We start from the raw sequence: 57,087 nt of genomic DNA on the forward strand, positions 1-57,087 counted from the left end.
TGATGTAGTCGCCATGCTCAATTTCTCCACTCTCTATCCTGTCCAACAACCCTTTTAACTGGCCGATCCGGGCGTTTGCACCACGGAATGCACTGATCCCCTTGTCGATAACGGTTTCGACCACGGGAACGCCTGTTGCTTCTGTAAATGCTTGGAGTGGTGTGGTCTGACGGTCGTGGCTGTCTCGGCCTTCTTCGCCTTGCGAGGCGGTTGACCATCTGACGTATGCGTATGCCTTGGGCATTGAATCGGCTCCGGGTAGGTTCTAGATCATTTTATTAGAAAATAGCCTACCGTGGTCATCCGGGGCAATGCTGAGCAGTGCTTTGTCGAGAATCGAGCTTAGCTCGCTGGCATCGCGGGCCGTGGCCAGGGAAAAGGTGGCGGGCTGGGTGCCAATCGTCGCGCTGATTTGCAGGCGGTCCTGAAACAGTTGTGACGCCAGCAAGTAATTGGCAATGACCAGAGTATTGACGGCCCCTTGTACTTTGCCCTCCGACAACAATTGCGTCGCTTGATAGATATCGTCGGTTTCGACGAGCGTGATGTCTGGGAACGTTTTGCGAAGATAGCCGGTTAGCGGGTTACCCTGGGTCAACGCCAGGCGTTTGCCTGCCAGTTGTTCCAGGTTGGCAGGGTGCTGGATGCCTTTTGCAGTCAGCAGGACAAATGAGTTTTCGAGATAGGGACGACTGAAGTTGAGTTTGTTCTCGCGCGATACCGATGGGCTGATCACAGAAATAATGTCGGTCTCATGTCGCTGAATCATGTCGATCATGTGGCTCAGGCTGCGGGTACGCTGGATCTCGAACCGCAACCCGGTGCGCAGGCGAATCATTTCCAGCAGGTCTGCGGTAATGCCGCGAAAATTACCCTCGGCATCAAAAAAGCTCAGCGGCGCCAGCGTTTCGTTAACCACGACCTTGACCACGGCATGTTTAGCCAGCCAGCGCTGTTCACGTTCGGTCAGTTGGAGCTTTTGGTCAGTCAGCAATATGTCGCTGCCAGCGCTCCAGCGTTTGGCGATGTTTTGGCGCTCGTTGTTGGGGATGGCCTCAAGCGTGGAATTGAGGATATCCAGCAGGACGCGGTTATCACGACGAACAGCAAAGCTGAAGCCATAGGCTTCATGTTTGCTGAAATTCGCCATTTTAATGTTCTTCAAATAGCCCTTGTTGATCATGTAATGCGTGGAGAGCGTATCGCCCAGAAACACATCGGCCTGATCAAACGCCACCGCGTTTATCGCATTTTGGTACGAAGGGTATGACTGGATAATGGCCTTGGGATAAAGCCTTTTGACCTCATCGAGTGGCAGGTAGTGGTAAACCATGCTCAAACGCAAGCCTTCCAGGCCCTGGGTCAAGGAGCGGGTTTCTCCTTCGCGCGTAACAAGAACAGGCTGGTCAACGGCGTAGGGAATTGAAAGCAACAGGTTCTGATTGGCGGCTTCATAACCATTCGAGGTGCCGAGCAAATCAATGTTGCCTTGCTCCAGGGCCTGGATAACCTCGTCTCGTGTTGTAAAACGTTGAACGTTGATCGATACGTTGAGTGCCTGGGCCAGAAGGCCGATGTAGTCCGCGGTGAAACCTTCGTAATCCTGCCCGCTGGTAGTCATATCAAAAGGGGGATAGTCCGGAGAAGAAATGCCCACCCGCAATACGCGTTTTTCCTGTAGCCATTTGCGCTGTTTCTTATCGAGCGGGGCTTCCAGGTAAGAGATGCCCGAGCGGCTCAGCAATGGGTAGTTGTCACTGCCGGTGGCGTGAGCCAGCATGGACCAGCATAAAAGTAAGCCGGTGATCAGTGATAAAGGATGTAGTAACCGCGTGGGCATCGTGTTTCTCACACTAAAGAATTGCGTTTAGCCAGTTCGATAAGATCAACCAATGAGTTTGCTTTTAGTTTTTGCATGAGCCTTTTTTTGTAAGTGCTCACTGTTTTATTACTCAAAAACATTCCTTTGGCGATTTCTTTGTTTGTTTTACCTTGTGCGAAAAGCTGTAGAACCATGAGTTCGCGGTCATTCACTAATTTGAATAACTCGATTTCTGAACAGTCGCCATCCTCATGTCGCTCAGGAGTCAAGGCTTGGCTGGGGAAATAATTGTAGCCAGAGAATACGGCTTTTATTGCACTGACAAGTTCACTCAGTTCTTCTTGTTTGCACACATACCCCGCCGCACCGGATTGCATGCAGCGCATGGCAAACAGAGTAGGGGACTGGGCGGTCAGGACCAATGTTTTAAGGGTTGAATTCATGGCGTTGAAACGTGCGAGCACTTCCAGTCCGTCGAGTTTAGGGATGCTGATGTCGAGAATGATCAAATCGGGCACGCATTCACGCACCATTTGCATTGCGTCGACACCATTGTCGGTTTCGCCGACTATTTCATAACCTTCATGTTCTAACAACATACGAATTGCCAGTCGGATAACCGGATGGTCGTCAACTATAAAGACGGTGGTCATAATTAATTCCTGTTAAGCGCGGTATAGAAAGCGCGCACCATAGCTCAGTTATATGAGCGGGCACACGAACCCGCGGGCCTACAAACGTAGTATGGGAAAAATCCTACGTAAATTAAGGCGCAAGAGCACGATTTGTTAACGTTGTGAGTGGAAAGGTAATGAGGGGTGGAGTGTTTTTTTAGTGTTTTGTTTGTGCTGTTGAATGGGGTGTTTAGTTCGGGTTGGGAAAAGTACTACAAGCGCTTTTGCTGTTTGCTACTTGTGCTTGTTTAACGATGTTTAATTAAGAGTGTGTGTAGGCGTTTCTGAGAAGTAGTTGTAGGGCTAGCCTGTAGGATTCAGGCCAGCCCTGTTAGGGCCAAGACTCAAATTCAAGTCGGACTTGAGCGCCCGGTCATTTCTCTTGCCATCTCGGTGGCATAGCTGTCCGTCATGCCTGCAATGAAGTCGATGACGCGCATAAATGAACGGTGTAATGGCCAGTAGGGGTCAGGCGCGCTATTGCCCAGCAAATCGAGAATGCGTCGGCTTTTGAACGAAGGCGTGCGCCCGCCGTGTTGCTCAAGTACAGCGCCGCAAAAGGCATTCAGGAGAATTTCCAGCGTGGTGTACGCGCCGATTTCGTGAAGGGTTTTGCGCTTGTCCTGGAAGATTTTTTTGCGGGCCATGTCTTTGGCATCCAGCACGCAACGTTTTGCCGGGCCGTGCATATGCTCGACCAGATCCCCGGGCAGCGTGCCGTTGAGCAGTGCCTGTTGTTGCTCGACAAAGGCGAGCGCAGCGGCATTGGTCAGATGTTCGATGGCTTTGCCACGCAGAATGGCCAACTTGCGTCGCTCGGAGTCTTGAGGGCCGAGCAAGCGATAGGTTTCTGGCAAGTCATCACCCACCAGCCCCAGCAGTAGGGATTCGACTTCGCGGTATCCCAGCAAGTCCATTTCCAGGCCGTCCTCAAGGTCAATGAGTGCATAGCAGATGTCGTCCGCAGCTTCCATCAGATACACCAGAGGATGGCGTGCCCAGCGTTCTTCTTCGAGTTGCGGCAAGCCCAGTTTGTGGGCGATCCCTTCGAGCAGATGCAGTTCACTCTGATAGCAACCGAACTTGTGCTTTTTGTAACCTTGCGAATCGGCATGACGCGCCGTCCAGGGGTATTTGAGGAAGGTACCCAAGGTGGCATGGGTCAGGCGGGTGCCGCCATCAAACTGATGATATTCCAGCTGTGTGAGCACCCTGAAACCTTGGGCATTGCCTTCAAAGCTCAGAAAGTCGGTGCGCTCGACATCACTCATATCATCGAGCCAGCCACGGTCTGCGGCCTGTTGAAACCAGTTACGGATGGCGTCTTCACCCGAGTGCCCGAAGGGCGGGTTGCCAATGTCATGGGCCAGGCAGGCCGACTGTACAACCATGCCCAAATCACCGGGGTCACACCAGTCGGGCAGGGCGCTGCGAAGCGTCTCCCCTACACGCATGCCCAATGAACGGCCCACACAGCTGACTTCAAGGGAATGGGTCAGGCGGGTGTGGATATGGTCATTGCTATTGACGGGGTGAACTTGGGTTTTTCGGCCCAGACGGCGAAAAGCACCTGAAAAGATGATTCGGTCATGGTCTTTGTGAAAAGGGCTGCGTCCCAGTTCTTCAGGGCTGTGATGAGGTTTTCCGAGGCGTTCGCGGTTAAGTAGAGTTTGCCAATCCAAGGCGCAGTGCTCCGTCAGTGACTGTGCACGCAGCTTCTCGCGTCACGCGCGAGCGTGCAAGCCGGATCAGGTGGGGACTTGAGCCTGCGTTCACTGTCGAGTCACGAGGCCACGATCGAGCGCGAAGCGGCCGTAGACCCGGTGGCTAAGGTGTCTTTGACGCACCGGGTTCAATGGTTCTACGACGGCTACGCGCTCGAACGGAGTCTCGTGTCATTCGTCAACGGCTACACAGTCAGGTGCAACGGGTGATGCATCATAGCCTCAAGGCTTGCGGGCGGAGCTCTGGATGACCAGTTTGATCAGTGGCAGCAGACCGGTCGTCAGCCCGATCAGGCGCGACATGCGACCGCTGCCTTTGGAACGTGCGCCTTTACCGGTCAAAAAGCCCAACAGGGTGACAGCGCCTACGCCCCACAACGGCGCGTGTTTGATCCCCAGACTTTCTTGCCAGTTGCTGGTCATCCCGCGCATTTTTTGCAAAGGCTGGAGCAACTGCTGGGTTTCATGGCGAATTTCCTGGCGATGCATTTCCATGCGCAAGCGAATCAACACTTTACGCATCTCGCGCCGTGACGCTTTTTGCGGCATTTCAGGCAGGCTGCTCATGGCAATAAACGCTCGCGGTCTTTGGCCAGCTCTTCGAGCGTGGCATTGAAAGGAGAGGATTCATCGAACACCGCTGCTTTAAGACGAAGGCCGCAGAAAATCGCCGCTAACGTATAAAACACACACAGGCCGATGATGCCGGTCAGGCGATAACTGTCCCAGACCAGAATCAGCACCAGCGCTGACAGCCCGATCAGCAATAACAGGCCAAACACCAAGGCCAGCCCGGCAAACAGTAACAGGCTGACAGTCCGTGCCTTCTGTTCTTGCAACTCGATGCCCAATAACTCGACATGGCTGTGCAGCAGGCCCAGAAACGCGGCACCCAGGCGCCGCGGTGAGGAACGAGGGGAGCCGGATTCTTCTGTCATATCAGCGCCGGGTAGCCAACAGGCCAATCAAAAAGCCGACGCCGGCGGCAATGCCAACCGACTGCCACGGGTTTGCCTGAACGTAGTCTTCAGTCGCCACGACGGCTGCCTGCCCACGCTGTTGCAGGGTCTCTTTGGTTTCATCCAGCGACTCGCGGGCCTTGAGCAGGCTCTCCTTGATTTGGGCACGCAGCTCATCGGCTTGATCACCCGCCAGGGACGCGGTGTGTTCCAGCAGTCTTTCGGTGTCTGCCACCAGTGCCTGGAAGTCAGCCATCAATATCTCTTGAGCATTCTTTGCTGTAGTGCGGGCCATGTGAATCTCCGTAAGCGGCTTGATGATGGTTCGAGTGTAGGCATTGATTGAAGGTTCACTGCATTTCTCTCACTTGCTGACGCAGGCGTTAGAGGCGTTGACCTTCAATCAGAGAAAAACCTTACCTTAAATTATTCATTTTCGCGGGTGAACCCCTGATTCTCGCGTGCATCAGGGTTTTCAATGCAGCCTTCCAGCAAGTGATAACGGTTATGCCGCACTTCATCCACTCGATGGCGCACGGTTTTTTCCGAAAGGCCAAGCAGAATCAAGGCATGAGAGGCCAGCATCAGGCTGGATTCCAGCAGTTCCGGTACCACTTCGGTCGCCCCGGCGGCCTTCAGTTCAGCCAGTTGGCTGTCGTCACGGGTTCTGACCAGTACCGGCACATCAAGTGTGATCAGACGAGCCTCTTTGAGCACGCACATGGCCACCTCAGTGTTGTCTACGGCGATGACCAGCAGGCGCGCTCGGTCAAGGCCGACAGCGCGCAACAGATCACCACGGCGGGCGTCGCCGTAATGCACGCAGCTGTCGACTTTGGCGGCTTCTTGAATGCGATCCGGATCGTAGTCCAAAGCCACAAAATCATGATGCTCACTGCGCAAGAAACGGCCAATGGATTGACCCACCCGCCCATAACCGCACATCACCACGTGGCCGTGCAGTTCAGCGTTCTGCGCGGCGATTTCTTCAAGCTCGGCTTCTTCGTTGGACTTGCGGTGCAAGCTGGCGGCGATCTGCGGTGCAGCACGCAGTAAAAGGGGCGTCAACAACATCGAGCAGAAGGTCGCGGCCAACAGGTAGCTGGCAATCTCGGGCGGGATCAACGAGTTGATTTGCATTTGTGCCATCAGTGCAAAACAGAACTCGCCTCCCTGCGCCAGGGCCAGACCACTGCGCCAGGCCGTTTCACCATCGCTGCCGCGCAACTTGACCAGCACAGCGACCACGCCCCCTTTGATCAAGAGCAAGGCCAAGGTCAGGCCCAGAATCAAAAAGCCGTCATGCACAAACAGTTGAAGGTCGATGAGCATGCCGATGCTGACGAAGAACAGCCCCAGCAAGATGTCGCGGAACGGGCGGATATCCGCTTCGATCTGATGGCGGTAATGGCTTTCACCCAGCAGCATGCCCGCCAAGAATGCGCCCAGTGCGGGCGACAAACCCAATAAATGGGTGAGCCATGCCGTGAGCAGCACGATGACCAGTGCCAGCAACACAAACAGTTCGGCGGAGCGCGAGGCGGCTACTTCGTGGAACAGGCGCGGTAACAGAAAGCGGCTGGCAAATAGCAAGCCGACAAACAGGATCACCGTTTTGCCCAAGGTGATGGGGAGTGCCCAGTACCAGGCTTGCTCGCTGCTGCCTGCAAACACAGGCACCAATGTCAGTAAAAGCACCGCCACCACGTCTTGGAACAGCAGCACGCCAATCGCGTTTTGGCCATGACGACTGAAAATTTCACCGAGGCTGGTCAGCTCTTTACTGACGATGGCCGTGGACGACAGCGCCAGCCCGGCGCCGAGTAAAAAGGCGGCATTGAGGCTCATGCCAAATGCGTACAGCAGGCTCCCCAACACCAGCGAGGTGCACAGTACTTGCAGGCTGCCCAGGCCAAAGACCACCCTGCGCAGCGCCAGCATTTTGGGCAGCGAAAACTCCAGCCCTAATGAAAACAGCAAAAACACCACCCCCAATTCAGCCAGGTCAGGCAGGTCCGGGCTGTCGTTGATCCAGTTCAGAGCGGTAGGCCCGACAAACAGCCCGACACACAAATAGCCCAGGACTGGAGGCAGCTTTAACCGCCTGAAAAAGGCGATCACCACCAGTGAGGAGGCGAGGATGATTAACAAATTGGCAAACACGCAGGTCTTCCTTGTCTGTTTGAATAAAAAAAGTCGCGAGCTTCCAGTAATTCAAAGGGGCTTGCGCTGACACACATCATGATTAAACGCCAACATTTCAAAATCACGGTCCTTCGCTATGCTCACAGCCAAGCTACTTAATTGGATGTTGGGCAAGCGTAGTCGTCAGGAGCGTTATGGAACGTCTGTATTCCCTGCAAGGCTTGAGAGGCGCTGCCGTTTTGGGAGTGGTGTTATTCCACATGGCGTCAGTTGAGGCGAAGTATTCGGGTGGTGATCTTTTATTGCCAGCGTTGGTCGACTTCTTCCAGCTGGGGGTTGATCTTTTTTTTGTGATCAGTGGCTTTGTCATGGTGATTGTGACCCGTGGCCGCTTTCAGAGCGCGGTGCAAACCCAGCGTTTTGCTTTTAATCGGCTGTCGCGTATTTACCCTAATTATTGGCTGTATTTTTTTATCACCCTGAGCGTCACTTTGGCGCTGCCGGGCGTGGTCAATACCTCGCATGGCAGCTCCAATCTCTTGATGTCGTTTTTATTGCTGCCCAATGATCGAGTGCTCCTGGTGATGGTGGCCTGGTCGCTGGTATTTGAGTTGTGGTTCTATCTGGTGTTTACGGGGTTGTTGTTATTCAAAGAAAAACACCTGCCGATATTGCTGGGGTTGTGGGCGTGCGGGCTGATTGCGTTCAACCTGTTGGCCAACTGGCAAGACTTCAATCCGGCTTTGAAAATCATGCTCCACCCTTACGCGCTGGAATTCATCATAGGCAGCGCTGTGGCACTGTTTTTTTACAGTAAACACAGCGTCAAGGTGCCAACGCCCTGGGTCTGGGCAACCTTGATGGCTGCTTTGACCGTTGGGTTTGGGTTGATTTACGTATTCAAGCTGTTCTTCACCGAAGGCTTGCTGCGCATGTTGTCGGTGGGGGTTATTTTTGGCGCGCTGATTGGTTCGCTGGTCCTGCTGGAGCGGCGCAAGTTGATTCGTGTGCCGCAGTTTCTGATCTTCACAGGTGATATGTCTTACACGATTTACCTGTCGCACTTACTGGTGTTGGGCGTGATCGGGCATGTGTGGCAGCGTATCGGCGCATGGCCTGACAGCATTTGGGACAATCTGTTTTTTCTGCTGCTGATGATGAGTGCCGTGATCTGTTACGGGGCGTTGGCGTATCGTTTTTTCGAAAAGCCGGTGCTGGATTGGGCCACGGCGTATTGCAATCGCACCTTTGCGCTCAAACGTGCGGCTGGCCAACCCGACTCGGCCAAATGACAGGCGTACCTGGGCTGCGGGTCGACGTCCTAGGGCAACGCTCCTAGAATGGCGGCTATTTTTCAGGTCGTGAATTATGTACCCCGAATGTGAACTGCTGGGCACCCTTGGCTGCCACCTGTGCGAAGTCGCAGAAGCTGTGTTAATGCCGTTTGTCGAACGGGGCTTGTTGGTTGAGCTGGTCGATATCGCAGAGTGCGAGGGGCAAGTTCAAACCTATGGCCTGCGCATCCCGGTGTTGCGCCGGGTCGATACAGGCGCAGAGTTGGACTGGCCTTTTGAGGCTGAACAGGTGGTGAGCTTCCTCATATAGGCCGCGGGCTGCTCCTCAGACGGTTTCGTGAACAGGCTCGGTGGGCGATAATCCCCGGCTGCTTTTTACTGCCCGAGTTTTTTATGTCGACCCAGCGCTTTAACGCCGCCGAGCATCAAGCCAGCACCCTCTACCTGCCGCCCGGTAAGTGGCTGACAGTGCTTGATTGCTTGTGTGATCACTTTCAGGCGATCAGCCGTGAGCAGTGGCTTGATCGCCTGGCGCGCGGTCGTGTGCTGGATGCTGACGGCGCGCCGATCAGTGCGCAGCTGGCCTACAAGGAAGGCCTGCGTATTCACTATTTTCGTGAAGTGCCCAACGAAACGCCGATTCCGGTCCAAGAGACCATTCTCTATGCCGATGAACATTTGGTGGTGGCTGACAAACCACACTTTCTGCCAGTGACCCCGGCCGGTGAATACGTCGAGCAAACCCTGTTGCGCCGTCTGATTCGTACGCTCGACAATCCGAATTTGGTGCCGTTGCACCGCATTGATCGACACACGGCGGGGTTGGTGTTGTTTTCCGCCAACCCGGCCACACGCTCCGCTTACCAGTTGCTGTTTCCGACACGCAAGATCGAAAAGTGCTATGAAGCCATCGCGCCTGCCTTGCCTGAACTGGAGCTGCCGCGTGTACATAAAAGCCGTTTGGTAGACGGTGAACCTTTCTTTCGCATGCAGGAAGGGCCGGGCGACAGCAACACTGAAACCCTGGTCGATGTGAGTGAGAAAAACGGTGACCTGTGGCGTTATGCGCTGTACCCCGTCACCGGCAAAAAACATCAGCTGCGCGTGCACATGGCGGCGTTGGGGGCGGGGATCTGCAACGACCCGTTCTATCCGCAGGTGATCAAGGATGCCGTGGATGACTACGCCAAGCCCTTGAAGCTGCTGGCCAAGGCGTTGCGTTTTATCGACCCGGTTAGCGGTGAAGAACGTTACTTTGAAAGCCGCATCCGTCTGGCGTGGTAAGCGTCTGGCCCGCCAAAACAACAAAACCCGCACGGGGCGGGTTTTGTTTTAACGCATAAGCCTTACAGCTCTTTAACGGTGCGAATCTGGTCTTTGTTGATACGGGTTTCTTTGCCGTCCAATTGCTTGAACTGGTAGAAGCCCGAATCTTCATCGTACTTAGGCGTGTCAATTGCCTGGATTTCACGACCGTCGTTAAGAGTGATCACGGTTGGCGACGCACAGCCAGCAAGGGCGGCCAGGCCAGCAGTGAGCATGAGGGCGGCGAGAGTCCGATGAGTCATTGTGTTTCTCCAACAAATGAATGTACGTAATGGGTAGCTGTCCCTGAGACGTATACATCGTCTGCAAGTTCCCTGGCTAGTGGCGCAAGGATAGCTATTGGCTTAGTTCGAGTAAATCAGGGGTGTTGACGTTGAGCAGCCGGGGATCATTCTGCGCGCACACGCAAGCCTGTGCATTGAGCTCAAGCATGATGTTGCGCGGGCTGCGCTGACCGTTTTGCCACGCGGTGTCGAATGCGCCTTTGAGTGCGACGGGGATCACGCACAGCAGCGGTTCCCAGTGTTCGCCGTGGCGCACCATCACCGGTTGCTCGGGGCGCAGGCGCGCCGTATCGAACAGGGCACGGATCAGATCGGTGTCGATGCGGGGCACATCGCACGGCAGCACCAGCAGGTGTGAGTGCCGAGCCACGGCCAGTCCTGCGCGGATACCGGCCAGCGGCCCGTCAAAATCATCGTTGCCATCATTGACCACCTGGTCCGCATAGGCGGCGTAGTGCGCGTGATTGCGGTTGCAAGAAATGATCAAGTCATCCGTCAATGGCCGCGCCACCCGCTGGGCATGGCTGATCAAGGGCTGGCCCTGCCAGCGCAATAACCCTTTGTCCTGCCCGCCCATACGCTGGCCCCGCCCGCCCGCCAGCAGCAAGATTGAACAGTGGAACTGGCTCATGAATTGACTCCGCGCAGTCAGGCAAAAGAAGGGCTGTGATATAACACCGGGCTGTTCTTCCTACAACTGGACCTCGTCTATGAAAGCCAAGGTTGATGCGCCTTTTGTCCCTTTAAACATCGCTGTGCTGACAGTGAGCGATACCCGCACACTTGAAACCGACACCTCGGGCCAAGTATTTGTCGACCGCCTGAGCGAGGCGGGCCATCAGTTGGCGGCACGGGTGTTGCTCAAGGATGACCTCTACAAAATCCGCGCCCAAGTCGCTCACTGGATTGCTGAGGATCAAGTGCAAGTGGTGTTGATCACCGGCGGCACCGGTTTTACTGGCCGCGACAGCACGCCTGAAGCCGTGGGTTGCCTGCTGGACAAACACGTTGATGGCTTTGGCGAATTGTTCCGTCATATCTCGCTCGCCGATATCGGCACCTCAACGGTTCAATCGCGCGCGCTGGCCGGGTTGGCCAATGGCACGCTGGTGTGCTGCCTGCCGGGTTCGACCAATGCCGTGCGCACGGGTTGGGACGGGATTTTGGCTGAGCAACTGGACTCGCGCCATCGCCCATGTAACTTCGTGGCCCATTTGAAACAGGCAGCGGCCTGCCCAACCCGTGGGTAAGCCGGGCCGCACGGGCGAGCTGATGCCCGTTGAAGTGGCGCTGGCAAGGTTGCTGGCGCTGGCCGAAGCGGCGCCGATTCGCGACACCGAGGTGCTGGCATTGGCCTTGTGCGAGGGGCGTGTGCTGGCCCATGACCTGGTGTCGAGCCTTGACCTGCCGCCGTGGCCCAACAGTGCAATGGACGGGTATGCGCTGAACCTGACCGACTGGAGCGGTGAGCCTTTGAGCGTCAGCCAGCGCATCTTTGCCGGCCAGGCGCCTGAGGCTTTGGCCTGCGGCACGTGCGCGCGGATCTTTACCGGGGCACCCGTGCCTGCGGGCGCCAATTGCGTCGAGATGCAAGAGAACGCTCAGGTGCAGGCCGACGGACGGGTGCTGTTCACACAGGTACTGCGCGAAGGGCAAAACATTCGGCCACAAGGCCAGGAGACCACGGTCGGTGAAGTGGTTTTGCCGGCGGGCACGCGTTTGGGACCGATTGAGCAAGGCTTGGCTGCGTCATTGGGCTGCGCCACGCTTGAGGTGATTCGCCGGGTCAAGGTGGCCGTATTGTCCACCGGGGATGAGTTGATCGAGCCGGGTCAGCCATTGGGGCCGGGGCAGATTTACAACAGCAACCGCGTGCTGCTGTGCAGTTGGTTGACCCGTCTGGGGTGCGAAGTGCTGGATGCAGGCATCTTGCCGGATGACTTGCCTGCGACCCGTCAGCGCCTGGCAGAACTGGGCGCGGTGGACCTGATTTTGTCTACCGGTGGGGTTTCGGTGGGCGAAGCCGACTTCCTGGGTATCGCCCTGCGCGAAGCGGGTGAGCTGGCGCTGTGGAAACTGGCAATCAAACCTGGCAAACCGCTGATCTGCGGGCATTTTCGCGGCGTACCGGTGATTGGGTTACCGGGTAATCCAGCGTCGACGTTGGTCACCTTTGCGCTGCTGGCGCGCCCTTATTTATTGCGCCGTCAGGGTGTGCAGGCGGTGGAGCCCCTCAAGTTTCAAGTGCCTGCCGGTTTTGTCTGGCCCAAACCCGGCAATCGCCGCGAATACCTGCGCGGGCGTCTGGAGCAAGGGCGGGCGGTGATCTACAAAAACCAGAGTTCGGGTGTACTGCGCAGTGCAGCATGGGCCGAAGGGCTGGTAGAGGTGCTGGAAGAAAGCACGCTGGTGGAAGGCGATGGGGTCGCCTTTATCCCGCTGAGCGAAGTGCTGGGCTGACCCGCGCACAAACGCACTTAGGCGCTGGCGAAGGCTGCGGTCTTTTGAGTATTTAAGACTCGCAGCCGAGTGCTCACGCAAATGGCCCGTCCCAATAGCGTGGGTTCATGCTGAGTTTTTTTTTCCAGTGATGGGGCAGGCGATGTTCCTGTTGCCCCAGTTTGTAAGCGCCCAGTTTGACGGCGTTGCGCACCAGTGAAGCCGGCCAGCTCAGCAGCCGTTGCGGCCCCAAAAACGTCAGTTCGGATTTCACATAGCGTAATCCCTCACCCCCGGCACCGCCGAACGCTTGCCGTATCCACGGCTCACGTGCCTGAAACACCCCAATATCGAAGTAGCGCCGAAACTCTTCCTTGAGGGTGTAATTGTGCGAGTGGCGACAGCACGCCTGCCCCTCATACACCACGCTCCAGCCCGCCAGCAGCATTTTGGCGGTGACGTACATGTCTTCCGACAGGATTACGTGCTGCGCAAAGCCGCCGACAGCCAGCAGTGCCTCGCGTCGATAGGCCGCAAACGAATTGGACATGAACGCCGTTTTGAGTCCTAGTTGCGGCGCGTCGGCGAGGGTTTTGACCTGTGACGTGGGCGGGTAGTTGAACTGCCGCGCGTGTTGCGCCAAGGGCACGGCGTCCAGGTGCGGCAGTTGCCGCCCGCAGACGGCGCCCACCTGAGGATCAGCAAACGGGCGCACAATCGCGGCCAGTGCATCCGGGTCTTCAAGGTAGGCGTCCTGGGTCATGAAGACGCACACATCGTAGCCGGGGTTGCGCTCAACCATCAGTTGCCGCGTGCCGCCGTGGTTGAAGTCTTTGCTGTCGATGCGCAACACGTTTTTGCAGCGCGACCCGGCCAGCTCGAACGTGCCATCACGCGAACTGGAATCGACGATAAAAGTGTCAAATTCAGCGCTCTGGCGCCCCAGCGAATCCAGCAGGCGCTCCAGTTCATGGCGCCCGTTATAGGTCGGGATGATGCAGGCCACCTTGAGGGGCGATGTCATTGAACCTCCGGTTTATCAGGGCGCCACGGGCGCAACCACATCGCCATCGCCAGCATCAGCAGCGCGCCGAAGGCCGTGCTCAGGCCCAATTGCAGCCAGATATTGTGCAACGGGTGCAGCAGTAAGGCGGACAACAGCATCATGCCCAGCCCGAGTAACCAATGGCTGCGCCACGGCACGACCGAAAACAGTTGTTGGCGACGCATCAGCAGCAGGCCCGTAAGGATCACCCCGCCAACAGCGGCGAGTGCGATGCCGATCAACCCCAAAAAGTACGGCAGCACGGCCAGCAATAGGGCATTGAGCAGGCTGCCGATCAGCTCGCAGTTGAGCGGCATGCGCGTGTCTGCGGCGGCATAGGCATAACGCGCGAGCAGGGCATTCCAGGCGCCAAACATTAACGGGACCGAGAACCACGCCAGCAACGTGGGCAAGGGGCTGTCCGCCGCCTGGTTGGGCAGCAGCAAATGCACCAATGCGCCGGCTGCGCCAATCAGCCCGGCCACGGCGGGCACGGTCAGCAAGGTGGCGCTGGCCAGTCCTTTGCGCAGCAGCCCCAAGCGCTGTTCGCCCGCGCTGCCACTCATCAAACCGAGCAACACTTGGTTGAGACTCATCAGGGCAATCAGCGGCAGGTTGATCAGCTTGCGCGCCAGGTTGATCCAGGTCACAGAACCTTCGCCCAACAGTGACGCGACCATACGCTCCAGCAACGCCAAGCCCTGGCTTGCCAGATTGCTACTTAATAAAGGACCGATGCGTTGCAACAGTTCGCGGCTGGCGCCGGGCGCGGACTGGATGTGCCAAGGCTTCCAGCCGTCGCGGTACAGCGGCAACAACAGCACCGAGGGCATGAGCAGGCTGCCGAGCACGCAGGCGCTGGCCAGACCCTGGGCGGTGGCATCATGCTTGAGCAGCGCCAGGTACAGCACCGGGGGCAAGTTGAACAGCAGCGACCCCAACCCGGCCAGCACAAACCTTGAACGGGCCTGTAAAGGTACACAGAACAGCCCGTGCAGCACGAACCCCGGCGCGCACCACGCCAGAATCCGCAAGCTGTCACTCGCCAGCGCGTAACCCTGGCTGTCGAGGCCGAGGCCGATCAGGCGCACCCACAGCAGTGAACCCAAACCCAAGAGGCCACTGAGCAGCAACCCGCACAGCAGCAAACGCGGGGCCAGCGCGCTGAGCCAGGCACGTTGCTCAGTGCGCGAGCGTTGTTGATACAGCGGCAGGGCGGCGGCACTCAGCAAGCCTGCGGCCAACGCCATGCGCAGCGCCTCGGGTAAAAACATGGCCACCAGAAACCCGTCGCTGCGCCCACCTGCGCCCCAGGCAGCGACCAGCAGCCACTCGCGTGCGAACCCCGCGGCAAGGCCTGTCAACGTTGCCAGGGTGAGCCACAAGGTGGGGCCGAACATGGCCCGGGCCTAGTGGAACAAGGTGAACAGGCCTTTGCCGCCCACCTTGTAGTTGAGGTTGCGGCAGCGTTCGCCTTTGATGGTGGCGTCCGGTCCGCCGACGATGGCATAAGGTGGCACCGGTTTGGACACCACGCAATTGCCGCCCACCACCGCGCCTTCACCGATGTCGGCGCCGAACGAGAGCAGGGCGCGGCTGGCGATCCACGCGTAATCGCGAATATAAATCGGGCCACCCACGGCCCAGAACTCGGGCGCCTGCACGTCATGCCCACCGGCAATGATCAGCACGTGGGAGGCGATGGTGACGTGATTGCCTATTATCAGGCCGCCGCGTGCGTCCAGTTGGCAGTGCCAGCCCACGGTACTGTCCTCGCCAATGCGCAAGCCATCGACGCCAAGGATTTCGGTGTTGCGCCACACGGTCGAGCCTTTGCCAATTTTGGCCCCGCCTGCCCGCAGCCACAGCAGGCGCAAGGTGTGGCTGGGGATCTTGCAGATCAGGATGTTGTAGGCCAACTCCCACCAGCGCAGCATGCGGTCGCGCAACGTCGCCCAGTTCTTGCCGTAGAGCGGGATCAGCGCCCCTTTGCCTTCTCGGCCCAGCAAGGCGTAAAAGCGCCGTGCCAGAGGGTGTTCGATGCGCGGCTCAATGTTCAAGTAGCTGATGAAACATAACGTGTCGCCCTTGAGCGGTTGTTCAAAACACACGTCGTTGGCCAGCATCCAGTCGTAGGCCTCGCTCAGCTCTTGAACGCTGACGCCCATTTTTTCGGCGTACTCGGGCAGGGCCAGGCGCAGGTTTCGCGAGTGAAAAAGACGGTGCTTCATGGGCGAACTCCTGAAAGGGGCGTCGAGGCGTTGTGTTTGAGGCGCTTGGCTTCGTGCAGGCTCAGGCCGAGCATCAACCAGAACAGCGCGATCAATACTTGAGTGAAACTGAAGTAGTGGTCGAACAGGCCGCTGACCAACGCGGCCAAAATGCCCACTGTGGTGCCGAACCAGATCGCATTGTCTGCGCTCAGGACGAGGGTGCTTTGTTGAGGGCGCACGGCGCGCCACCAACTCACTACCACGCCAATGAACAGCAGCATGCCGGGCAGCCCGGTTTTGTACATGAAGTTGAGAAACAGGTTGGAGATACCCAGCAGCCCGGTGCCCGCAACGCCCGCTTCAACCTTGAAACCAATGCCCAGAGGAAAGGTGGCGATGGCTCTGGGGAAGGCGCGGTATTCGTCCAGGCGCACGCTGGTACTGCCGCTGTCGGAGGTTGAAAAAATATCCGCCAGGCGGTCTTGTAATGGTGGGTACACCAACAGCAGCACGAACATTGCAGCGACACCGGCAAACAGCATGCGCCCGGTGTAAGGCACCCGCTTGGCCGCGCACCAGACCAGCACCACCAGCATGCTGATCAAGGCGCCGCGTGAGCCGGTCATGGCCAGTGCAAGAATGCCCAAGACCGCGACGCTGATGCCCAGCGCTTTGGGCCAGCCACGGCGGGTCACGCCGAAACACAGGGCCAGCGGCACCAGCAGCGCCATGGCGCCGCCAGTGACGTTGGGGTGCATCCACGGTGAACTCATGCGCGTGGTGAAGGACTGCAAGCGATCATCGAGCATGCTCACCCCGCCATACCCCAAGTGCCCGAGGATCGACGTAATACCGCTGGCTGAGCGGTCGCGCACGTACACCGGGATCGACAGCAGCAGCAAGAACAGGGTGCCCAGCAGCAGCGCGATGACCATCTGCTCGCGGGCCTTGGGCGTATCGAGCAGGCGCGGCACCAAAAACAGAACGGACAGGTTCAGCAACCAGCGCACCCAGTTCACCGGGCCGTTACCTTCGGCGGTCACCATCAACTGACCGACGATAAACGGCAATGCACTGAACAGCATCAGCGCCAATACCCAGCGTTCGGTGCGCATCAGCTTGGGCGCAGGTCCCAGATGGTTGAGCATTTTTTGCACCAGCACGCTGCCCCACACCAGCAGGATCAGCAGCTCGGACACGGTGGTGCGAAAGCCGATATTGATCGTGGTGTACGGCAAAAACGTCGCCAGCACGCCAAACAGCAATAGCCCCCACAAAGGGTGGCGCAGCACCGTCACCACGCCCGCCACACCGACCATCAACACGATGACGCTGAGCGGCGGCAATACCCAGACCATCAGCCCGAACAGCAGGCTGAACAACACTGCAAGCGGGAGTGCCAAGGGCATTAGCGAAGCTCCTCCAGCAGCTCATTGAAGCGCTGGCGATAGGCATCGTCAGCGTAGCGGGTGGCCCAGGCTTTCATCTGTTCAGGGGCTTGGGGACCTTGGGTCGCCAGTGTCAGCATCAATTCGGTCAGGGCGTAGCTGTCGGTGGGCGAAAAACGCGGGCTGTCAGGCGGGGTGATTTCATCCAGCGCCGAACCACTGGCCACGGCCACCGAAGTGCCCACGCTCAAGGCTTCGATCACCGGCAAGCCAAAGCCTTCGGCGAAAGAGGGTTGCCACAGGCGTTCGGCCTGCTGGTAAACGGCGTGCAATTGCGCGTCTGTCAGGTCGCTTAAAAAGTGCAGGCCGGGCAATTGTTGCAACGGCTGGGGCAGGTGTTCGCGTGCGCCTACCAGCACTAATTCCGGTACGTGTTCGCTGCGTTGGCGTGCGGCGTGCCAAGCGCTGACCAGCCACGGGATGTTTTTGCGCGGCTCGCGGGTGCCCACCGCCAGCCAGTAACGCGGTGGCAGGTTGAGGTCGGTGATGTCGGCCGGCTCACCGACAAAGCCGCTCACCAGGTTGGGCAGCACCCGTACTTTGCCTTTGGCTTCGGGGAACAGTTTGACCACTTCGTCGGCGGTGTATTGCGAAGGGGTCCAGATCCGGTCGGCGACCTTGATCGAGTGGCCGATCGAGAGTTTGTCGCTGGTGCGGTACACCTTAGCCTTGAGGCGTGAGCCGTGGTGGTTGGTGTGCGTCAGTTGGAACAGGTCGTGCAGTTGCAGCACGTAGCGCATGCCGGGTGGTTTGGCCCCTATCGGCAAGCCCATGTTGAAATTGCAGATATGGATGTCGATCCCGGCTTCGCGCAGGGCACCCGGCAGGAAGCCGCCTTCGAAACGCAAACGGCTGGGCAGCCGATGCACCCCTTGCAAGGGTGAACCCCAGCGCGGGCAATGCACGCGACGGCGCAGCAGGTGATCTTCGGGCGCTACGCCAAACAACTGCAACTGCACCTCGGGGTGCGCGCGCAATGCGGCTTCCAGTGCCAGCGCCTGACGACCAATGCCGCTGTTGCCGTAGCCCGCTGCGGGGCGGTAATCCAGACCTATGCGCATACGCTGACTTCTTCTTTTAAGGAGGGAAGACGGGTGTAAACCTGTTCCAGCTGGGCCGCGGCCACTGACCAGTCGTGCTCGGCCCTGACGTAAGCACGCCCGGCCTCGCCGATGCGCTGCAAGAGCGCAGGATCGCTGAGCGCCACGTTCAACAATTGCGCCAGTTCCTGAGGGTTTTCGCTGCCCAGGTAGTGGTCGCCGTTGATGACCTTCAAACCTGACGTGCCCTGCCCGGTGGTGACCACCGGCAAACCGGCAGCCATCGCTTCGAGCACTTTAAGCTTGGAGCCGCCGCCCTGACGCAGCGGGGCAAAAAACACTGCGGCCTGGCGTTGCAGGTCGCGCAAATCGGGCACAAAGCCCTGCCATTCGATGCGTGGGTCCGGCCAGCGCTGGCGCCAATCGTGGGGCAAGCCAAAGCCGCAAATAGCGAACCGCACGTTCGGGTTGAGCGCCCACAGCGCCGGCAAAATGCTGTCCAGCGCCCATTCCACGGCATCCACGTTGGGGTGGTATTCGTAATTGCCGACAAACAGCAGGCGCTGGCTGTGCACGTCCGGCTGAACCGCTGCGTAATGGGCGCTGTCGACGCCGTTGACCACCACCGACACCGGCGTGTGTGTCAGTTGACGCAGGGTGTGAGCGTCCTGTTCAGTGACGGCGATTAATTCCTTTGCCAGCCCGAACACGCGTTTTTCCCAGCGCCGGTAACGCCATTGGTCATAGGAGGTAAACGGCTTGAACCAACCGGGCAGCCGGTCGTAGCTGGCCGCGCCCAAGGCGGATTCGACGTTGTGTTCGGTGAGGATAAAATCGCGCCCGGTCGCACTCAGCGCACGTTCGAACGGTTGAAAACTGTAGCTGTGCTCGATCTGGATCACGTCCCACGGTGCTTGCAGCAGCTCACTCCACTGCTGCTCAAGCGGCGCGCTGACGCCGTTGATCGCGGCCAGCATGGGGTAGGGCGCGAGGGCCACGGCCAGTAATGTTTTCAGGCTGCGTAAGGGGCGTCTGGGCATGACGATCAACCGCTCGACAAACGGCTCAAGTGCGGCACGGGTGTCAGCGTCGAGTACCGTTTTGGATTGCACCAGCAAGGTGATGCGATGCCCGCGTGCCGCCAGACTGCGCAGCAGATGGTACTGGCGGGTTTTGCCGCCGCTGGTGGTGGGCCACGGTAAGTAGGGCAGCGTCCAAAGTATGTTCATGGTGTCCATACCAACAGTTGCAGGCTGGTTTTAAGCGGCACCGTGATTGCCGATGCATCGCTCAACGGGGTTTCACTGCCATCGTGCGGGTTGTACAGCGTGGCCTGGGTGATGCCGGGCAAGTGCACCTGTTCACCGCTGGCGCTCCAGAACATCCACAGGCGTTTGCCGTCGCTGCGGGTCCAGCCAATGCTGTACAGATCGCTCGGCGCGCCCTCGACGGTGGGTGCATCCGCCGGGTCGATACGTGGGCCTGTGACGTTGAAAAAGTGTTGCAGCGCCACATACACAGGCTTGGGGTTGCCTTGCAGATCGAGCAATCCGTAGAACTGATCACGCGGGCTGGCGCGTCGGTCCAGATCGCTGAGGTTAAACAGGAAGATGCGCTGGAAATCCATCGCGCTCATCAAGGCCAGACGGCGCAGGGTGTAGTCGGCTTGCCCGTCCACGCCAATCAGCAGCTGCATTTCTTTGGGGCCGTTGTAACTCGACCAGCCCCATTCGGTGGCCCAGACCTGCGCGATGCCTTTGGCGTGCAAGGCATTGTTGAGGAAGTTGGAGCGGGTCAAGAAGTCCTTGTCCGCCGGGTTGTCACCTTCGGGGTACTGAGAATAAGGGTGATAGGCGGTGATCAGGTGTTGCTCGGCCAAGCCTTTTTCCAGCAGTTTTTGCAGCATCAGACCTTCTTGCTTGGGCATCTGGCTGTAGTACGCCATGCCAGCCGTGGCGACCTGTTGCCCTGGCAGTTGCGCACGCAGAGCGTCGGCGGTAGTGGTCAGCAGGCGGTAGTACGCGTCGGGATCGGCCTGTGGCATCCACATGATGTTGGGCTCGTTCCACACCTGCCACACATTCACCTGCGGGTAGCGCTGGGCCAGCATCTGCATGCGCTGGGCAAATACGTTGAAGTCTTTGGGCGGGTACTGATCGTTGACCTGGGCGCCCTCTGGCAGGCTGCTGGCGAAGGGTGCCGAGCCGACCAGGTACGCCAGGGTTTTGAGTTGGTGGGCGCTGATGGCCTGCATCACACCATCGAGCGGGGCCAGTTGCAGCTGGTTTTCTTCAGGCTCGATCATGGCCCAGTGAATGGTCAGGCGTACCCAGTCGAGCCCCAGCTCGTCGAGGCGCTGCATCTGTTTTTCATACACCGGCTGGGGGAAGTATTGAAACTGCGCATTCACCCCCAGGAAGTCTTTCCACTCAATGGGGCGTGGCCCGCGCAAGGTGGTGCCTTCGGCTTCGGCGGGCGGGCTCCACGGCAACAGACTGACACCCACTGCCACGAGCAGCAGCAGGAGCAGCCAAATTACAGGTTTACGCCACATGAGTGCGTCCCCAGCAGGCGGATTTGAACATCTGATGAAAACGTTTGGCGGTTTCGCTCCACACGCGTTCGTCGCCGATTTTTTGCGCGTGTTCGGCCCAGCGCAGCGCCATCTGCGGATCGGCACACAGGTGGCCCAATTCAGCCGCCAATGCCGCCACGTTGCCTTGGGGGTAGATCACGCCATTGCCGTGGTCGACCTCTTCGGCAAAGGAGCGAGCATCCGAGGTGATGACTCCGCGCCCACAGGCGGCTGCCCATGACAACGCACCGCTGGTGCCGCGCAGTTGGCCCAGCAGCTTGAGTTTGCTTGACTCGCGGTACGGCAGCACCATGACGTGATGGGCCTGGATGACCTTGGCGATTTCACTGGCCGGTAAATCCAGGTGCCATTCGATGCTCTTCTCCAGCCCCAGTTGTTCGATGCGTTGGCGCAACAAGTGCAGATAACTGCCTCCCGACTCGAAGGCCATTTCCGGCTCGCTGCCCCCGGCCAGCGTCAGCGTCAGGTGCTGTTTGAGTTCGGGTTTTTGCGTGAAGGTCATGGCCAGCGCTTCAAGCAAGTCTTCAATGCCCTTGCCGCGATAAATGAAGCCGAAGTACAGCAGTTTTAGCGGATCAAGGGCTGGCATGGGCGCGGGCGGGATCAACAGATTGCCGTGGGGGATGACCACCATTTGTTCAGCGTGCAGGCCCATGCGCTGTTTGAGGCAATCGCCGCCTGATTGGGTCAGCGTCACCAGACGCGTCAGGTTGCGGGCCAGTTGCCGCTCTTCATACAGGCACAACGGATCAGCCAGTACCGTGGCCATTTGTGGCAGTGGGGAGGGCAGGCGGCTGGCCAGCGACAACGGCCACGGCAGCTTGGCCCGGCGCCACACCAGACGCTCAGGATCATGCACGGTGGCGGTCAGGGGTAATTTTGCAAAACGCTGGCGTAATGCGCGCAGGGCATGAAACTCGGCCAAACGCCCACCACCCAACTCGGCGTGCACCAGATCGATGCCGCGCCAATCGGTGCTCGCCACCCGTTGCACGGCGCGCTCGGGGTCGTTGCCAATGCCGGCCAGCGGCGTGCTGACTTCAATGCCCTGACTCAGCAGGGCGGCCTTGAGGTGCCCTGCATAGTCGGCAATTCCGTTTTGTTCAGGCGCCAATGGCGCAAGCAGGGCAATGTGCATCAGGCTTTACCCCGAATGCGGGCCAGGACGTTCAACACCTTTTCGGGGATGTCGAAGCGACGGCGGTTGATGATGATCCCGTCCACACGCTTGAACGCGGTATTGAGCGTATTGAGCGCGGTTTGCAGGATAGGCACGGTGGTTTTTTCGGCTTCCACGATCAGGCAAATCAGGTCGGCCTGACGCAGAATCACGAACGCTTCCTGATTGGAGAAGAAACCTGAGGCATCCAGCAGCAGGATTTCGCCCGGTGCCGCAGGGCCAACGCCGTTGACGCGCACTTGATGGCCGCGTTCCACCAGCAGTTCGCGCAGGTGCTCAATCACAAAGCTCACGCCTTCGCCTTTACGCGCCGAGGTCAACCCGATGCTCAGGCCGCGCTCGGCCACTTGCTCCAGCGGCAGTACGCCATACAAGCGGTACATGCTGGCGATAAAGGCGCTGCGCCGTTGCGGCTGCTTGTCGCTGAGGTCTTGCAGGCTGGTCCAGACCTTGACCCCGAAACGCTCTTCGATGTGGTCGCCGTCGTGGATGCGCTGATCCAGCAGGTAGAAGAAGTACAGCGCCAGCAAGCCGACCGCGAGGCTGATCGGGATCGCCAAAAACAGCATCAGCAGGCTTTTGGGGAACACACGGTTAGGGTTGAGCGTGGCTTGTTCAATCACCGCGATGTTGCTAATGCGGCTCTTGTCCAGTTCACGGTCAATCCGGGCTTTTTCGGTGCTGTCGCTGTACAGCGCGAAGCTTTTTTCAGCCGCCGCCAATTCGCGCTGCAAACGCGACAGCTCAGGCTCCAGGGCCAGCGCTTCTCGTCGGTCTTGCTCAAGCTTTTCAAGTTGCACCTTTTGCTGGGCCGCTTGGGTTTTCAGGCGGCTGAGGCTGGCTTGCTGGTCGGCAAAGCTGTTTTGCAGACGCGTGAATACCGGGTTGGGGGCCAGGTTTTCGCTGCGTTGCACCACCGCTTTTTCACTGTTGAGCAGGGCTTGCAGGTTGGCGATGGCAGCGTCCAGCGCTTTGACCGGCGGTGCGGTTTCTTTGAAGGTGCGGGTCATCTCCTGACGTTCGATCAGCTTGGCATTGATGCGTTGGGCCAAGTCTTGACGGTCGGGGTTTATGCTGATCTGGCGCCCGATGCTGATCTCTTTTTTCATGCTGTTGAGCTGCGCTTGAATGGTGTCCAGACCGCTTTGGGTCGAGGCCACGGCGCGGGTGGTGTTGAGGTGCTCACCCTTGAGGTTGTTGAGGTTGCGAGCGATGTCGTTCAGGCGCTCAGTGATGCTCACCGCCCCCAGTTGGTTGAGGATGGTTTCGATCTGGCGCTGAAGGTCGAGGATGCGCGCTTGCGTGGATGCCGCTTCTGCTTCATAGAAACCGTACAAGCTCTTGCGGCCCATGGTCGAGGTGCGCTCTTGCTCGTATTGGTCGATCCAGGTTTTGACCACCTGTTGTGCGACCTCGGGATCATTCCAGGTAAAACTCACCTCCATCACCGAAGAACCGGGGGCGTGGGTCACGCTGAAGTTCTTACTCAGTTGCTCGGCCAGACGCTCGACCGGGGTTTGCTTCTCGACCAGCCCAAGCATTTGCAAAAAGCCGCGACCGATATCAACCAGGCCCTGCACGGTGGCCTTCAGCGCATTTTTGACCGTGGCCACCACGCCGGTAGGTTGCGGCTGGCGTGACAGGTCATCGAGGTACTTCTCGGCCACCATCCGCACAATCGGGCGCCCGGTGAGGATGCGTTCTTCATCGATGATCGGGTCGCGCATGGCGCTGGGGATGACCACCGCCTGGCGGTCGGCAATTTCAATCGGCAAGGTGCTGGTATCGCGGCCGGGTTTAACCAGTAACAGCGCGGTGGACTCAAAGCGGTTGGGCAGCAGGAACGCACCCAGCACGATGATGATGAACGTCACCAGCACGGTGATTTTGACTTCGCGCTTGAAGATGAAGAACAGGCGCAATAAATCGCGGAAAGAACGGATATTGATCATGTCGGCAGTCCTTTGGCGATTAGTTATTGTCGTTTTTACGCAGTTCGTAGGACGCCCCGATGCCAATTGATTTGGTAAACGGAATCAATTGGTTGAGGTAGAGATCGACCCACTCGATGCCATTGCCCACTGACGACTTGGGCACAAACACAACGTCGCCGCGTTGCAGCAGAACCGGTGCTTGCATGCCATTGCCACGGGCAATGGAGTTTTTGTAATCAAAAAAGTAGGTGTTGTAGCGCCCGTCATCCTCTTGGCGCAGCAGGGCAACGTTGTTGCTGTCGCCCACCGGCTGCACGCCGCCAGCGCCCACAATGGCCTGCTCCAGCGTGGTGGCTATGTTGACTTGCAAGGTGGCCGGGTTGTGTACCGCCCCGCCTACGTACACCGTGTTACTGGGCGTTTGCGAGAAGTTGATGGTCAGCGACGGGTCTTGATAAACGTGGGTCAGCTTTTTTTCCAGCACCGTGGTGAGCTGGTCCGGGGTCATGCCCGCCGCTTTGACACTGCCAATGTAGGGGTAAGAAAACGTGCCGTCGGTGCGCACGTTAAACAGTGTCAGTTCATAGATCGAGTTGGCGGTAAACGCCGAGATAGAGGGCGCTTCACCGGTATTACGGACAATGCGCAACGTGTCGCCTGCGCGGATACGTTCCAGGGGCAGCGGCTTGCCCGCCAGGGCCAGGCCGGCGCGATGGCCTTCGCGTAATACCTCGTCGTCAGGCAACGCCACTTTGGACGGCAGGCTGCACGCACTTAGCAACACAACACTCAACATCAGCAGGACTTTTTTCATTGTTTGCGCTTCCTGGCATGCATGGTCACAGCGCCCTTGCGGGTCATTGGCAATCGAACAGCCTGATTCAGCTTTTGCTGGCGTCGACGGGCACACGCCCGTAAATGTCAGTGAAACGCACGATGTCGTCTTCGCCCAGGTACTCACCGCTTTGCACCTCGATCATCACCAGATCAACCACCCCGGGGTTGACCAGGCGGTGGGTTTTACCCGGTTTGATAAAGGTGGATTCGTTGGTGTCGAGCAGAAATTCGTCGTCGCCATGGGTGACCCTGGCCATGCCGCTGACCACAATCCAGTGCTCACTGCGGTGGTGGTGCATTTGCAGGGACAAGGTGCCCTGCGGCTTGACCACAATGCGTTTGATTTTGAAGCGCCGGCCTTCTTCGAGCACGGTGTAAGTGCCCCACGGGCGAGTCACGGTGCGATGCAGGCGATAGGCGTCGTGGCCCTGACGCTTGAGCGTCTGGGCGATGTACTTCACGTCCTGGCTGCGTTTTGAGTCGGCGATCAACAGGGCGTCCGGGGTGTCGATGATAATCAGGTCGTTGAGGCCGACGCCGCCCACCAGGCGTTTGGGCGAATCGATGTAGCAGTTGTGCACATCGTGCAGCACGTTTTCGCCGTTGCACTGATTGCCATTGGCGTCGGCGGGGCTGAGTTCGCGCACCGCTTCCCACGAGCCGATGTCGCTCCAGCCCAGGCTGCATGGCACCACGGCGACTTTTTGCGAGCGCTCCATCAACGCGTAATCGATGGAAATATCCGGGGCGAGGGCAAAGGTGGTGCTGTCCAGTTCGAGGTGGACTTCCTGTTTGCCCTGGAATACTTGGCTGTGTTCCAGGCAGTGGCTGACCGCCGCCAGTACGTCGGGCGCGTGTTGCTTGAACTCACGCAACACGCTGTCGACGCGCATGCAAAACATGCCGCCGTTCCACAAGTGATGGCCGCCGTCCAGGTACTGTTGCGCGGTAGCTGCATCGGGCTTTTCAACGAAGCGGGCTACTTGATACGCGTCGCCGTTCAGCGCTTGGCCTTTCTCGATGTAGCCGAACCCGGTTTCGGCCTTGGTCGGTAAAATGCCGAACGTCACCAGCCAGCCTTCGTCGGCCAATTGCCGCGCGCTGTCGACCGCTTTGCCGAAGGCTTCGATGTCTTTGATCAGGTGGTCGGCAGGCAACACCAGCAGCTGTGCGTCTGCGCCATAGCGTTGGGCCACATGCAAGGCCGCCGCCGCAATGGCAGGCGCAGTGTTGCGGCCAAAGGGTTCGAGGATGAAGTCCAGCTCGACCGCGCCTTTGTTCATCTGGCGATAGTCATCCAGGGTGCGAAAAAACACCTCGCGGTTGGTGACGGTCAGTAACTGCCCCACACCGCGCAAACCGGTGGCGCGGCGAAAGGTCTTTTGCAGCAGGCTTTCACCGTCAGGCAAGCGCATAAACGGTTTGGGCATGGCTTCACGTGACACCGGCCACAGTCGCGTGCCGGCACCGCCGGCGATAATGCAGGGAATGAGTGTGCTCATTCAGAACGCCTCTTTAGTCATGATTACCGCCGGGACTGTGCGGAACAGGATGTACAGGTCAAACCACACCGACCAGTTTTCGATGTATTCGAGATCGAACTCGACACGTTTTTCGATCTTTTCCAGGGTGTCGGTTTCGCCCCGATAGCCATTGATTTGTGCCCAGCCGGTGATGCCGGGTTTTACCCGATGGCGTGAGGTGTATTCCTGCACGGCCTCTTCAAATAAAATGCCTGCCGCTTTGGTGGCCGTGGCATGCGGGCGCGGGCCGACCATCGACATGCTGCCGGCGAACACGTTGAACAGTTGCGGCAATTCATCAAGGCTGGTTTTGCGGATAAAACGCCCGACCCGTGTGACACGCGGATCGCCGCGCGTGGTTTGTTTGTCGGCGGTGAAGTCTGACTGGTTTTGGTACATCGAACGAAACTTGAACACCTCAATCAGGCGATTGTTATAGCCGTAGCGTTTCTGACGAAACAGGACGGGGCCGGGGGAGTCGATTTTTATCGCCAGCGCCACCAGCAGCATGATCGGTGACAGTAGGATCAGCGCGAGGGTCGACAGCACCATGTCCTCAATGCGTTTGAATACCGGCGACCAGCCCCGCAGCGGCACCTCGGAGGCGTTAAACATCGGCAGGTTGGCGACTTCGCTGATGCGGTTGTGCGCATGGCGAAAGGCAATCATGTCGGGCACCAGCAGCACGTTGACCGGGAATTTGCGCAGGTTGCGAATGATGTAGTCCAGCCGGTTTTCAGCCGACCAGGGCAGCGCGACCAGAATTTGCGTGACCTTTTCTTCGCGGATCATTTTTTCCAGATCCTGGGTGTTACCGAGCAAGGGCAGGTGGGCGACGGTGTCTGGCAGGCGGGCCACGCGGTCATCGACAAAGCCGATGACACCGGAACGAATGTCCTGATGCTGGGCCAGGTATTCGGCCAGGCGCACCCCGTTTTCGGTGGCGCCCAAAATCACCGCTTGCTGCAAAAAAATGCCACGGCTCATCAAGCGCTTGAACAGCGTCAGCAAAATCATGCGTTCAACGCCAAATAACACCAGGCTGCCCAAGTACCACACCACTAACTCACCGTTGGAGATGAAGTTGAACAAGTCCAGTGCGCGGTGCATGAACAGCAGCAGGCAAAACGCCGCAGACCAGGCGAACAGTGTGAGTTGCAGGCGCCAGCGGTTACTGAAAATGTTTTCGGCATAGACGCCCAGAGCTTGAAAGAACAGCACGCTGACCACACCGAAAAAAATCAGCACGGCGAAATAACTTTTGGTGGCTTCAGGGTGTTGGTCGCGCAAATAAAACAGCAGCAACAGGCCTGGCAAAATCGCAGTAACCCCATGTACCAGCCGAATGGCTAGCAAGAAGTACTCGACCATGCTCGGCCGGGTAAGGGACAAACTGTCAACGGGCTGCAAGCGCATAAGTATCCCTTCTTAATCGCCCCCGTGGCGGGGGACGGACCGCAAAGCAATGTCACTCATCCATGCTGCAAAAACGCTAATTTAGAGGCAGTCGGCGCAACGGCTAATTGTGTTTTTTATGGGGCTTTATTTGGCACTTTGTGTGTGGTCTGGAGTCTAGACACGTTTGTTTTTTTGGGGGAAAGATTGCTCAACCCCTTGTATTCAGGCTTATACCTATCGCCTGAAGGGCTTTTTTCGCGTCTAGACAGTAGTAAAGAACATGAAACAGTTTGTCGCGAATCGAAAAACGCGATCCTTTTTTTAAAACCGTGTTTCGGCCCGGCGGGCAGGGCAACGTGACGAATAAAAAAAACGCAGGCCGTTTTCATTTGGTTGTTGTCCAAAAGGCCAGACTCACATTTGAGGGACGATGAATGAGCGCAGGAAAGGCTTTTTTAATCTTGCATGGCAAGCAGGCACTCAACGAAGACGTGCGTGCCGCCGTTGAGCAGCAACGCGCCCAAGGCTGGGAGCTGGCGGTGCGGGTGACGTGGGAGGCCGGTGATGCCCAGCGTTTGGTGCGCGAGGCTCTGGAGGCGGGGTATACCCACCTGATCGCAGGCGGGGGCGATGGCACGTTGCGTGATATCGCTGAAGCAATGGTGCAGGCCCGGACTGAGGCCAGCCTGGTGTTGCTGCCCCTGGGGACGGCCAATGACTTCGCGCGGGCAGCGGGCGTTTCGTTGGAACCTGCGAAAGCGCTGGCCTTGCTCGACACATCGGCGCGCCCTATTGATTTGGGTGATGCCGGGGGCGAGCTGTTTTTGAACATGGCCACCGGTGGCTTTGGCAGCCAGGTCACGGCCAACACATCCGAGGACTTGAAAAAAGTCTTGGGTGGCGCGGCGTATCTGTTTACCGGGCTGTCGCGTTTCAGCGAGTTGCATGCTGCGCATGCCGAGCTGCAAGGTCCCGACTTCTACTGGAAGGGCGAACTGCTGGCGTTGGGCATTGGTAACGGACGCCAGGCAGGCGGAGGGCACGAACTGTGCCCTGACGCTGTAGCCGATGATGGCCTGCTGGACATCAGCATTTTGCCGGCCCCGCAGGAAGTCGTTGGCACGCTCAAAGGGCTGATGGAGGGGGGGTGGGGGATCGACAACCTGTTCGTGCGTGCGCGCATGCCCTGGGTTGAGATCACGTCGGCCGAGGGGCTGTCGATCAATCTGGACGGTGAGCCGATGACGGGGCACGCCCGGCGCTTTGCCGTGCGCAAGGGCGCGTTAAAGGTGCATTTGCCGCAAGGCTCGCCGCTGCTCAGTCATCCAGGCTGATGATTTGTTCGCGCACGGCAAACAGCACCAACCCTGCCACGTCGTGGATGTGCAGGCGCTTCATGACGTGCGCGCGGTGGGTCTCCACGGTTTTGATGCTCAGGCCCAAGCCACAGGCAATTTCGCGGGTGGATTTACCCCGCACGATGAGCCGCAGGATTTCCAGTTGGCGTTCGGTCAGGTTGTGGTTTTTGGCCTGAAGGGCGGCATGCCCCGACCCCCGGTTGAGCGCTTGATTGATCACGGTATGTGCAATGGCCGGGCTCAAGTAACGCTCGTTATGGCGCAGCGCACCCAGTGCTTGCTCCAGCTCCACGGCACTGGTGTCTTTGAGCAAGTAGCCGTGGGCACCACTTTCAAGGGTTTGCATGATCAATTGCGGGTCGGTGTGCATGGACAGTATCAGCACTTTGCTCAGGGGCAGGGTCGCCTTGAGTCGGCGCAGCGCTTCGAGGCCACCGGTATGACGCATCGACAGGTCGAGCAGAATGATGTCCGGGTGCAGCCGTTCTGCCACTTCCAGCAATTGCCCGCCGTCATCCAGCTCACCAATGACCGCGTAGCCCGGCAAGTCGTTGATCAGTGCTTTGACCCCGGCCCGAATCAACAGATGGTCATCCACCAACAGCAGGTTACAGGTCATCGGTTTTTGCTCAGGCTGGCGCGTTCGCGCGTGCGACGTGGCCACGGCAGCAGCACGTCGATTTGAGTGCCCGCCCCGGGCTCACTGATGACACGGATGCTGCCGCCCAGTTGTTCAACCCGCTCAAGCATCCCGGCCATGCCGCGTTGGCCTGCCTGGCTGGGGTTTCTGGCTGGCATGAAGCCTGCACCATCATCGTGTACCGTCAGCTTCATGCCATCGGCCTGGCGACGCAGTTGCACCACCAGATTGGTTGCCTTGGCATGGCGCAGCACGTTGGTGACGGACTCTTGGGTGACGCGAAACAGGGCGAATGCCATGTCTTCGTGCAGGTCGGTCAGGCGCTGGTGGCATTCAAAGGTCCAGTGCAGCGACGTGTTTTCCAGCGTTTTGATCAAGTGCGCACGCAAGCTGACTTCAATTCCCAAGCTTGCGATTTGCCGAGGGTTAAACGCGGCAGACACGTCGCGCACTTTGGTCAGGGTTTCTTCGAGCACATTGCACAGGCCCAGGCAATGGCCTTGCAAGTCTTCGGGCACGCGCCGTTGCAGCCAGCGGATTTGCAAGGTGGCGGCGGTCAGGAGCTGCCCGATGTCATCATGCAGTTCGCGGCTGAGGTGTTGACGTTCACTTTCCTGAACCTGAATCAGCCGCGCCGCCAGCTCTTTGGGTTGCAGTTTGATGGCGCTGCGTGAGTCGCGGTGCAACCACCAGACGCTGCCCAGGGCCGCCAGATCGAGCAGCATCAACGCGCTTGGCAATGTCGCGGAGGTCAGGTAGACGATGATGCTCGATGTGGCCGAGCACAGACAGAGCAGCGCTGTCAGCCGGCGAGCAGTTTTACCCGTGGGCAACCAGGGCTTGAATGACTTGAGGCTGGCGTGCATAGCGTGTGGAGCCAATGGTGTTCGCTGAAGGACCTGGCAGGGGAGTGCCAGGTTTAGAGTTACACGGTCGTAAATGGATAATTGAGGCGACACCTGAACCTGTTACTTCGCAGGTATCCGGCTCAATGGGCGGCGCGCATGGTATCACTTCATTTAAAGCAGGTCGCCTTTGCTGCCCGTTAAGTTCCCCGGTGTTTGTTCGCCTTAGTTAGCGACCTGCCGGTTGTTCTTACAGCGTTAATGCGTGGAAGAACATGTGTTTAGTTGCTAGGTATTACGCAATGCGCAAGTGTAGAGCGGCGTTGATGTCACTCTAAACGTCGCCTGCGGTCGAGGGTGGGCCGGGACAGCCAAGGTTTGGCGTGTCGCTGCACCGGTTGCGCATCAGCGGCATGTATTTACTCGTTTGCCACCGGCGGACAGGAGGGGTCAGCGATCTGCGCCGCAAACGTGGCAATCAGCATCACTTGCTCGGTATCGTCCAGCACCAATTGGCCTGTTTTGAGGTCAATCAGTTCGACTTGCCAGGCCAACAGACTGAAGCAGTCCCTGAGGGTCGCCACCGTCTTGTCGCGCAGCGTGCCCAGGCTATTGGCTTGTTTGAGGAGCGTCCGCAGGGCGCGGCAAAATCCGGCTACCGGGGTGATGGCCAGTGCCTTGGCGCGCCTTTCAAGTTTTGACAGCGTCCCCAGCATGCAATTGATCGCATCTTCATCGTCGTGGATCAGTTTTAAGTGACTCAGGCATTCTTCTGCCGTGGTCAACAACACTTGAGCTTCAATTAAAAAGTCTGCTAGCGCTAACGGCCGTGTTTTGCCATTGAACATGCATCGTCTCACTCTGCTAGAACGCCATTTAAGTGAATGTCCGTACTCATTCTGCCAACGCCACGAACAGGCGTGGTACAGAGGGGCAGCGTCAGGGTGACTTTAAGTTGAACTGATCACTTTGAGGGGTTGAAAAAAGACGCATTAAACGTTCAAAAATTCGCAATGCCTTAGTGCAAGTTGCCGCTCAGACAGCGCTGTTTCAAGAATGAAAAGTTCCCGCCGTGATTCATATAATGCGAAGGGGGTCACAATAATGGCAATTGGATAGCACGAATATCAGGTCAGGCCTGATTGCCCCTAGGGGAATCCCTTAGGGCATAACGACATGGGGAGGGGGTGAGCGGCGTTTGATCGAGAAGGCATGCGGATAATTACATGCCGTGATATTAAAGTGCCATCACTTTCGGTGGGTAGATTTCTTTTCGGGGTTAAGCTCCCTGTGATTCTGCCGATAACGCTAGACATTCAGCACCCACGCCCAGGAGTTATTCATGGCCGGCATCCTCGACTCGGTAGACCAGCGCACACAGTTGGTTGGCGAAAACCGACTGGAAATTCTCATGTTCCGCCTGGCGGGTCGCCAGTTGTTCGCGATCAACGTGTTCAAGGTGCAAGAAGTCCTGCAACTGCCAAAACTGACCCTGATGCCGCAGCGTCATCCGTTTGTCTGTGGTGTTGTCAATTTGCGCGGTCAAACCTTGCCCGTCATCGACTTGTCGCAAGCCATCGGCATGCGCCCGCTGGTGCCGGGGCCTGACAGCACCATTATCGTGACCGAATACAACCGTTCGGTGCAGGCGTTTCTGGTCGGCGGTGTAGACCGGATCGTCAACATGAACTGGGAAGCCATTTTGCCCCCGCCTACCAGTGCCGGGCGCCAGCATTACCTGACCGCTATCAGCAAGGTCGACGAGCAGTTGGTCGAGATTATTGACGTCGAAAAAGTGCTGGCCGAAATCGTGCCTTACAGCGCCAAAGTCTCCCGTGAAACGTTGGAGGACCCGATTCTTGAGCATGCGCGAGGCCGCGAAGTGCTGTTGGTCGATGACTCCAAAGTAGCGCTGTCGCAGTTGCGCGAAACGCTCTCGCAGTTGGGCGTCAAAATGCACGTCGCCAGCGATGGCCTCAAAGCGTTGAACATGCTCAAAGGCTGGGCGGATTCAGGGGAGGTCATGACTGACAAGCTGCTAATGATTTTCACCGATGCCGAAATGCCTGAGATGGACGGCTACCGCCTGACCACTGAGATCCGCAACGACCCGCGTTTGCGCGGCCTGTATGTGGTGTTGCACACCTCGCTGTCAGGCAGCTTCAACGAGTCGATGGTGAAAAAGGTCGGCTGCGATAACTTCCTGTCCAAATTCCAGCCGGACAAGTTAGTGGACGTGGTGCGTCAACGCTTGGTGCTGGATCAAGTGCCGGCCTGATTCTTTGCACGAGGGGTCGGCTCGTATACTGTGGCGTTTTACTCCGCAGGGGCTGATCCATGTTGCATCTACGTTCGATTTATCGTTTCCCGCTCAAGTCCGGCCAGGGTGAGAGCCTGATGCAAGTGGGGTTGGACGCGTTGGGTGTGGTGGGTGATCGACGCTGGATGCTGGTGGACGAAGCCACCGGGCGTTTTTTGACCCAGCGCGCCGATCCAAAAATGAGCCAGCTCTCTGCGCTCTGGAACGCGAGCGGCGGGCTGACGCTCAGCACTGCGGGGACTGCGGCGCTGGATGTCGAGGTGCCGGATGCCAACACGGATCTGCGCGGCGTGACCATTTGGCGCGACACCCTGCGTGTGCCGGATGCTGGCGATGCCGCGGCCCGCTGGCTGAGTGCTTTTATCGAGCGCCCGGTGCGCCTGGTGCATGTGCCGCTTGAGCGTGCGCGCACCACTGAAGCCGGTTATGGGCGCGACGATGACAAGGTAGCCTTTGCGGACGGCTATCCATTGCTGCTGATCGGTCAGGCTTCGCTGGACGATATTTCGACCCGGCTCGGCCGACCTCTGGACATGCTGCGTTTTCGTCCCAATCTGGTGGTCGAAGGCAGCGAAGCCTTTGCCGAAGACGGCTGGAAGCGCATTCGTATTGGCGATGTCGAATTTCGTCTGGTCAAGTCGTGTTCGCGTTGCATCCTCACCACCATCGATCCGCAAACCGGCGAGCGTGACGAGCAGCGCGAACCGTTGATGACCTTGATGAGCTACCGCAAACAGGAAGGCGGCACGATGTTCGGCCAGAACCTGGTGAACGACAGCAATGGGGTGCTGGAAGTGGGCATGCCGGTCACGGTGCTTGAATAACGCGGTGCCCACAGGCACCGCGATCACCGGGTGTGCGATCGCTGCGCAATTGGGCCTCGCTCCTGTGGGCTGTTTCGATCACTGATCATCAAAATAGCGCTCGTGCCAGTCCACCAGTGGCTGTGGCACGTTGAGCTTCTGGCCGTAGATCACCGAGTAAGACAGCACGTTTTGCACGTATTGGCGGGTTTCATCGAATGGAATGCTTTCAATCCACACGTCAAAGCCCAGGTGGTTTGCGCCGCGCAGCCATTGGCGAACGCGCCCCGGCCCTGCGTTGTATGCCGCTGAAGCCAATACGCGGTTACCGTTGAACTGGCCGTGTACCTGGCTCAGGTAAGCCGCGCCCAACTGGATATTTTTGTCCGGGTTTAGCACTTGTTGCGGTGAGGCCAGCGGGATGCTGAATTTTTTGGCGGTCTCTTTGGCGGTGGCGGGCATTAATTGCATCAGGCCACTGGCGCCCACGCCTGAGCGGGCATCATCCATGAAGGCGCTTTCCTGGCGAGTGATGGCGAACACCCAACTGGAGTGCAAGCCACGCACCTTGGCTTCGCGCACCAGCGTGTCGCGGTGGGCCATCGGGAAGCGGATGTCCAGATCGTCCCAATACTTGGCCTGGCTGATGGTGCGAATCGCCGGAAAATACCACTTCAGGTCATAGGCCAACTTGGCTTGGGCCACCATTTCGTCACGGTTGAAGTGGCGGCTGACGTGATACCACTCACGTCGGCCATCCACGATTTGGCCGCGGTCATGGAACTCCAGCGCGCGCTGTACGCCCGGGGTATTGCGCACTTTGTTGATCAGTTGCGGGCTGAGTACCAGCGGTTTGTTATTGAGCTGGTAGGGGGTCTGTGCCCGATCTGCAGCCAGAAAACCGTAGAAATCACGCTCGCGGGCCACGCTCTTGAACAGCACCTGCGCTTGCGGGTTTTTTGGTTCGGCCAGTTCCAGGCTGCGGGCCTGCCAGTAGCGCCAGCGATTGCTGGTGGCCAGGTCTTCGGGGAGTTTGCGGGTCAACTGGTAGGCATCTTCCCAGCGTGCCAACCGCAACAGCAGACGCAGGCGCCATTCGGTGACGGTGTTGTCACGCAGCTCGGGGTCGTATTGGGTCATGATGTCCAGGCCACGGCTGTCGTAGCGGCGGGCGAACGTCAGGCCAATTTCGCGCGCGATGGCGACTTTTTCGTCCCGCGAGAAATGCATGTTGGTGGCGTAGGTGTCGAGCAGTGCCGCGGCCTTTTCCGGGTCTTGGCGTGCCAGGCGGCGCAGTCCCAGACCGACAGCGTCAGACATGGCTTCACTGGCTGGCGTAAAGCGCGAAGGCTGGCTCAGGAGGTCGGGCTTTTGCGCCACTTCAATCATCAGTCGGGCTTGCGGGCCCAAGGTGTTGAGGCCATTGGCCAGCGTGTTGGCCAGCCCGTAATTGCGCGCCTCGGCCGCCAGTTTTACGCGCTGCCAGCGTTTTTGCTCGGTCAATTGGCCTTCGGCCGCCCATTGGCTGAACAACGCGTCGCATGCCGCCGGTTGGGCTTTGCCCACCAGCCACAGTTTTTCGGCGCTGGCATAGCCTTCTGCTTTTTGGTTATGGGCGAGCTGGTACTGGCCGTTGAGGCAGTCGAGTTCGGTGAAGTTGAGCTTGGAGTCGTAATACTTGGCAAACGTCGCCCAGTCACCGCGCTCGGCCAGCCAGCGCAGCCAACGCAGTTTCATCCAGTTGGCTTGAGGCAGATCGCCGTGTTGGGCCAGGAACTGTTCGATTTCGACATTGCTGGCGCCTTTAAGGCGGGCCGTCAGCTCGTCATAGGCCAGATAAGGCGTCAGCGGGTAGCTGCGCAGGGCGTCGGCATTGCGAAAGTAGGGGCCGGAGTCGCCTTTGGCCAAGGCGCGCTTGGCCTCGTCGTACAGTTGGCGTTGTTGGGTCAAGTCTGCGGCCTGTGCGGCCTGTGCGGCTTGCACGGCGCAGCTGGTGAGAAGCAGGCAGGATAAAAAGTTGAAGAGACGACTGCGCATGTGGCTTCCGTACAGATAAAAAACGTGGCAAGTGCAGGGGGCGCCCGGCACTGATAGCGTCGTAGCTTAGCCTTTTGCCAGTCGCGCGTGAAAGCCTTGCCGGTCAATCGGCGAAACTTGCTACTAAATGGAGGCAAGCGGGGCCTGAACAATAAATAGCCGGCCGCCTTAGGGCGCAAATCAGGTAGAATGCGCGCCCAGTTTTTGGAGAAACTCATGACCCTGCTCAAATTCAGCGATGTGTCCCTTGCTTTCGGCTCTACGCCGTTGTTGGACAAGGTGTCCTGGCAGATCGCCCGTGGAGAGCGGGTGTGCATCATCGGCCGCAACGGCACCGGCAAGTCCAGCATGATGAAGCTGGTAAAAGGTGATCAAAAGCCCGACGACGGCTCTGTTTGGCGCGCACCCGGCCTCAAGATTGGCGAATTGCCGCAAGAGTTGCCGGTAGCCGACGGGCGGACTGTGTTCGACGTGGTCGCCGAAGGTCTGGACGGTGTGGGTGAGCTGCTTGCTCAGTACCATCACCTGAGCCAGAACATCGTGACCGATGCCGACCTGGACAAGCTGATGCACGTCCAGCAAGACCTCGAAGCCCGTGACGGCTGGCGCTTGCAGCAATTGGTAGACAGCACCCTGAGCCGTCTGCAATTGCCTGCTGACAAGACCCTCGCTGAGTTGTCCGGCGGCTGGCGTCGTCGTGTTCTGTTGGCGCAAGCACTGGTGTCCGAACCGGATCTGCTGCTGCTCGACGAACCGACCAACCACTTGGACATCGGCGCAATCGCCTGGCTGGAAGAGGCCCTCAAGGACTTCCAGGGCGCAGTTCTGTTTATTACCCACGACCGTTCATTCCTGCAAAATCTGGCCACCCGGATTCTGGAGCTGGACCGTGGCGGCCTGATCGACTGGAACGGCGACTACGCCAGCTTCCTGGTCCACAAAGAAGCCACTCTGGCGGCTGAAGAAACGGCCAACGCGCTGTTCGACAAGCGTCTGGCGCAAGAAGAAGTATGGATTCGCCAAGGCATCAAGGCGCGCCGTACCCGTAACGAAGGCCGTGTTCGCGCCCTCAAGGCGCTGCGTGTTGAACGCAGCGAGCGTCGTGAACGCACCGGTAAGGCCAACATTCTGCTGGATACGGCTGACAAGTCCGGCAAGCAAGTGATGGTCCTCGAAAACGTCAGCTTCGCGCACCCGGACGGTCCGTTCCTGATCAAGGACTTCTCGATGGTGTTGCAGCGCGGCGACCGCATCGGTCTGCTGGGCGCCAACGGTACGGGCAAAACCACACTGCTGAAGCTGATGCTCAGCGGTTTGCAGCCTACCAGCGGCAAGATTGAGGAAGGCACGCGCATTGACGTGGCCTACTTCGACCAGTTGCGTCACCAGTTGGACCTGGAAAAAACCGTCATCGACAACGTGGCTGAAGGCCGCGATTTTATCGACATTGACGGTCAAAGCCGCCACGTCCTCAGCTACTTGGGTGACTTCCTGTTCAGCCCGCAGCGTGCCCGCACGCCGGTCAAGGCGCTGTCGGGTGGTGAGCGTGCACGTCTGTTGCTGGCCAAACTGTTCAGCAAACCGGCGAACTTGCTGGTACTCGATGAGCCAACCAACGACCTTGACGTCGAAACGCTTGAGCTGCTGGAAGAGGTGCTGTTGACCTTCCAGGGCACTGTGTTGATGGTCAGTCACGACCGGGCATTCCTCGACAACGTGGTCACCAGCACCTTGGTCTTTGAAGGTGAAGGCAAGGTTCGCGAATACGTGGGCGGTTACCAGGACTGGCTGCGTCAAGGCGGCTCGCCGCGTCTGTTGGGCGTGACCGAGAGCAAGTCGGGCAAAGCGGATTTGAACTCGGCGGTGGTCACTCCGGCTGCGGCGCCAGCAGCGGCGGCACCTGCACCGGCGAAAAAGAAGCTGAGCTACAAGTTGCAGCGCGAGCTGGAAGCGTTGCCAGGCCAAATCGATGCTAAAGAGCAGGCCATTGCTGGCGTGGAGGCAGAAATGGCTGACGCGGCGTTTTATCAGCGTCCAGCGGCTGAAACGGCGCAAGTGATTGCCAAGCTTGAAGCCTTGCAGGCTGAACTTGAGCAGTTGGTTGAGCGTTGGGCTGAGCTGGATGCCTGATTGAGCGGTTGCTGAACTGAAAAAGCCCGGCCTTTCTCTTCGAGGGGCCGGGCTTTTTTGTGGTTGGGCGCTGCCTTAATTCGTTTGTTTCAGGGTCACGGCCAAGACATCGCAGGGCGCATCATGCAACACGTCGTTAGCGGTGGAACCCAGTAGCAGCGCCAAACCGTGGCGGCCGTGGCTACCGACCACGATCAAATCGCAGCCGTGTTCTTTGGCAAAGCCGTGGATTTCATGGCGCGGCTGGCCATATTTTAGCTTGCAGTTGTCTTTGGACAGTTGCGGGTACATGTCGATCAGGCGTTCCAGACGCTGATTGGCTTGCTCAAACTGCTGTTGCTGCAACTGGGACAGGTCCATTGGCACATCGCCGCCGAAGGCCATGGCCATGGGTTCAACGATATGAATCAGTGACAGCTTGGCGCCATTGGCCGCCGCACTGGCGCTGGCCCGATAGATCACCGGGTCGCATTCGTCAGTCAGGTCGACAGCAACCAGAATATGCGAGTAGGGCTTGGGTGGTGTGGGCATGTGGGGCGCTCCTGTAAAGGGTCATTGAGAGTGAGTATGGCTCTTTTGCACAGCCTGGGTTCACGTCAGGGTTAACGCGTTAATTGAAGCTAATGAGAGTACACATATGACGGTATGGATAGTGGTGTCAATTCTGGCACTGGTTTTGAGCCCGCTGGCGTGGCTGCGACCCTCGCGCCGCCAGAGTGGGCGCATGGCCTTGCGCATGGAGGCCCGACGCATGGGGCTTGCCATGCAACTGACCCCTCAGGAATGGCCGCACTGGCTTGAACCTGAACCGCCGGGTTCATGCGCACAATTTCATCGTCCGCGTCGCAGCACTAAGCCTGATGTGTGGTGCTATTGGCAATCTGCGCCGCGAATGTGGGTCAATCAATGGCGTGAAGAATGCGTCGATGAGCGCCTGCTGGCGCAATTTCGAAAGCTGCCTGCGAACGTCTACAAGGTCGAGGCCAGCACCCAAATGATCGCGTTGTATTGGGGTGAGAAGGGTGAGCCTGAGGTGTTGGTCGCCATAGACGAAACACTTAAAGCATTGGCGTAGCCGTTGCCGTGGGCGCCGTTCGATTACTCGGCGCCCGTAAACCGAATGACGGTGGGGCAGCCTCAAACATGGGCTTGAAGGGGGGTGCGACGGCCTCGCCGCCGGACACCGGCGTGCATGATGCGTTAAAGGCTACAGTTGCAGACGATCCGGCATTTAGACGCAAGGTCGTTTTGTCATCGTTGTTTTGGACAATTGACAATCGATCGCTTTTCCGTGAAGGTGTCGACACCCAAATCAAACGGGCGTATGAATCGAGCGTTTGCCGTGCAGGCAGCGTTTGCATAACCCCGAATATCGCGTCGGCGGGTGTGCCAGGTGGATTGGCGTGAGCATTGACGGTGTCGTCATTGCCAGCCAGACGCTAGCGTGCGACGTGTACTGTTCAGCTTCCATATCCTGGAGATCAGTTGATGATTTACGAAGGTAAAGCCATCACGGTTACGGCTCTTGAAAGTGGCATCGTCGAACTGAAGTTCGACCTCAAGGGTGAGTCCGTCAACAAGTTCAACCGTCTAACCCTGAACGAATTGCGTCAGGCGGTAGATGCGATCAAGGCAGATGCTTCGGTCAAGGGCGTTATTGTTTCCAGCGGCAAAGACGTGTTCATCGTCGGCGCGGACATCACCGAATTCGTCGAAAACTTCAAGCTGCCGGATGCCGAGCTGATCGCGGGCAACCTGCAAGCCAACAAAATCTTCAGTGACTTCGAAGACCTCAACGTTCCAACTGTAGCGGCTATTAACGGCATTGCACTGGGCGGTGGTCTGGAAATGTGCCTGGCAGCGGACTTCCGCGTCATGGCCGACAGCGCCAAAATCGGCCTGCCAGAAGTCAAACTGGGCATCTACCCAGGCTTTGGCGGCACCGTTCGTCTGCCGCGCCTGATTGGCGTTGATAACGCCGTTGAGTGGATTGCCTCGGGCAAAGAAAACCGTGCTGAAGATGCGCTGAAAGTCAGTGCCGTTGATGCGGTGGTTGCACCGGCCCAACTGGCGGCAGCTGCGCTGGACCTGATCAAGCGTGCTATCAGTGGCGAGCTGGACTACAAGGCCAAGCGTCAGCCGAAACTTGAAAAGCTCAAGCTGAACGCAATCGAACAAATGATGGCATTTGAAACCGCCAAAGGTTTTGTGGCAGGTCAAGCCGGCCCGAACTACCCGGCCCCGGTCGAAGCCATCAAAACCATCCAGAAAGCGGCGAACTTCGGTCGCGACAAGGCGCTGGAAGTGGAAGCTACCGGTTTTGCCAAGTTGGCCAAGACCTCCGCTTCGCAATGCCTGATCGGGCTGTTCCTGAACGATCAGGAACTGAAGAAAAAAGCCAAGATCTACGACAAGATCGCCAAAGACGTGAAGCAGGCTGCCGTGCTCGGCGCAGGCATCATGGGTGGCGGTATTGCCTATCAGTCGGCCTCCAAAGGTACGCCGATCCTGATGAAAGACATCAACGAGCACGGTATCGAGCAGGGCCTGGCGGAAGCCGCCAAGCTGCTGGTTGGCCGCGTTGATAAAGGTCGTATGACCCCGGCGAAAATGGCTGAAGTGCTCAACGGCATTCGTCCTACGCTGTCGTACGGTGATTTCGGTCACGTAGACCTGGTGGTCGAAGCCGTTGTCGAGAACCCGAAGGTCAAGCAAGCGGTATTGGCTGAAGTGGAAAACCACGTCAAGGACGATGCCATCCTGGCGTCCAACACCTCGACCATTTCCATCAGCCTGTTGGCCAAAGCCCTCAAGCGCCCGGAAAACTTCGTCGGTATGCACTTCTTCAACCCGGTGCACATGATGCCGCTGGTGGAAGTGATTCGTGGCGAGAAGTCCAGCGATCTGGCGGTTGCAACCACGGTTGCTTATGCCAAGAAAATGGGCAAGAACCCGATTGTGGTTAACGATTGCCCAGGTTTTCTGGTCAACCGCGTACTGTTCCCGTACTTCGGCGGTTTCGCCAAGCTGGTGAGTGCAGGCGTTGATTTTGTGCGCATCGACAAAGTCATGGAAAAATTCGGCTGGCCAATGGGCCCGGCGTACCTGATGGACGTGGTCGGCATCGACACCGGTCACCACGGTCGTGATGTGATGGCTGAAGGCTTCCCGGACCGTATGAAAGATGATCGTCGCTCAGCGATCGACGCGCTGTACGAAGCCAAGCGTCTGGGCCAGAAAAACGGTAAGGGTTTCTACGCTTACGAGGCTGACAAGCGCGGCAAGCAGAAGAAAGTGGTGGATTCGAGCGTACTTGAAGTGCTCAAACCGATCGTTTACGAACAGCGCGAAGTGACTGACGAAGACATCATCAACTGGATGATGATCCCGCTGTGCCTCGAAACCGTACGCTGCCTGGAAGACGGCATCGTAGAAACCGCAGCCGAGGCCGACATGGGCCTGGTCTACGGCATCGGTTTCCCTCCGTTCCGTGGCGGCGCCCTGCGCTACATCGATTCGGTCGGTGTAGCAGCGTTCGTGGCCCTGGCTGATCAGTACGCTGAACTGGGCGCGCTGTACCACCCGACGGCGAAGCTGCGTGAAATGGCTAAAAACGGCCAGAGCTTCTTCGGTTAAGCGCCCCATTAGAGTGAGAGTGAAATTATGAGCTTGAATCCTAGAGACGTGGTGATTGTAGACTTCGGTCGCACCCCGATGGGCCGCTCCAAAGGTGGCATGCACCGCAACACCCGTGCTGAAGACATGTCTGCGCACCTGATCAGCAAAGTGCTGGAGCGCAACAGCAAGGTTGATCCGGGCGAAGTGGAAGACGTGATCTGGGGCTGCGTTAACCAGACCCTGGAGCAAGGCTGGAACATCGCGCGCATGGCGTCGTTGATGACCCAGATCCCGCACACCTCGGCCGCGCAAACCGTGAGCCGCCTGTGCGGCTCCTCGATGAGCGCCTTGCACACGGCAGCACAAGCGATCATGACCGGTAACGGTGACGTTTTCGTGGTCGGCGGCGTCGAGCATATGGGTCACGTGAGCATGATGCATGGCGTTGACCCAAACCCGCACATGTCGCTGTACGCTGCCAAAGCCTCGGGCATGATGGGTTTGACCGCAGAAATGCTGGGCAAAATGCATGGCATCACCCGCGAGCAGCAAGACGCTTTCGGTGTTCGTTCGCATCAACTCGCTCACAAGGCGACGATTGAAGGCAAGTTCAAAGACGAAATCATCCCGATGCAGGGCTACGATGAGAACGGCTTCCTGAAAACCTTCGATTACGATGAGACCATTCGTCCGGAAACGACGATGGAAAGTCTGGCGGCGTTGAAACCTGCGTTCAACCCTAAAGGCGGCACCGTGACGGCGGGTACGTCGTCGCAGATCACGGATGGTGCTTCGTGCATGATCGTGATGTCGGCTCAGCGTGCAAAAGACCTGGGTCTTGAGCCGTTGGCCGTCATTCGTTCGATGGCTGTTGCAGGTGTGGACCCGGCAATCATGGGCTATGGTCCTGTACCGGCCACACAAAAAGCATTGAAGCGCGCAGGTCTGAGCATGGCCGATATCGACTTCATTGAGCTCAACGAAGCCTTCGCAGCACAGGCCCTGCCAGTGCTGAAAGATTTGAAAGTGCTCGACAAGATGAATGAGAAGGTTAACCTGCACGGCGGTGCCATCGCTTTGGGCCATCCATTTGGATGCTCGGGAGCGCGTATCTCCGGTACGTTGCTCAATGTGATGAAGCAAAATGGCGGCACCTTCGGGTTGTCCACCATGTGCATTGGCCTTGGCCAGGGCATTGCAACTGTCTTCGAACGCGTCTAAGCGTTACGTTGATAGAAGCCGGGGCCAAGTGCCCCGGTTTTTGTTTTTTAGGTGTTTTTATTTTTTTTATTTGCAAGGTGCCGCAACATGCCGCTACAACCTGGGCTCTATCAGCATTACAAAGGGCCGCAGTATCGGGTATTCAATGTGGCTCGCCATTCTGAAACCGAAGAGGACGTGGTGTTCTACCAGGCCCTGTATGGTGAATACGGTTTTTGGGTACGCCCGCTGAGCATGTTTTTGCAGACGGTCACGGTGGACGGCATACAAGTGCCGCGCTTTGCCTTGATCCAGGCTGAACCGAGCCTTTTTTCCCGGCCATAAGGCGACGTCGCGCAGCACCCTGCGCTTGACCTCATCTTGTTGCCACTATATATAGCGGTGCCGCGTCAGGCGCGAACCGCCTTTCACTTCTAGAATTCAGGAACTTTCTGATCCATGGGCAAATCGCTGGTCATTGTGGAATCCCCGGCTAAGGCCAAGACCATCAACAAGTACTTGGGTAACGAGTACGTGGTGAAGTCGAGTATCGGCCATATCCGAGACCTGCCCACCAGCGGTTCGGCTAGCGCCAGCAAAGAACCTGCTGCCAAGCGCGGTAAGGCTGCGGCGGGCGAAGCGCCGGCCCTGTCGCCGAAAGAGAAAGCTCAAAAGCAGCTGATCTCGCGCATGGGCGTCGATCCCGAGCATGGCTGGAAAGCCAAGTACGAGATCCTTCCAGGCAAGGAAAAGGTCATCGAAGAGCTGCGCCGGCTCGCCAAGGATGCTGACACCATCTATCTCGCAACCGACTTGGATCGCGAGGGGGAAGCCATTGCATGGCACCTGCGCGAAGCCATCGGTGGGGACGACAGCCGCTACAAGCGCGTGGTGTTCAACGAAATCACCAAAAAAGCGATTCAGGAAGCCTTCTCCAAGCCGGGCGAACTGGACATCAATCGTGTAAATGCCCAGCAGGCACGTCGTTTCCTCGACCGCGTGGTGGGTTACATGGTGTCGCCGCTGTTATGGGCAAAAATTGCCCGTGGCTTGTCGGCGGGTCGTGTGCAGTCGGTGGCCGTGAAGCTGGTCGTGGAGCGTGAGCGCGAGATTCGTGCGTTCAACCCCGAAGAGTACTGGGAAGTTCACGCAGACCTCGGCACCGCCAAGGGCGCAAAAGTACGCTTTGACGTCGCGCGTGAAAAAGGCGAAGCGTTCAAACCGCTGAACGAAACCCAGGCCATGGCCGCGCTGGAGAAGCTCAAGGCTTCCAGCTACACCATCGTCAAGCGCGAAGACAAGCCGACCAGCAGCAAGCCGTCGGCACCGTTCATTACCTCCACCCTGCAACAGGCCGCGAGCAACCGCTTGGGCTTCGGGGTGAAGAAAACCATGATGATGGCTCAGCGTCTGTATGAAGCGGGCTACATCACGTACATGCGTACCGACTCCACCAACTTGTCGGCTGATGCGGTCGAGATGGCACGCACCTACATTGAAGGTGAATTTGGCGCGTCGTACCTGCCACCTGCACCGAACGTGTACAGCAGCAAGGAGGGCGCACAAGAGGCTCACGAAGCCATTCGTCCTTCTGACGTAAACATGCACCCGAGCAAGCTGTCGGGCATGGAGCGCGACGCTGAGCGCCTTTACGAGCTGATCTGGCGCCAATTCGTGGCCTGCCAGATGCTGCCCGCCAAGTACCTGTCGACCACGGTCAGCGTTGCAGCGGGTAATTTCGAGCTGCGTGCCAAAGGCCGCATCCTCAAGTTCGACGGTTATACCCGCGTGATGCCGCAAATCACCAAGCCGGGTGACGACGACGTATTGCCTGACATGGCGCAGGGCGATGTGCTCAAGTTGATCAATATTGATCCGACTCAACACTTCACCAAGCCACCGGCGCGTTACTCCGAAGCCAGCTTGGTCAAAGAGATGGAAAAACGCGGTATTGGTCGTCCTTCGACCTACGCCGCGATTATCTCGACCATTCAGGACCGTGGTTATGTGGCCTTGCACAACCGCCGTTTTTACTCCGAAAAAATGGGCGATATCGTTACCGAGCGCTTGTCCGAAAGTTTTTCTGACCTGATGGACTACGGCTTCACCGCCGGTATGGAAGAAAACCTCGACGACGTGGCACACGGTGAGCGTGACTGGAAAAATGTACTGGACGAGTTCTACGGCAGCTTCAAGAAAAAACTTGAAATCGCCGCAGACCCGGACAGTGGCATGCGTGCCAATCAGCCGGTCATGACGGACATTGCGTGTAAGGAATGCGGACGTCCGATGCAGATTCGTACCGCATCGACGGGCGTTTTCCTGGGGTGTTCGGGCTACAGCCTGCCGCCTAAAGAGCGTTGCAAGGCGACGGTCAACCTGGTGCCGGGTGATGAAATCGCCGCTGATGACGAGGGTGAGTCCGAGTCGTTGGTGTTGCTGGGCAAGCACCGCTGCCCGATTTGCAGCACCGCGATGGACGCTTACTTGCTGGATGAGAAGCACAAGCTGCATATCTGCGGTAACAACCCGGATTGCGCGGGTTATGAAATCGAAGAGGGCAGCTATCGCATCAAAGGCTACGAAGGTCCGAGCCTGGAATGTGACAAATGCGGCAGTGAGATGCAGCTCAAGACGGGTCGTTTCGGCAAGTTCTTCGGTTGCACCAATGCGGAGTGCAAAAACACCCGCAAATTGCTCAAAAGCGGTGAAGCGGCGCCGCCCAAGATGGACCCGGTGAAAATGCCGGAACTCAAGTGCGAGAAGGTGAATGACACCTACATCTTGCGTGACGGTGCTTCTGGTCTGTTCCTTGCGGCCAGCCAGTTCCCTAAAAATCGTGAGACCCGTGCCCCGTTGGTGATCGAAATTGTGCCGCACAAGGATGAAATCGATCCCAAGTATCACTTCCTGTGTGATGCGCCGAAGAAAGACCCGGACGGTCGCCCGGCAGTGATCCGCTACAGTCGCAAAACCAAAGAGCAGTACGTGCAGACTGAAGTGGATGGCAAGCCGACAGGGTGGCGTGCGTTCTACGATGGCAAGAGCTGGAAGGTTGAAGACAAGCGTAAAGAAAAAGACGCTTGATCTGAGCTGAACGCAGAGTAAAAAACCGCGCAAGGTCTGTAGGGCTTGCGCGGTTTTTTTATGCACAGCTTCAGTGGTTGGCGTAGACGCTGAGGAGTAATACGAGGCTGCGTCCGGGCGCGTGGCGCTCGTAAAACCATTAAGCCCTGTGCGTCAGTCACGCCGCTGTCATTACGTCACGGCCGCGCTGGGCCGATCTGGGCCTAGTACCTACCCCAGATGCACGGGGCGGCCATTGCGCCGCTGAACCCTTGCGTCTGCCCACCTCTGTCCCTGAGACTGCTCGATCTGCCTTAACCCTTCGTTGTGGAATGCCCCAATGGCTTACGAACTCTATACCCGTACCAATCAAAAAATATATTTCACGGGCTTGGCGCTGGAAGCCATGCACAAGGCGGCTGATGGTCGGGCCATGAATGCACAAGCTTTGGTGCAGGCTGAGCGAGAGTCGGCAGTGTTTCATTTGTATGGCGCACTGCTTGGCTTATGCCACGAGATTGCCGGTTTCTATCGTTTGCCCCAGGGCAGCGCACCTAGAGTGGAGCTTTTGCTGACGCAGGAAGTGCTGGATGCCAAAGCAATTCCTGAGCTGGCTGAAATGGTTGAATTGGCGCGCGCTCCCAACACTTGGCTTGCGCAGCTGGTAGCGGCCCATGCCGCGCTGTATCAGCCGTTGCAGGCACCTAAAAAGGTCAAGGCAGATGTGTTTCAGCCGTTGATCGAGGTGGTCAGTCTGGAGGAAGACGCACCGCAAACGTTGAGTCGCGAAACGCTTGAGGAGTGGCGTCAAAACCTGAAAAAAATGGCAATCCGCTTTCGCGATGGTCTCAATGAGTGCTAAAAGTCGCACCTGGAACTGCACAGTCATTCATCACTCCGTCATGAAAGCGCCATAGATCCTGGCAAATTCTGTTGGGATGACTGATATAATCCCGCGCTTTCGTGGAGAACAAACTTTTATGCCAACGTCCTTTCTAGAAATTGTCGAGTTGCCTGACGGCCGCATCGAGTTGCGTCGGGCTGAGGACGAAGGGTCTTTGGTGACGCTGAACTTCTCTGAAGATGCCAAGGCTTTTCTTCAGGGGCAGCACGTAGAGGTGGCCAAAGCCATGCTCAGCGTGGGTGTGCAAATGGCGGGTCGGCTGGCCGAAGGCGAGCTGGAAAAAGACGAAGGGCCGCGCATTCTTCATTGAGTGGCCACTGATGCAAGCCTGCCACAGATGAGTGAATGCGTTCTGCGGCGGCCCTGTGGCAGCAGCGTCTGGTTAGCCCAGTCGAATATTTAGACTTTGCCCGTGGCCGATCAATGCTGCGCCGATCAATTGTTGACGGGCGGGCGAGTTGAGCGGGTTTATCCAGCTCACTACGGTGTGACTACGGCCCAGGCGCAGTGCTTCGCACGTCAGTTGCAACGCACTTTTATTGCCATTGGGTTGCAGCAGCAGAATGCGTTCGCGATTAAGTCCCGCATCGCGCAACCAGCTTTGAGTCAGGCTGGCGGGTGGCGCAATCAGCGTCAACCAGCGCGCATCTTGTTGCTCGCTGAGTTCGCGAAGCATGGGAGCTAAAAGGTTCAGGCAGTTCTCGGCAGCACCGCGTAACGACAGCTCACTGAAAACCTCTGGTTCTGCGCGCCAAGGTGAATCAAGTACTGCTTTGATCGCTTGTGGCATGGGCTGGGCCATGAATGCCTCGAACAAAGGCAGTTGTGCTGGTAGCGATGGGTGCGGGAACTGCATGGCGCCTCCTTCTTTAGCGGCGTATGACGCCGACGCTCAGGCCTTCGATAACGAGTTCCTGCTCTTTGAGATTGACTTCAATGGGCGCGAAATCCGGGTTTTCAGCGATTAGCCAGACTGTGCTGCCTTCGCGCTTGAAGCGCTTGACGGTCACTTCGTCGTCAATACGTGCCACCACGATCTGCCCGTTGCGTGCTTCACGGCAGGTATGAACCGCAAGCAAGTCGCCATCAAAGATGCCGACGTCCTTCATGCTCATGCCCTGGACGCGCAACAGGTAATCGGCGCGCGGATGGAAGAAGGTCGGGTTGATATTGCACGACTCTTCGACATGTTCCTGCGCCAGAATGGGAGCGCCAGCGGCGACACGGCCAATAATGGGCAGCGTGGATTCGTCAGCATTGGCTTCAAAGCCAGGTATGCGAATACCGCGCGAGGCACCCGGTGTCATTTCAATGGCACCTTTGCGGGCCAATGCTTTCAGGTGTTCTTCGGCGGCGTTGGGAGACTTGAAACCCAGTTCTTGTGCAATTTCGGCACGGGTAGGCGGGTAACCGTTGTCATCCAGGCAGCGTTTGATAAAGGCCAGGATCTCAGCTTGGCGTGGCGTCAGTTTTAGCATGTTGATCGCTCTGTCTTTTTATACAGTGACTGGGATTATATACAGTGAAGGCGCATTGGCAATGATCCATTTCAGGCCGTCCGCTGGACGGTCATGCCTGAGCCTGATGGGCGCTACTTTATCAGCACAGGCCACGCGGGCCGAGGCTGTGGTTAAATGCGGAACTGGCCAGTCGCAAAACGAATGCCCTATCTTGACTTTTAACAAACTGAAACGTATGTTTCAAACAACTGTTTAAGTGTTTGTCAGCCGGAGTAGACATGGCCCAGTCGGAAACCGTTGAACGTATCCTTGATGCTGCTGAGCAGCTGTTCGCGGAAAAAGGTTTTGCCGAGACTTCACTGCGGCTGATCACCAGCAAGGCCGGGGTCAATCTGGCTGCGGTCAACTACCACTTCGGTTCCAAAAAAGCGCTGATTCAGGCGGTTTTTTCGCGTTTCCTGGGGCCGTTTTGCGCCAACCTCGACCGCGAGCTGGAGCGACGTCAGGCCAAGCCAGACAATCGCCCCACCCTGGAAGAACTCCTGGAAATGCTCGTGGAGCAGGCGTTGGTGATCCAGCCACGCAGTGGTAATGATCTTTCCATCTTCATGCGTTTGCTGGGTCTGGCCTTCAGCCAGAGCCAAGGCCATTTGCGGCGCTACCTTGAAGACATGTACGGCAAAGTGTTCCGCCGCTATATGTTGCTGGTTAACGAAGCCGCGCCGCAGATTCCTCCTATCGAGTTGTTTTGGCGCGTGCATTTCATGCTCGGTGCCGCGGCATTCAGCATGTCCGGGATCAAGGCGTTGCGCGCCATTGCCGAGACAGACTTCGGTGTTAACACCTCGATCGAGCAAGTCATGCGTTTGATGGTGCCTTTCCTGGCCGCCGGCATGCGCGCTGAAAGCGGGGTTGTTGACCCTGTGTTGGCCAGCGCACAAATGCGTGCGCGTAACAAAACCTCGCAGATTGCCGCCAAGGTTTGACCGGCTGCGGGTGGGCGTGGCAGTCGAGTTCCGCTAAGCTTGGCGCCATGCTCACTCCTGACTTATTCCCCTTTGTACGTGCATTGCGGTTGCCTGAACGGGCGACACGCAAGGTTGCGCCCGTGCATGCCCGGTGGGCAATAAGCGCACTCTTTCTCTAAAGGATTTTCCATGAGTTCTGCCTTGCAAGGCTCCTTGATGGTGGACGTCGCCGGTACTTGGCTGACGGCTGAAGACCGGCAATTGCTGCGCCAGCCTGAAGTGGGCGGTTTGATCATCTTTGCACGCAACATTGAGCATCCGCGCCAGGTTCGCGAACTGAGCGCTTCGATTCGTGCGATTCGCCCCGACCTGCTGCTGGCCGTTGATCAGGAAGGCGGTCGGGTGCAGCGTCTGCGCCAAGGGTTTGTACGCTTGCCGGCGATGCGCGCGATTGCAGATAACCCGAACGCCGAGTATTTGGCCGAACAATGTGGCTGGATCATGGCCACCGAAGTATTGGCCGTGGGCCTGGACTTGAGTTTTGCCCCGGTACTGGATCTGGATTACCAGCGCAGCGCCGTGGTTGGCAGCCGTGCATTCGAGGGCGATCCTGAACGCGCCGCAACCTTGGCCGCAGCCTTTATTCGCGGCATGAGTGACGCTGGCATGGCCGCCACCGGTAAGCATTTTCCGGGGCATGGCTGGGCAGAGGCTGATTCGCATGTAGCCATTCCAACAGATGAGCGCACGCTGGAGCAGATTCGTGCCCATGATCTGGTGCCTTTCGCACGGCTGAGCCAGCAATTGGCGGCGGTGATGCCCGCCCATGTGATTTACCCGCAAGTCGACAGCCAGCCCGCAGGTTTCTCCCGTCGCTGGTTGCAAGACATCTTGCGAGGTGAGTTAGGGTTCGATGGCGTGATCTTCAGCGATGACCTCTCGATGGCAGGCGCCCATGTGGTGGGCGACGCGGCCAGTCGTATCGAGGCGGCTTTGTCGGCGGGTTGCGACATGGGGCTGGTGTGCAACGACCGTGCGGCCGCCGAGTTGGCGCTCAGCGCTGCCCAGCGCATGAAGGTGACACCATCGCCGCGTATCGCGCGCATGCGCAGCCAGGCGTTTGCCAGTACTGACTACCGGCAGGACCCGCGTTGGCTGGTGGCGGTGGGTGCGCTCAAAGATGCTCAATTGATTGATTAAAGGATCGGCTCAATGACGGTTTACGCAATTATCGGCGGCACGGGCCTGACCCAGCTTGAGGGGTTGACCATCAAGCGCTCGTTGGCATTGGACACGCCTTATGGCCCGACTTCGGCTGATATCCAGATAGGTGAATTCGCGGGTCGCGACGTCTTGTTTCTGGCGCGTCATGGCCATCCGCATCGCCTGCCACCCCATCAGGTGAACTATCGCGCGAACCTGTGGGCATTGAAGCAGGCGGGTGCCGAAGCGATTTTGGCGGTGAATGCGGTGGGCGGTATCCACATGGCGATGGGCACGGGGCATTTTTGTGTGCCGCATCAACTGATCGACTACACCAGCGGTCGCGAACATACCTATTTCGCAGACGATCTGGAGCACGTGACTCATATCGACTTCAGTTATCCCTACACCGAATCGTTGCGTGAGCAATTGATTGACGCGCTGGCTGGCGAGGGTTGCTCCTACAGCAGCCACGGCGTTTATGCGGCCACCCAAGGTCCACGCCTTGAAACGGTGGCTGAAATCGCTCGTCTTGAGCGCGATGGTTGCGACATTGTCGGCATGACCGGTATGCCGGAAGCGGCATTGGCCCGTGAGCTGGAACTGGATTACGCCTGTTTGGCACTGGTGGTTAACCCGGCGGCGGGCAAGTCGACGGCGATCATCACCATGGCCGAAATCGAGCAGGCGCTGCACGACGGCATGGGTAAGGTCAAAGGCACTTTGGCGCGGGTGTTGGCGGGGTAAGGATTTTGGAGTTGCTGCCGCAGGGTGCGGCAGCGATTACAGGGGGCGATTGACAGGCTTCAACGCTTTTCGACTTTGGGTGGCAATGGCGCAAACAGGGCGTCGATGTCGTCGTCATGCAGTTTCCAGTCCCCCGCAATACGGCCATCCAGCACGCCAGCCGCTAAATCTGATTTTTCCTGCTGCAAGTGCTGGATTTTCTCTTCGACGGTGCCGCGGGCAATCATCTTGTACACAAACACCGGTTTTTCCTGCCCTATCCGATAAGCTCGGTCGGTGGCCTGGTTTTCTGCTGCCGGGTTCCACCAGGGGTCGTAGTGAATCACAGTGTCGGCTTCGGTCAGGTTCAGGCCTACACCACCCGCCTTAAGACTGATCAGAAATATCTGCAATTTGCCGCTCTGAAAGTCTTTGACCGGTGTACGTCTATCCCGTGTTTGACCGGTGAGCAGGGCGTAATCAATGTTGCGCTTTTTCAGCTCGGCCTCGATCAGGCCCAGCATGGAGGTGAACTGGGAAAACAGCAGAATGCGTCGCCCCTCCGCAAACAGTTCTTCGAGCATCACCATCAAGCTGTCGAGTTTGCCCGAGGTGCTGCCTTTTTTTGGCGGGTTGTCGCTGACCAGGCGCAGGTCGCAGCACACCTGGCGCAGTTTGAGCAGGGCTTCCAGGATGATGATCTGGCTGCGGCCTACACCTTTGCGCGTAATTTCATCGCGCACTTTTTTGTCCATCGCCAAGCGCATGGTTTCGTACACGTCCCGTTGCGCTTCGTTGAGATCAACCCAGTGGATGATCTCGGTTTTTGGGGGTAATTCGGTGGCCACTTGCTCTTTGGTTCGACGCAGCAGGAACGGTTTGATCCGCGCGTTCAGGTGCTGCAAACGTTCATCGCTGCCGTGACGTTCAATCGGCACACGGTAGTCGCGGTTGAAGGCTTTGACGTCGCCCAGCCAGCCGGGTAACAAAAAGTGAAACAGTGCCCACAGCTCGCCCAAGTGGTTCTCCAGCGGTGTACCGCTCAAGCACAGGCGTTGGCGCGCCACCAGCTCGCGCGCAGCTTGCGAGGCTTTGCTGTTGGGATTCTTGATGTACTGCGCTTCGTCGAGGATCAGGATGTGCAACGGCACTTTAGCCAGCAGCTCAATGTCTTTGGGCAGCAGGGCATAGGTGGTCAGGATCACGTCGTAATCGTTGAGGTGCTCGACGTGTTTTTTGCGACTGGCGCCGTACAGCGCCAGTACCTTGAGTTGTGGCGTGAAGTGCGCCGCTTCGTCCACCCAGTTTGGAATCAGGCTGGTGGGCATCACCACCATTGCCGGGCGATCCAGCCGCCCCGCGTTCTTTTCGCACAGAATGTGCGCCAGAGTTTGCAGGGTTTTGCCTAAACCCATGTCGTCCGCCAGAATGCCGCCGACTTCAAGTTGGCGCAGCGACTGCATCCAGCTCAATCCTTCGAGTTGATACGGTCTGAGCGTGGCATTTAGCCCTTGTGGCGCCTCGACACTGAAGTCTTTGATGTCGCGCAGGCGCTGGGCAAAGCCACGAATCTGCTCGCCGCCTTCCCAGCGCAAGGGCAGTGCATCCAGGGCATTGAGCCGTGGTGCGTCGGCGCTTTTAATTCGCAAGGTGGTGGCGCCCGGCTCGCCCAGATAAAACTCACCCAGAGTGGCCAGCACCGGTTTCAAGCGGCCATAGGGCAACGCCACTTGAAGCGGCATTTGCGTGCTGTTAGGGATGGCCGGGATATTCACCAGAATCAGCTCGTCATCGCGGCGCTTGGCGAGCTTTTCAGGGCTGAGTATTTCAGTGTGCGAGCGCATCAGGTTAAGCAGAATCGGCAGCAGGCTCAGGCGCTGGCCATTGACGATAATCCCCAGCTCCAGGTCGAACCAGTCCCGCTCCGGCGCCTCATCGACGTTGGCGTACCAGTCTTCGACCGGACTCAGGTCAAAGCCGAAGTGTTCATCGATCTGCACTTCCCAGCCTTGCTCGCGCAAGGTGTCCAGCTGGTTGAGCGTGAAGTTCAGCCAGGCACTGTCATTGACCAGCTCAAACAGCTCGCCCGCGCTTTCGGGCAAGGCTTTGCTCTGGCGCGTGGCGATTTTGAAGCCCAGGACCCGCAACTGTTCGCGGTAGAGGTTTTCGGTTTCGGGGTGGCGTTTGATGCGCAGAATGTGGTCTTCGTGGCGAATCAAGACGTCCGCGTTTTTCTGCCCCGACACGTAAGTCTCGCGGTAATTGAACGATAGCGCGGCGCGGTGCTGGATGTAGCGCTGCATTTTGCCGTTGCGCGGCTCAAAGGCGCTGAACTCGGCGCTGGCCAGCCATAACCGCGGGATCGGCTGTACATTGTCGATCTGTTGCTCGGGCAGGTTGGCAGGGCGGCGCGAGTCGAGTACGGCCTGAAGTTTTTCCAGGAGTTCGGCATCCTGGGCGGCGGCGGGGTAGTTCAAGGTGTCTTCAATCTTCAGTAATACGGCAGCAGTGTGCTTGCAGTTGGTGCGCACGGGGCAGGTGCATTCAGCGCTCACCAGCAGCAGCGAGCCTTTGGCTGACTCGCGTAAGCGAATGGTCTGGCGGTAGGGGTGTTCGCTCGAACCCTGACAGCTGGAGGTGATCAGGCTGTCACCGATTTGAGCGATTCGGACGCGGTTTTCCCTCGCGTAGCGGCGGCCACGCTCAAGGCTTTGTTCTTTAAACCGGCTGACCCATGTCGGCGCCAGCGGTTTGGTCAGTCGTGGTGTCTGGCTTAAGGGCATGGGTGTTTCATTGTGCGCATCCCATCAGGAAGACTTCGGTGTCAGGCGTTCAAACAACGCCTCGATGGTATTGAAGCGTTCATCGGGGCGCTCCATCGGCACCATGAATTTGAACAGCGTCGCGCCTTCGAACTTGTAACGGTTCGGTTGGCCTTGAATCAGCTTGATCAAGACCAGCGGGTCGACCGGGGTGTCAGACGCGAACTCAATACGTCCGCCTTGTGGGCCGGCATCGACTTTTTTGATCCCCAGTTGCTCGGCCTGCAATTTGAGCTGGGTAATGCGCACCAGATTTTTGGTCGGCTCGGGGAGCAGGCCAAAGCGGTCGATCATTTCGACTTGCAAGTCCTTGAGACCGTCTTCGTCGGTCGCAGAAGCGATGCGCTTGTAGAGGATCAGCCGCGCATGCACATCGGGCAAATAGGACTCGGGAATCAATGCCGGCACGCGCAGGTTGATTTCCGGGCCGCCACCCAACGGTTGGTCGAGGTTCGGCTGCTCGCCTTTGCGGATCGACTTGACGGCACGTTCGAGCATTTCCATGTACAGGGTAAAGCCCACGGCCTGGATCTGTCCGCTTTGGCCGTCGCCCAGCAGTTCGCCTGCGCCACGGATTTCGAGGTCGTTGGTGGCCAGTACAAAGCCTGCCCCTAGGTCCTGGGTGTTGGCGATAGCTTCCAGACGCTTTTGGGCGTCGCCGGTGATTTGCTGGCGCGGTGGCGTCAGCAGGTACGCATAAGCCTGGTGGTGACTGCGCCCGACGCGACCGCGCAGTTGATGCAGTTGCGCCAGGCCGAATTTGTCTGCGCGCTCAATGATGATGGTGTTGGCGCTCGGCACGTCGATGCCGGTTTCGATGATGGTCGAGGCAATCAGCACGTTGAAACGCTTGTGGTAAAAGTCGCTCATCACCTGTTCGAGTTCACGCTCGCGCATCTGGCCGTGGCCGATACCGATGCGGGCCTCAGGGACCAGTTCAGCAAGCTCGGCCGCGCATTTTTCGATGGTTTTGACGTCGTTGTGCAGGTAATACACCTGACCGCCCCGCAACAACTCACGCAACAACGCCTCTTTGACGGTGCTGTTGTTGTGCTCCATGACGAAGGTGCGTACCGACAAACGGCGCGCGGGCGGCGTGGCGATGATCGACAAATCGCGCATGCCCGACACCGCCATGTTCAGCGTGCGTGGGATAGGCGTCGCGGTGAGGGTCAGAATATCGACCTCGCTGCGCAGGGCCTTGAGCTGTTCTTTTTGCCGAACCCCAAAACGGTGTTCTTCGTCGATGATCACTAAACCGAGGTTTTTGATTTTGACGTCGTCTTGCAGCAGTTTGTGCGTGCCGATCACGATGTCGATTTTGCCTTCGGCCAAATCAGCCACTGCGGCATTGATTTCTTTCGCAGACTTGAAGCGGCTCATCACCTCGACCCGTACTGGCCAGTCGGCAAAGCGGTCGCGAAAGCTGTTGTAGTGCTGCTGGGCCAGAAGCGTGGTCGGGACCAAAATCGCGACCTGACGGCCACCGTGTACAGCAATAAAAGCGGCGCGCATGGCCACTTCGGTTTTACCGAAGCCCACATCGCCACACACCAGGCGGTCCATCGGCTTGGGCGCGAGCATGTCGGCGCGCACCGCTTCGATGGCGGTCTGCTGGTCGGGTGTCTCTTCAAACGGGAACCCGGCGCTGAAGGTTGCGTAATCGGCTTTCGGGTCATCAAAGGCATGGCCCTCGCGGGCGGCGCGGCGAGCATAGATGTCGAGCAGCTCGGCGGCCACATCGCGCACTTGTTCGGCGGCTTTGCGTTTGGCTTTTTGCCAAGTTTCGGACCCTAGCCTGTGCAGCGGCGCCAGTTCGTCATCGCTGCCGGTGTAGCGGGCGATCAGGTGCAGATTCGCCACCGGTACGTAAAGCTTGGCGCCTTCGGCGTATTGCAATGTCAGGAATTCGGCTTCCTGGTTGTCGATTTCGAGCGTGGCCAGCCCTTGGTAGCGACCCACACCGTGGTCGATGTGCACCACGGGTGCGCCTTCGCGCAGCTCGGTGAGGTTTTTAATCACCGCGTCGTTGTTGGCATCAGCGCGTTTTTCGCGACGACGACGTTGCATCACGCGTTGGCCAAACAGCGGGCTTTCAGCAATCAGCGCCAGTGCCGGATCGTCCAGCAACAAGCCTTCGTCCAGCGGCGCAATGGTGATGGCCAACCGATGTTTGCTGGCGACGAAGTCGGGCCAGCTGTCGACGGTTTTGGGGCGCAACTTAAGGCGTTCAAGCAATTCGAGCAGCACTTCGCGGCGCCCGGCAGACTCGGCGGTAAAGAGCACGCGGCCTTCAAACTGCTCCAGAAAACCCGAGAGTGCGGCCAGCGGTTGGTTGGCCTTGGCTTCAATCGCAAGGTTAGGCAGCGATTGAGCCGGGAAACGCTCGCGGCTGCTGCCGGTGTCCAGATCGTCCTGGCTGGCGACTACGCGCGGCCAGTTCTTGAGGCGGGCGAAGCAGTCTTCGACCGGCAAAAACAGTTCGGCGGGTGGCAATAAAGGACGAGAAGGATCGACACGGCGCTCTTCGTAGCGGTTGCGCACATCCGACCAGAAATTCTCGGCCGCCTGTTCGATGCCGGGCAGCGAGAACACTTGGGTGTCGCCGGGCAAGTAGTCGAACAGGGTCGAGGTTTCATCAAAGAACAACGGCAGGTAGTACTCGATACCGGCAGGCGTAATACCGCTGCTTAAATCTTGAAAAATCGGACAACGACGGAAGTCGACATCAAAGCGTTCGCGAAAGCGTGCCTTGAAGCGCGTGACCGCATCTTTTTGCAGCGGGAATTCGCGCGCAGGCAACAGGCGTATTGAGTCGACTTTGTCGATCGAACGCTGGTTTTCAGGATCGAAAGTGCGCAGGGTTTCGATTTCGTCGTCGAACAGATCGATCCGGTAAGGCAGCTTGCTGCCCATGGGGAAGAGGTCGATCAAGGCGCCGCGTACCGCAAACTCGCCGTGCTCGTACACCGTGTCGACGCAGCGGTAGCCGCTGGCCTCCAGTCGGGTGCGCATCTGCTCCACGTCCAGCTTTTGCCCGACATCGAGTACCAGGCTGCTGCCGAGCAAAAACTTGGTCGGCGCCAGGCGGTGTAGGGCCGTGGT

General features: G+C 58.1%; 49 protein-coding genes and 1 pseudogene (1 of these 50 only partly in view). 19 read left to right on the forward strand and 31 right to left on the reverse strand.

The features are described 5' to 3' along the window. The 8 genes and pseudogenes from TU86_RS15025 to TU86_RS15060 form a co-directional block, all read right to left on the reverse strand. Nucleotides 1-244, reverse strand: a 244-nt coding sequence (locus TU86_RS15025; RefSeq protein WP_048365121.1) for a recombinase family protein, incomplete at its 3' end; no start/stop codon positions are given. 48 nt (nucleotides 245-292) lie between these two features. Then, a pseudogene (locus TU86_RS15030) lies at nucleotides 293-1,840 on the reverse strand (transporter substrate-binding domain-containing protein); the annotation flags it as partial. An 8-nt stretch (nucleotides 1,841-1,848) separates the two neighbouring features. Continuing rightward, nucleotides 1,849-2,475 carry a response regulator transcription factor gene (locus TU86_RS15035; protein WP_048365122.1) on the reverse strand — a complete coding sequence of 209 codons (627 nt, stop codon included), beginning with the start codon at nucleotides 2,473-2,475 and terminating at the stop codon, nucleotides 1,849-1,851. A gap of 371 nt (nucleotides 2,476-2,846) precedes the next feature. Continuing rightward, entirely contained in the window at nucleotides 2,847-4,178 is a 1,332-nt protein-coding gene (locus tag TU86_RS15040) for a deoxyguanosinetriphosphate triphosphohydrolase (RefSeq protein WP_048365123.1), read from the reverse strand. 264 nt (nucleotides 4,179-4,442) lie between these two features. Next, nucleotides 4,443-4,787, reverse strand: a complete 345-nt coding sequence (locus TU86_RS15045; RefSeq protein WP_048365124.1) for a hypothetical protein — start codon at nucleotides 4,785-4,787, stop codon at nucleotides 4,443-4,445. Further along, on the reverse strand, nucleotides 4,784-5,158 hold the full coding sequence (locus TU86_RS15050; RefSeq protein ID WP_048365125.1) for a phage holin family protein: 375 nt from the start codon (nucleotides 5,156-5,158) through the stop codon (nucleotides 4,784-4,786). Before TU86_RS15050 ends, TU86_RS15045 begins: the two co-directional genes overlap by 4 nt. A gap of 1 nt (nucleotide 5,159) precedes the next feature. Continuing rightward, a complete protein-coding gene (locus TU86_RS15055; protein ID WP_048365126.1) occupies nucleotides 5,160-5,474 on the reverse strand; it encodes an ElaB/YgaM/YqjD family protein in 315 nt (104 codons plus the stop codon). Between the two features lie 131 nt (nucleotides 5,475-5,605). Continuing rightward, nucleotides 5,606-7,342 carry a cation:proton antiporter gene (locus TU86_RS15060; protein ID WP_048365127.1) on the reverse strand — a complete coding sequence of 579 codons (1,737 nt, stop codon included), beginning with the start codon at nucleotides 7,340-7,342 and terminating at the stop codon, nucleotides 5,606-5,608. 176 nt (nucleotides 7,343-7,518) lie between these two features. On the opposite strand from TU86_RS15060, the gene TU86_RS15065 reads away from it, so the two are divergent. The 3 genes from TU86_RS15065 to TU86_RS15075 all read left to right on the forward strand — a co-directional run bounded on the left by TU86_RS15065 (nucleotide 7,519) and on the right by TU86_RS15075 (nucleotide 9,903). Then, nucleotides 7,519-8,616, forward strand: coding sequence for an acyltransferase family protein (locus TU86_RS15065; protein WP_048365128.1), 1,098 nt, complete (start codon nucleotides 7,519-7,521; stop codon nucleotides 8,614-8,616). Nucleotides 8,617-8,692: 76 nt separating this feature from the next. Further along, nucleotides 8,693-8,929 carry a glutaredoxin family protein gene (locus TU86_RS15070; RefSeq protein ID WP_048365129.1) on the forward strand — a complete coding sequence of 79 codons (237 nt, stop codon included), beginning with the start codon at nucleotides 8,693-8,695 and terminating at the stop codon, nucleotides 8,927-8,929. 83 nt (nucleotides 8,930-9,012) lie between these two features. Further along, a complete protein-coding gene (locus TU86_RS15075) occupies nucleotides 9,013-9,903 on the forward strand; it encodes a pseudouridine synthase (protein WP_048365130.1) in 891 nt (296 codons plus the stop codon). A gap of 62 nt (nucleotides 9,904-9,965) precedes the next feature. Here the strand turns inward: TU86_RS15075 and TU86_RS15080 are convergent, their stop codons facing one another. Then, a complete protein-coding gene (locus TU86_RS15080) occupies nucleotides 9,966-10,187 on the reverse strand; it encodes a YgdI/YgdR family lipoprotein (protein WP_048365131.1) in 222 nt (73 codons plus the stop codon). A gap of 94 nt (nucleotides 10,188-10,281) precedes the next feature. Beyond that, nucleotides 10,282-10,860 (reverse strand): molybdenum cofactor guanylyltransferase MobA, encoded by a 579-nt coding sequence (gene mobA / locus TU86_RS15085; protein ID WP_048365132.1) that lies wholly within the window; start codon nucleotides 10,858-10,860, stop codon nucleotides 10,282-10,284. 79 nt (nucleotides 10,861-10,939) lie between these two features. On the opposite strand from mobA, the gene moaB reads away from it, so the two are divergent. After that, entirely contained in the window at nucleotides 10,940-11,479 is a 540-nt protein-coding gene (gene moaB / locus TU86_RS15090; RefSeq protein WP_048365133.1) for a molybdenum cofactor biosynthesis protein B, read from the forward strand. A gap of 22 nt (nucleotides 11,480-11,501) precedes the next feature. Beyond that, nucleotides 11,502-12,689: a molybdopterin molybdotransferase MoeA gene (locus tag TU86_RS15095; protein ID WP_048365340.1), complete on the forward strand. Its 1,188-nt coding sequence runs from the start codon at nucleotides 11,502-11,504 to the stop codon at nucleotides 12,687-12,689. Between the two features lie 73 nt (nucleotides 12,690-12,762). Here TU86_RS15095 and TU86_RS15100 read toward each other — a convergent pair whose 3' ends face one another. From TU86_RS15100 to TU86_RS15155, 12 genes are all read right to left on the reverse strand, one after another. Further along, nucleotides 12,763-13,692: a glycosyltransferase family 2 protein gene (locus TU86_RS15100; protein WP_048365134.1), complete on the reverse strand. Its 930-nt coding sequence runs from the start codon at nucleotides 13,690-13,692 to the stop codon at nucleotides 12,763-12,765. Then, a complete protein-coding gene (locus TU86_RS15105) occupies nucleotides 13,689-15,113 on the reverse strand; it encodes a lipid II flippase MurJ (RefSeq protein WP_048365135.1) in 1,425 nt (474 codons plus the stop codon). Before TU86_RS15105 ends, TU86_RS15100 begins: the two co-directional genes overlap by 4 nt. A gap of 9 nt (nucleotides 15,114-15,122) precedes the next feature. Further along, nucleotides 15,123-15,944 carry an acyltransferase gene (locus tag TU86_RS15110; protein WP_048365136.1) on the reverse strand — a complete coding sequence of 274 codons (822 nt, stop codon included), beginning with the start codon at nucleotides 15,942-15,944 and terminating at the stop codon, nucleotides 15,123-15,125. Continuing rightward, nucleotides 15,941-17,335 (reverse strand): O-antigen ligase family protein, encoded by a 1,395-nt coding sequence (locus TU86_RS15115; protein ID WP_048365137.1) that lies wholly within the window; start codon nucleotides 17,333-17,335, stop codon nucleotides 15,941-15,943. Before TU86_RS15115 ends, TU86_RS15110 begins: the two co-directional genes overlap by 4 nt. Then, the gene (locus tag TU86_RS15120) at nucleotides 17,335-18,435 is read right to left on the reverse strand and encodes a glycosyltransferase family 4 protein (RefSeq protein WP_048365138.1); all 1,101 of its coding nucleotides are present in this window, start codon (nucleotides 18,433-18,435) and stop codon (nucleotides 17,335-17,337) included. The genes TU86_RS15115 and TU86_RS15120 overlap by 1 nt, the downstream gene beginning before the upstream one ends. Beyond that, a complete protein-coding gene (locus TU86_RS15125) occupies nucleotides 18,426-19,643 on the reverse strand; it encodes a glycosyltransferase family 4 protein (protein ID WP_048365139.1) in 1,218 nt (405 codons plus the stop codon). The genes TU86_RS15120 and TU86_RS15125 overlap by 10 nt, the downstream gene beginning before the upstream one ends. Continuing rightward, nucleotides 19,640-20,968 (reverse strand): beta-galactosidase, encoded by a 1,329-nt coding sequence (locus tag TU86_RS15130; RefSeq protein ID WP_048365140.1) that lies wholly within the window; start codon nucleotides 20,966-20,968, stop codon nucleotides 19,640-19,642. Before TU86_RS15130 ends, TU86_RS15125 begins: the two co-directional genes overlap by 4 nt. After that, complete coding sequence (locus TU86_RS15135; RefSeq protein WP_048365141.1) at nucleotides 20,958-22,148, reverse strand: glycosyltransferase; 1,191 nt, start codon at nucleotides 22,146-22,148, stop codon at nucleotides 20,958-20,960. The genes TU86_RS15130 and TU86_RS15135 overlap by 11 nt, the downstream gene beginning before the upstream one ends. Next, on the reverse strand, nucleotides 22,148-24,142 hold the full coding sequence (locus TU86_RS15140; RefSeq protein WP_048365142.1) for an exopolysaccharide transport family protein: 1,995 nt from the start codon (nucleotides 24,140-24,142) through the stop codon (nucleotides 22,148-22,150). The genes TU86_RS15135 and TU86_RS15140 overlap by 1 nt, the downstream gene beginning before the upstream one ends. A 19-nt stretch (nucleotides 24,143-24,161) precedes the next feature. Beyond that, nucleotides 24,162-24,938 carry a polysaccharide biosynthesis/export family protein gene (locus tag TU86_RS15145; protein ID WP_048365143.1) on the reverse strand — a complete coding sequence of 259 codons (777 nt, stop codon included), beginning with the start codon at nucleotides 24,936-24,938 and terminating at the stop codon, nucleotides 24,162-24,164. A gap of 67 nt (nucleotides 24,939-25,005) precedes the next feature. Next, nucleotides 25,006-26,463: a mannose-1-phosphate guanylyltransferase/mannose-6-phosphate isomerase gene (locus TU86_RS15150; protein ID WP_048365144.1), complete on the reverse strand. Its 1,458-nt coding sequence runs from the start codon at nucleotides 26,461-26,463 to the stop codon at nucleotides 25,006-25,008. Then, nucleotides 26,464-27,900, reverse strand: coding sequence for an undecaprenyl-phosphate glucose phosphotransferase (locus tag TU86_RS15155; RefSeq protein WP_048365145.1), 1,437 nt, complete (start codon nucleotides 27,898-27,900; stop codon nucleotides 26,464-26,466). Nucleotides 27,901-28,316: 416 nt separating this feature from the next. Between TU86_RS15155 and yegS the strand changes: the two genes are divergently transcribed. Continuing rightward, on the forward strand, nucleotides 28,317-29,216 hold the full coding sequence (gene yegS / locus TU86_RS15160; RefSeq protein ID WP_048365146.1) for a lipid kinase YegS: 900 nt from the start codon (nucleotides 28,317-28,319) through the stop codon (nucleotides 29,214-29,216). Here yegS and TU86_RS15165 read toward each other — a convergent pair. The 3 genes from TU86_RS15165 to TU86_RS15175 all read right to left on the reverse strand — a co-directional run bounded on the left by TU86_RS15165 (nucleotide 29,200) and on the right by TU86_RS15175 (nucleotide 31,573). Further along, nucleotides 29,200-29,859, reverse strand: a complete 660-nt coding sequence (locus TU86_RS15165) for a response regulator (protein WP_048365147.1) — start codon at nucleotides 29,857-29,859, stop codon at nucleotides 29,200-29,202. The two genes, yegS and TU86_RS15165, sit on opposite strands and share 17 nt — an antisense overlap. Continuing rightward, on the reverse strand, nucleotides 29,856-30,746 hold the full coding sequence (locus TU86_RS15170) for a sensor histidine kinase (protein WP_048365148.1): 891 nt from the start codon (nucleotides 30,744-30,746) through the stop codon (nucleotides 29,856-29,858). The genes TU86_RS15165 and TU86_RS15170 overlap by 4 nt, the downstream gene beginning before the upstream one ends. A 398-nt stretch (nucleotides 30,747-31,144) precedes the next feature. After that, a complete protein-coding gene (locus TU86_RS15175) occupies nucleotides 31,145-31,573 on the reverse strand; it encodes a hypothetical protein (protein WP_048365149.1) in 429 nt (142 codons plus the stop codon). A gap of 494 nt (nucleotides 31,574-32,067) precedes the next feature. On the opposite strand from TU86_RS15175, the gene TU86_RS15180 reads away from it, so the two are divergent. After that, entirely contained in the window at nucleotides 32,068-33,003 is a 936-nt protein-coding gene (locus tag TU86_RS15180; RefSeq protein WP_048365150.1) for a chemotaxis protein CheV, read from the forward strand. Nucleotides 33,004-33,062: 59 nt separating this feature from the next. After that, nucleotides 33,063-33,869 carry an MOSC domain-containing protein gene (locus tag TU86_RS15185; RefSeq protein WP_048365151.1) on the forward strand — a complete coding sequence of 269 codons (807 nt, stop codon included), beginning with the start codon at nucleotides 33,063-33,065 and terminating at the stop codon, nucleotides 33,867-33,869. A gap of 78 nt (nucleotides 33,870-33,947) precedes the next feature. On the opposite strand, the gene TU86_RS15190 is transcribed toward TU86_RS15185, so the two are convergent. Beyond that, complete coding sequence (locus TU86_RS15190; protein WP_048365152.1) at nucleotides 33,948-35,885, reverse strand: transglycosylase SLT domain-containing protein; 1,938 nt, start codon at nucleotides 35,883-35,885, stop codon at nucleotides 33,948-33,950. Nucleotides 35,886-36,101: 216 nt separating this feature from the next. On the opposite strand from TU86_RS15190, the gene TU86_RS15195 reads away from it, so the two are divergent. Beyond that, a complete protein-coding gene (locus TU86_RS15195) occupies nucleotides 36,102-38,015 on the forward strand; it encodes an ATP-binding cassette domain-containing protein (protein ID WP_048365153.1) in 1,914 nt (637 codons plus the stop codon). A gap of 75 nt (nucleotides 38,016-38,090) precedes the next feature. Here TU86_RS15195 and TU86_RS15200 read toward each other — a convergent pair whose 3' ends face one another. Next, entirely contained in the window at nucleotides 38,091-38,546 is a 456-nt protein-coding gene (locus TU86_RS15200) for a universal stress protein (RefSeq protein ID WP_048365154.1), read from the reverse strand. A 106-nt stretch (nucleotides 38,547-38,652) separates the two neighbouring features. Here TU86_RS15200 and TU86_RS15205 point away from each other — a divergent pair, with 106 nt between their 5' ends. From TU86_RS15205 to TU86_RS15235, 7 genes are all read left to right on the forward strand, one after another. Then, nucleotides 38,653-39,090, forward strand: a complete 438-nt coding sequence (locus TU86_RS15205; RefSeq protein ID WP_048365155.1) for a hypothetical protein — start codon at nucleotides 38,653-38,655, stop codon at nucleotides 39,088-39,090. Between the two features lie 413 nt (nucleotides 39,091-39,503). Then, nucleotides 39,504-41,651 carry a fatty acid oxidation complex subunit alpha FadB gene (gene fadB, locus TU86_RS15210; protein WP_048365156.1) on the forward strand — a complete coding sequence of 716 codons (2,148 nt, stop codon included), beginning with the start codon at nucleotides 39,504-39,506 and terminating at the stop codon, nucleotides 41,649-41,651. A 27-nt stretch (nucleotides 41,652-41,678) separates the two neighbouring features. Next, the gene (gene fadA / locus TU86_RS15215) at nucleotides 41,679-42,854 is read left to right on the forward strand and encodes an acetyl-CoA C-acyltransferase FadA (protein WP_048365157.1); all 1,176 of its coding nucleotides are present in this window, start codon (nucleotides 41,679-41,681) and stop codon (nucleotides 42,852-42,854) included. 87 nt (nucleotides 42,855-42,941) lie between these two features. Beyond that, the gene (locus TU86_RS15220; protein ID WP_048365158.1) at nucleotides 42,942-43,178 is read left to right on the forward strand and encodes a DUF1653 domain-containing protein; all 237 of its coding nucleotides are present in this window, start codon (nucleotides 42,942-42,944) and stop codon (nucleotides 43,176-43,178) included. 114 nt (nucleotides 43,179-43,292) lie between these two features. Then, a complete protein-coding gene (topA, locus tag TU86_RS15225) occupies nucleotides 43,293-45,920 on the forward strand; it encodes a type I DNA topoisomerase (protein ID WP_048365159.1) in 2,628 nt (875 codons plus the stop codon). Nucleotides 45,921-46,239: 319 nt separating this feature from the next. Next, on the forward strand, nucleotides 46,240-46,761 hold the full coding sequence (locus TU86_RS15230; protein WP_048365160.1) for a DUF6586 family protein: 522 nt from the start codon (nucleotides 46,240-46,242) through the stop codon (nucleotides 46,759-46,761). Nucleotides 46,762-46,879: 118 nt separating this feature from the next. Continuing rightward, a complete protein-coding gene (locus TU86_RS15235; protein WP_019408701.1) occupies nucleotides 46,880-47,113 on the forward strand; it encodes a hypothetical protein in 234 nt (77 codons plus the stop codon). Nucleotides 47,114-47,185: 72 nt separating this feature from the next. Here the strand turns inward: TU86_RS15235 and sulA are convergent, their stop codons facing one another. Then, a complete protein-coding gene (gene sulA / locus TU86_RS15240) occupies nucleotides 47,186-47,659 on the reverse strand; it encodes an SOS-induced cell division inhibitor SulA (protein WP_048365161.1) in 474 nt (157 codons plus the stop codon). A 13-nt stretch (nucleotides 47,660-47,672) separates the two neighbouring features. Then, nucleotides 47,673-48,281, reverse strand: a complete 609-nt coding sequence (gene lexA / locus TU86_RS15245) for a transcriptional repressor LexA (RefSeq protein ID WP_048365162.1) — start codon at nucleotides 48,279-48,281, stop codon at nucleotides 47,673-47,675. Between the two features lie 260 nt (nucleotides 48,282-48,541). Here lexA and TU86_RS15255 point away from each other — a divergent pair, with 260 nt between their 5' ends. From TU86_RS15255 to TU86_RS15265, 3 genes are all read left to right on the forward strand, one after another. After that, nucleotides 48,542-49,249 (forward strand): TetR/AcrR family transcriptional regulator, encoded by a 708-nt coding sequence (locus tag TU86_RS15255; RefSeq protein WP_048365164.1) that lies wholly within the window; start codon nucleotides 48,542-48,544, stop codon nucleotides 49,247-49,249. 183 nt (nucleotides 49,250-49,432) lie between these two features. Next, complete coding sequence (nagZ, locus tag TU86_RS15260; RefSeq protein ID WP_193387784.1) at nucleotides 49,433-50,431, forward strand: beta-N-acetylhexosaminidase; 999 nt, start codon at nucleotides 49,433-49,435, stop codon at nucleotides 50,429-50,431. 12 nt (nucleotides 50,432-50,443) lie between these two features. Then, nucleotides 50,444-51,181: an S-methyl-5'-thioinosine phosphorylase gene (locus tag TU86_RS15265; protein ID WP_048365166.1), complete on the forward strand. Its 738-nt coding sequence runs from the start codon at nucleotides 50,444-50,446 to the stop codon at nucleotides 51,179-51,181. Nucleotides 51,182-51,240: 59 nt separating this feature from the next. Here TU86_RS15265 and TU86_RS15270 read toward each other — a convergent pair whose 3' ends face one another. After that, entirely contained in the window at nucleotides 51,241-53,943 is a 2,703-nt protein-coding gene (locus TU86_RS15270) for a DEAD/DEAH box helicase (RefSeq protein ID WP_048365167.1), read from the reverse strand. A gap of 24 nt (nucleotides 53,944-53,967) precedes the next feature. After that, nucleotides 53,968-57,087 carry the 3' portion of a transcription-repair coupling factor gene (gene mfd / locus TU86_RS15275; protein WP_048365168.1) on the reverse strand. The gene runs 330 nt beyond the window's last position, so 3,120 of the gene's 3,450 nt are visible here — the last part of the coding sequence; its start codon lies beyond the right edge, outside the window; the stop codon is at nucleotides 53,968-53,970.

The organism is Pseudomonas weihenstephanensis, from assembly GCF_001043055.1.
GTDB classification, from domain to species: domain Bacteria; phylum Pseudomonadota; class Gammaproteobacteria; order Pseudomonadales; family Pseudomonadaceae; genus Aquipseudomonas; species Aquipseudomonas weihenstephanensis.

Excerpts from the sequence above, each read along its gene's own strand:
- TU86_RS15180 (WP_048365150.1), top strand. The coding sequence starts at position 32,068 with ATGGCCGGCATCCTCGACTCGGTAGACCAGCGCACACAGTTGGTTGGC.
- lexA (WP_048365162.1), bottom strand. The coding sequence starts at position 48,281 with ATGCTAAAACTGACGCCACGCCAAGCTGAGATCCTGGCCTTTATCAAA.
- TU86_RS15230 (WP_048365160.1), top strand. The coding sequence starts at position 46,240 with ATGGCTTACGAACTCTATACCCGTACCAATCAAAAAATATATTTCACG.
- TU86_RS15165 (WP_048365147.1), bottom strand. The coding sequence starts at position 29,859 with ATGACCTGTAACCTGCTGTTGGTGGATGACCATCTGTTGATTCGGGCC.
- TU86_RS15050 (WP_048365125.1), bottom strand. The coding sequence starts at position 5,158 with ATGACAGAAGAATCCGGCTCCCCTCGTTCCTCACCGCGGCGCCTGGGT.
- TU86_RS15130 (WP_048365140.1), bottom strand. The coding sequence starts at position 20,968 with ATGTGGCGTAAACCTGTAATTTGGCTGCTCCTGCTGCTGCTCGTGGCA.
- TU86_RS15035 (WP_048365122.1), bottom strand. The coding sequence starts at position 2,475 with ATGACCACCGTCTTTATAGTTGACGACCATCCGGTTATCCGACTGGCA.
- TU86_RS15155 (WP_048365145.1), bottom strand. The coding sequence starts at position 27,900 with ATGCGCTTGCAGCCCGTTGACAGTTTGTCCCTTACCCGGCCGAGCATG.
- TU86_RS15055 (WP_048365126.1), bottom strand. The coding sequence starts at position 5,474 with ATGGCCCGCACTACAGCAAAGAATGCTCAAGAGATATTGATGGCTGAC.
- TU86_RS15080 (WP_048365131.1), bottom strand. The coding sequence starts at position 10,187 with ATGACTCATCGGACTCTCGCCGCCCTCATGCTCACTGCTGGCCTGGCC.
- TU86_RS15170 (WP_048365148.1), bottom strand. The coding sequence starts at position 30,746 with ATGCACGCCAGCCTCAAGTCATTCAAGCCCTGGTTGCCCACGGGTAAA.
- moaB (WP_048365133.1), top strand. The coding sequence starts at position 10,940 with ATGAAAGCCAAGGTTGATGCGCCTTTTGTCCCTTTAAACATCGCTGTG.
- TU86_RS15175 (WP_048365149.1), bottom strand. The coding sequence starts at position 31,573 with ATGTTCAATGGCAAAACACGGCCGTTAGCGCTAGCAGACTTTTTAATT.
- TU86_RS15140 (WP_048365142.1), bottom strand. The coding sequence starts at position 24,142 with ATGATCAATATCCGTTCTTTCCGCGATTTATTGCGCCTGTTCTTCATC.
- TU86_RS15070 (WP_048365129.1), top strand. The coding sequence starts at position 8,693 with ATGTACCCCGAATGTGAACTGCTGGGCACCCTTGGCTGCCACCTGTGC.
- fadB (WP_048365156.1), top strand. The coding sequence starts at position 39,504 with ATGATTTACGAAGGTAAAGCCATCACGGTTACGGCTCTTGAAAGTGGC.
- TU86_RS15075 (WP_048365130.1), top strand. The coding sequence starts at position 9,013 with ATGTCGACCCAGCGCTTTAACGCCGCCGAGCATCAAGCCAGCACCCTC.
- TU86_RS15235 (WP_019408701.1), top strand. The coding sequence starts at position 46,880 with ATGCCAACGTCCTTTCTAGAAATTGTCGAGTTGCCTGACGGCCGCATC.
- TU86_RS15270 (WP_048365167.1), bottom strand. The coding sequence starts at position 53,943 with ATGCCCTTAAGCCAGACACCACGACTGACCAAACCGCTGGCGCCGACA.
- TU86_RS15105 (WP_048365135.1), bottom strand. The coding sequence starts at position 15,113 with ATGTTCGGCCCCACCTTGTGGCTCACCCTGGCAACGTTGACAGGCCTT.
- TU86_RS15150 (WP_048365144.1), bottom strand. The coding sequence starts at position 26,463 with ATGAGCACACTCATTCCCTGCATTATCGCCGGCGGTGCCGGCACGCGA.
- TU86_RS15110 (WP_048365136.1), bottom strand. The coding sequence starts at position 15,944 with ATGAAGCACCGTCTTTTTCACTCGCGAAACCTGCGCCTGGCCCTGCCC.
- TU86_RS15195 (WP_048365153.1), top strand. The coding sequence starts at position 36,102 with ATGACCCTGCTCAAATTCAGCGATGTGTCCCTTGCTTTCGGCTCTACG.
- mobA (WP_048365132.1), bottom strand. The coding sequence starts at position 10,860 with ATGAGCCAGTTCCACTGTTCAATCTTGCTGCTGGCGGGCGGGCGGGGC.
- TU86_RS15095 (WP_048365340.1), top strand. The coding sequence starts at position 11,502 with ATGCCCGTTGAAGTGGCGCTGGCAAGGTTGCTGGCGCTGGCCGAAGCG.
- TU86_RS15120 (WP_048365138.1), bottom strand. The coding sequence starts at position 18,435 with ATGCGCATAGGTCTGGATTACCGCCCCGCAGCGGGCTACGGCAACAGC.
- TU86_RS15135 (WP_048365141.1), bottom strand. The coding sequence starts at position 22,148 with ATGCACATTGCCCTGCTTGCGCCATTGGCGCCTGAACAAAACGGAATT.
- TU86_RS15100 (WP_048365134.1), bottom strand. The coding sequence starts at position 13,692 with ATGACATCGCCCCTCAAGGTGGCCTGCATCATCCCGACCTATAACGGG.
- TU86_RS15255 (WP_048365164.1), top strand. The coding sequence starts at position 48,542 with ATGGCCCAGTCGGAAACCGTTGAACGTATCCTTGATGCTGCTGAGCAG.
- TU86_RS15265 (WP_048365166.1), top strand. The coding sequence starts at position 50,444 with ATGACGGTTTACGCAATTATCGGCGGCACGGGCCTGACCCAGCTTGAG.
- TU86_RS15045 (WP_048365124.1), bottom strand. The coding sequence starts at position 4,787 with ATGAGCAGCCTGCCTGAAATGCCGCAAAAAGCGTCACGGCGCGAGATG.
- sulA (WP_048365161.1), bottom strand. The coding sequence starts at position 47,659 with ATGCAGTTCCCGCACCCATCGCTACCAGCACAACTGCCTTTGTTCGAG.
- fadA (WP_048365157.1), top strand. The coding sequence starts at position 41,679 with ATGAGCTTGAATCCTAGAGACGTGGTGATTGTAGACTTCGGTCGCACC.
- TU86_RS15125 (WP_048365139.1), bottom strand. The coding sequence starts at position 19,643 with ATGAACATACTTTGGACGCTGCCCTACTTACCGTGGCCCACCACCAGC.
- TU86_RS15200 (WP_048365154.1), bottom strand. The coding sequence starts at position 38,546 with ATGCCCACACCACCCAAGCCCTACTCGCATATTCTGGTTGCTGTCGAC.
- TU86_RS15205 (WP_048365155.1), top strand. The coding sequence starts at position 38,653 with ATGACGGTATGGATAGTGGTGTCAATTCTGGCACTGGTTTTGAGCCCG.
- yegS (WP_048365146.1), top strand. The coding sequence starts at position 28,317 with ATGAGCGCAGGAAAGGCTTTTTTAATCTTGCATGGCAAGCAGGCACTC.
- TU86_RS15145 (WP_048365143.1), bottom strand. The coding sequence starts at position 24,938 with ATGAAAAAAGTCCTGCTGATGTTGAGTGTTGTGTTGCTAAGTGCGTGC.
- TU86_RS15185 (WP_048365151.1), top strand. The coding sequence starts at position 33,063 with ATGTTGCATCTACGTTCGATTTATCGTTTCCCGCTCAAGTCCGGCCAG.
- TU86_RS15115 (WP_048365137.1), bottom strand. The coding sequence starts at position 17,335 with ATGCCCTTGGCACTCCCGCTTGCAGTGTTGTTCAGCCTGCTGTTCGGG.
- TU86_RS15190 (WP_048365152.1), bottom strand. The coding sequence starts at position 35,885 with ATGCGCAGTCGTCTCTTCAACTTTTTATCCTGCCTGCTTCTCACCAGC.
- TU86_RS15220 (WP_048365158.1), top strand. The coding sequence starts at position 42,942 with ATGCCGCTACAACCTGGGCTCTATCAGCATTACAAAGGGCCGCAGTAT.
- TU86_RS15065 (WP_048365128.1), top strand. The coding sequence starts at position 7,519 with ATGGAACGTCTGTATTCCCTGCAAGGCTTGAGAGGCGCTGCCGTTTTG.
- topA (WP_048365159.1), top strand. The coding sequence starts at position 43,293 with ATGGGCAAATCGCTGGTCATTGTGGAATCCCCGGCTAAGGCCAAGACC.